The sequence below is a fragment of the Candidatus Zixiibacteriota bacterium genome (assembly GCA_036397555.1).
In the GTDB taxonomy this organism is placed as follows: domain Bacteria; phylum Zixibacteria; class MSB-5A5; order WJJR01; family WJJR01; genus DATKYL01.
In genome coordinates this window covers 1-57,671 of record DASWIS010000035.1, presented here as the reverse complement: position 1 = coordinate 57,671, position 57,671 = coordinate 1, and the positions used below count along the sequence as shown (strand labels likewise).

Sequence of the window (57,671 nt, the reverse complement as noted above, 5' to 3'; positions counted from 1 at the left end):
AGTGAAGCAGACGGCGAGATAACCGATAGATCGCCGAAGTCGCAGCATATTCAACGTTCTTTCGTTAGGATCCTTCAACCTACACTAATCGACGCGCAATGCTTTGTCAGTAACAAAACTCTGTTCCGCGCGCTTTTTGAGATTTGAAATGCAATCAAACATAAGGGCTATTCCACGCGTTTTTGGGCGTCGTCCGGCGAGTCCGCGCATGGTGGATCGTCACCGTGAACTCTCCCGGCGAGGATGTCAGACGGACACAACAATGAAAATCGACAGCGCGTCGCGACCCGCTCCTACGATGGAATATCGATAATCTACAGCAGCACGGCGTCGCGCCGCGTGTCGAAGCGCGATTTGACCGTGTCGATGGCGGCGGTGTCGATCGCAAATGAGTACCACGGGCGATCCTCCGGCCGGGGATCGGGACCGAGGTCGAAGACGATTTCTCCGGCGGGGCCAAATACGTAGCTGCCGCCGCCTTCATCGTCGCGCGAGTCCACACCGACGACAAAACATTGATTCTCAATCGCGCGTGCGCGCAAGAGCGTCTTCCACACATCATCGCGCACACGCGGCCAGCGCGCCGGAACCGCCAACAGCGTAAGTCCCTCCCGAAACCACGGCCGCACGATTTCGGGGAAGCGCAAGTCGTAGCAGATGATCACGCCGACGTAGATCGTTTCGTCTCCGCACTGAAGTCCGAGAATCTCACCCGGATGACCCGGCGCAAAATGGATATCGTCGCGTAATGGGCGAAACAGATGCGTCTTGGTGTAACGAGCGATCTCGATGCCGTTGGAAAAGACCACCGACGTGTTGCGGACTTTGCCATCGGGTCCCGGCAGCGCCAGCGATCCGCCGATCAGGTGGAGCCGGTGCTGACGTGAAATCCCCGACAACCGATCCAGAATGCGTGCCGTGCGTTCGGCGGATGAGCCGCCGCTTTCGAGACGCGCGTATCCGCCGTCGAAGAGTTCCGGCAGGATCAGAATGTCCACTGCCGCGGCGTTCGAGCCCGCAGCAAAAGTCTCCAATCCATCGGCATCGAAGGCGCAGGCAATGGTCGCGGTCATGGCGGTCGCCGCCCCGGCAGGATTGCATGCCATCTGTCCCCGGGGAGCCCAGCGATACAGTGCGGTTGTTTGAACCCGCGAAAGCCGTTGAGGAGCATACCACAGGCGGCGACTCCGATTCAAGGGTATTGCGCCAATAACGGAAAACCGTTCGACGCGGCCTGCCGTCGGGCTTACATTCAGGATCAAGTTGGCCGATCCGGCCCGTTGCGGTCTCGACATTCCAACTCCACCGGAAGGAGAAAAGCCATGCGCAGATATCTCGCGACGGCAGTTATCCACTTCATCATCGTGCCGCTGGCAGTGTGTTGCGCCGTTGAGGATGCCCTCGGACAGGATCAATGGACCACAGTCGCGGAAAAGTCCGACTATCGTACTACCGCCACCTACGACGAGGCCATCGAGTATTGCCGTCGTCTGGATGACGCATCCGACTGGGTGCAGATGACATCCTTCGGCGTCACGCCACAAGGGCGAGACATGAAGCTGCTGGTTGTCTCCCAGGAGGGGGCGTTTACCCCGGAAGCGGCCCGGCGCACCGGCAAGACGATCCTGATGATCCAAAACGGCATCCATTCCGGGGAAATCGACGGCAAAGATGCGACACTGGCGCTGTTGCGCGACATCGTCATCACCAAAGAGCGCGCCTCGCTGCTGGACAGCGTGATCATTGTGATCATTCCGATCCTGAATATCGACGGGCACGAGAACCGGGTACGGTACACCCGCCCCAACCAGGATGGCCCCGACAATGCCGGATTCCGTGCGACGTCGCAGCGTCTCAATCTGAACCGGGATTATCTGAAGGCCGACTCGCCGGAGATGAAGTACTGGGTGCTGTTGTGGCGGCAGTGGATGCCGCACTTTTTCATCGATGACCACGTCACCGACGGGCACGACTGGCAGTATGTCGTCACCTACAGCGCCCCCTGGCAGCCCAACTCCGACACCGCCGTCCGCACCTGGGTCAAACACTTTTTCGATTCGTCGTTTACGCGCGCGGTGCGCGGCGCCGGGTATCCGGTGTTCCCATATGCGTCGTATGTCGACGAGCGCCAGATCGAGAAAGGCGTCAATATCTGGGTCGACAGCCCGCGCTTTTCGACCGGATATGTGGCGCTGTGGAATCGTCCGGGCCTGCTGGTCGAGATGCACTCGCTGAAGGACTACAAGACACGCGTTCTGGCCAATTACACGGCGCTGGTCGCGGTCCTGGACATCCTCAATGCCCGAGGGCGCGCATTGCAACAGGCGACCGCTCTGGCCGACCGCAAGACAGCCGGCGGCGAGATCGGACCGTATCCGTTGACCTTCGAACGGACCGGCGATTCGATGATGGTCGAGATCGCGACGTATGAATCGCGCTGGGATTCCAGCGCCATCACCGGGGGATGGTATCCGGGCTGGGATCACAATCGCCCGATCACCGTGCGCATGCCGTACTTTAACGTACACAAGCCCAGGGTGACGGTCGTCCCGCCGCGCGCATACTTCATCCCACGCGAGTGGACCGAACAGATCGATCTGCTGCGGCTGCACGGCGTCGAGTTCGACACGCTGGTGCGCGAGCTGACCGCACCGGTCGAGCGCTATTATCTCGACAGCGCCCAATGGGAGACTGCGCCGTTCGAATCGCACCTGAGGGTCAAATACAAAACCATCAGGGTCGACACGACCATGTCGTTCCCGGTCGGCACCGCTGTCGTCGATATGCTCCAGCCGGCGGCCAAGGTGATCATGCAGGCGCTGGAGCCGCAGGCGGTCGATTGCCTGGTGTCGTGGGGAATATGGAACGCGATCTTCGAACGCAAGGAATACATCGACGACTACATGGTCGAGCCGCTGGCCGATTCCCTTTTGGAACACGATGCCGCGCTGCGAGCGGAGTACGAAGCGCGTCTGGCCAGCGACACGGCATTTGCCGGCAGCGTTACCAGGAAGCGCGAGTTCTTCTATAAGAACTCGTCGTACTACGAGCACGACCACAACTGGTATCCGGTGACGCGCTTTCACGCGCGCATCAACTTTATCCCGCCATGGAGGGATTGGAACTGATTATGAACGGAATGATCGTTTCAATCCATCGTGTCGCCGCCAACGGCGGCCCCGCTGAAGAGCTGGCCATCGTCCCGGTACGGACCAACTGGGGAATCGAAGGGGACTACCGTTCGCGCGCCGACAAGATGCGTCAACTGACTCTGATCGAAGAAGAGGTCCTCGATCAGGTTGGTTCGATACTGGGGCACGAGGTTGCCCTGGGAGCATCGCGCCGTCAGATCGTCGTGCGCGGGCTGGATCTCAGGGGAATGATCGGAAAGCACCTGGCACTGGGTACTGTCCACGTTGATGTCGTCGGACCATGCGATCCCTGCGAGCGCATGAACGAGACCATCGGGCCGGGTGGTCAGGCGGCCCTCGGCGACTGGGCGGGAGTGGTCTGTTGCGTCCTGACCGGTGGCCAGTTGCGCGTCGGCGACAGCGTTCAGGTGCTCGATTCGGTTTCACAAACTCCCTGAGCCGATGGCTGCTGCTGCCGATTTGGCAAACCTGACTTTTGCCCGGAGCGCCCGGACCTCGGCAGTCCTATATTGCCATTGGCCCGGTTACAGCCGGCCCATCGGGGCAGCACTGAGTTTTGATATGAGTGCCGGAGGAGTACCGTGAGCAGCATTGCCACTGCCGATAAACCTGTTGTGACCAAGACCATGAACCAACGGGTCGGAATTGAAGCCGCCGGGCTGACCAATACTGGCCCGATCCACATGAACCTGTCGGTGCCGTTGCTCTACGAAGCCGCCGTGCGCCGCAACGAGGGTGTGATCGCTCCCGATGGCGCGCTGGTGGTCCGCACCGGACAGCACACCGGACGTTCGGCGCAGGATAAGTATATCGTCGATGACGACTCGACGCACGCCCATGTCTGGTGGGGCAAATCGAACGTCGGCATCGACCCTGCCAGGTTCGATGCGCTACACCGCTGCGTGCTGGCCTATTTGCAGCATCGTGAACTGTTCGTGCAGGACTCGTACGCCGGCGCCGATCCCAACCATCGCCTCCGCGTGCGCGTGATCTCCGAATTCGCCTGGGCCAGTCTCTTCGCCAGAACGCTTTTCATTCGCCCGAATCCACGACAATTGCCGTCATTCGCGCCCGACTTTACCATTTTGCACGCGCCCAACTTCCACGCGACGCCCGAGCTCGACGGCACCCGCACCGGGACCTTCATCATTCTGAACATGAAGAAGCGGCTGATTTTAATCGGCGGCACCAGCTATGCCGGTGAGATCAAAAAATCGATCTTCACGGTGATGAATTACATCCTCCCGCTCGAGGGCGTCTTCTCGATGCACTGCTCGGCGAATGTCGGCGAGCGCGACGATGTCGCGCTCTTCTTCGGGCTGTCGGGCACCGGCAAGACGACGCTGTCGGCCGATCCCAACCGTTTCCTCATCGGCGATGACGAGCACGGCTGGTCCGACGGGGGAGTCTTCAATTTCGAAGGCGGCTGCTACGCCAAGGTGATCCGGCTTTCGCAGGTCGCCGAGCCGGACATCTATGCCGCGATTCACCGCTTCGGCGCGGTGCTGGAAAATGTCGTCTGCGACCCGGTGACGCGCGCGCTCGATTTGGACGATGCCTCGCTGACGGAAAACACACGCGCCGCGTATCCGCTGGAATTCATCCGCAACCATGTCCCCACCGGACATGCCGGGCATCCTGCGAACATCATCATGCTCACCGCCGATGCCTTCGGCGTGATGCCGCCGATCGCCAAGCTCTCCCCGGCGCAGGCGATGTACTATTTCATCTCCGGATATACCGCCAAGCTCGCGGGGACCGAAAAGGGTCTGGGCAGCGAACCGCAGGCGACTTTCTCGACCTGCTTCGGAGCGCCGTTTATGGCGCTGCATCCCAAAGTCTATGCCGGGCTGCTGGCCGAACGCATGCGCAAACACAACGCCACCGCGTGGCTGGTCAACACCGGCTGGAGCGGCGGGCCGTTCGGAGTCGGCGAACGCATGTCGATCGCGCACACGCGCGCGATGGTCAAAGCGGCGCTCTCCGGCGCGCTCGACAAAGTCGCCACCCGTCCCGATCCGGTCTTCGGGATCGGCGTGCCGGTCTCCTGTCCCGATGTCCCATCCATTGTGCTCGACCCGCGCAGCACCTGGCCCGACCCGGCGAAGTACGATGCCGCCGCGCGCGATTTGGCCAAACGCTTCCGCGACAACTTCAAGCAGTTCGAGCGCGATGTCCCCGCGGAAGTGACAAACGCGGGTCCAAGCGGGGGGTGAGGTTTTTTTGTTCAGTCGTAGGGTTTGCTCCGCCCACTTGCTGTCACACAGACATTTGGTGGGCTCAGCCCCGCACGCGGGACCTACGGGCCACCCTACGAATACCACTCCGCCTACAACGATGAAGTGTGGCCCGGACCTTGGTCCGGGTTTCGAACATTTGGCATTTGAACAGAGATTAAGGATGTGTCTCCTTCACATTGCTGAGGCGCAGCCTCAAGGCGCTCGCAGAATCGCCAAAAGCGCGATCACACGAATCAGCCAGGGTCATAGAGAGTGCCGAGTCGTCGGATCACCGGAGGCAAACCCGGACCGAGGGCCGGGCCACGCGTCGACAGGCTTACCCATCTTCGGGACCCGGGCGTGACGTCAACCATCGTTCGTAGGTCTCCAACCATACAAGATCCTCGGACGTAACTTGGCGGTTTTTAGCGGGATGCATTACAATCTTGCGGATGTCGTTCACCTTCACGATCCATTCCGTGCGCTTTTCTTTATTGCCCTTGTCACCATACGCGAACGTATCCTTGAACACTTCCCAGTTCTTAAGCACAATCTTGCGGAAGTCGATGAGCTCCAGGTAATCCTCCTTGTTTCCTTTGCCTAATTCATCCTCCAGTCGGGTAGACGCCTTCTTGCGGACTTCATCAGGAATACCGCTGTACCACCAAGCGTCGCCATCCGGCAATTCCTGATATTCCACGCGCAATCCTTCGACAATCAGCAATTTCAGAGTCTTTTCGATCCGCTCAACAATGGGGTACGCTCTTTCGTTAGTGCGTGCACTCTGATCCTTGACGAAGTCCTCGAGCCCAGGGGGATTAAACTCGGGAATGGAGTCCCTTATCGCCCTTTCGCATGTTCGCCTCCCGAGTGTCTGTCCTTGGGTACCTCTGTGACCTTTTCGAAAGGCATCTTTTTCCATTCCGTTGAGGGAACCGAGGTATTTTCCCAACTCGTGCCCATAGCGATCAAGCTTACCAATCACTTCTTCCTCACTCATCTCAACCAGTGGGAGGCCGTTCCGCGCCAAATGGTCGAACACGGATCGGAGAACAGCAATACAGATGACCACCCCGTCGTTCATTGCGAGTCCACCGCCTTCAGCCTTGCCAAGCGCCCACCATTCGGCAGCATGTTCGCAGATCCTAAGAAACCATGCATTTACAATGGCAGATGCTCTTCTGACAGTTAGCTCATTGTCGACCGCCCAAAGCGGCCCGTACAGGATGTCTTTCTTGACAACGAAGAAGCTGGGAATGTTCAACGCAGAGAACATTGCCTCTAATGTGATGCATCGCTTCTCAGTCGCGGGCTCATCCGAAAGAAGGATGCGCTCATTGAACGGTGAATGCGGGTCACGTCCAAGCACTTGTATCACTTTTGACACGATGGCACGTGTACGAAGCTCCACATCGTCGGCGTTCCAGTGGAGCTCCGCATAGAGTTCGTGTAGGAGGCTCCGTTTGACGCTCTTCTGCTCATGGTTGATGTCGATGAAGAGCCGGGCCTGTTCGTTCGCGGGCAGACCCTCAAACGCCAGCACGCTGACATAGCTCTTGTCGCAGAGTGGATGTCCGGAATAGGCAAACAATCGATGCTGTCCATCGATAATCCAGGCACCGCGATACCTCGGAGTCAAGTGAAGAACTCCATATCTCCCACCCTCATCTCCCGTTTCCGCGTGCTTCGGCTCGAATCGGAGCATCCGCTTGTCCTCAAAACTCAGCACGATGTTGGTTGGAAACATACCATCGTTCGAGATATACTCGCGTATTGCCTTGAGGCGTGTCTTGCGGATCATTCTCTGGTATGTGTTGACGTCGGATGCCTTGCCCTTTGCTCGATGCGACACATAAGCGATCTTCAGAAGATAGCTGGGCTTCACAGAGAACGTGTAGCATGTGAATCCGCCCATCTTGGCGCGTAGGGCGGGGATTCTGGACTCCAACCCGCCTACTTTGCGTTCGGGTAGTAAGTCGGCGAGAAACTGATATTTCGCACCCGGGCCAAGGTGTATGACCAGTTGCTCGTAATACTCTAGATTCTCTTTGTCAAGCACGGCGATTGTCTCTTTCTCGGTGCGTTTGCGGTCGCTTTCGCCGAGTTCAATGTCCCAAAGCCAGAATGCGAACACCAACGTGCGTTTTTGACCGTCAGGCAGCATCTTTCTGACTGCCGAACTGAAGTCCTTCTTAAGCGTGCTCAGCTTTGCCAAGTCATTTTGGAAGGCGTTCGCCCTGCGTGGTGATTTGGCGGACTTGCATTCTACAACAACTGCAACGTCGGCATCAATCGCCACGACGTCGAGCTGATTTGTGATGGAGCTGTCGTCGCTTGCGGACGTGATCAGTCTGCCGCCGCCATCTCCAGACATGAAATCAAATCCCATAGTATAAAGGACCGACCAAACACGATCCTCAAGGAGTGTGCTCTTCGACTTGTCCTTTTTGACGCGGGCCGTTCTCTTTCCGGCCTTCTGGATGCACCAACCCTCGCCACGGGCTTCGTCAGTCTTTGATGTTGCCACTGATTTGAAGACCTCGGTCCTTCTCTTACGAGCAGCCAGAGCTCGGAGGCTCTCAACGGGGTGAACATTCTCAAGCACTTATCCACCTCCATTCATCGCGAGAGCGCCATGCGGTAGTTTGCTATAAGTAGCTCATTGACCCGGTGTTTGACCCGCTTACATGAAATATAGCGAACTGCTGGGAGTTGAAGGACGCAAAACCCGCGGTACAATTCCCTTACAAGTGGGACATCGGCATTCGAGATCAAGACTCGGCAGCCGTTGCGGTCGAGACGTTGTGCCTCTTCCGCAACCCTCCTGTGATCCGCGATTGAGAATCGATTCTCCGTGTAGTGTGTGAAATATGCTGTACCATTCAGCGGTGGGTACGGAGGATCGAGATAAACGAAATCTCCGGGTCGGGCTGCACTCGTGGCGTCTTCGAACCTTTGCACTTTGAGGCTTGCATGCTTGAGCGCTGAGGAAGTGGATCGAAGGAGTTCCAAGCTCGGCAAGGACGGCGGCTCCTTCCATCCGTATGGGACGTTGAACTTGCCTGCGCGGTTTACTCGGAATATCCCATTAAAACACGTCTTGTTCAGATAAATGAACCTCGCCGCCTGAGCAGGCGAGGCTGAACCACGATTGTATGCCTCCCTCACCTCATAATAGTATCGTTCGGAGGTGGATTTGGCGTACCTTCGGATGGAACGGTAGATCAGCTCAGGGCAATCTCTCACGAATCTATGGCAGTCGATTACATGATGATTCGCATCCGAGAGTGAAGCATGCCTTGGCCGTAATGCGAAGAAAAGTGAGCCCGCACCCAAAAACGGCTCGTGATACCTCAGTCGCTTTGCGTCCTCAGGAATGTGCTGTAGTATCTCATTAATCAAATTGATCTTGCCGCCCGCCCAGCGCAGGTATGGCTGTAGAATGCCCGCGGCGCAGTAGGGAATCGGCTCTGTATGCTCCGTCATATCTCTCACGATGTTTCAAGCCATCCGTGTAGGACGAATCTACTCTTATACTGAAAGCCCGTCCACGAACTTGCTAATTCGCAGCGTAGGTCGTTTGGAACCGCCGTCCGTTGGTCGAAGTGTAAGGCGTTTTCATACGCTACTCCATCCTCAGCGAATCCACCACCTTCGCGCGGGCGGCGCGGACTGCGGGCAGGAAGCCGCCGGCGATGCCCATGACGACGGCGAAAATCAGGGAACTGATGATGATCGTGGGGGATAAAGCGAAGCCGAAGGCGAGCTCGGAGAAGGTGTCCCAGTTGGTGGTGGAGATGGTGACAAACGACATAAACGAAGCGGCGACCAGTCCGACTCCGCCGCCAATGAGCGAAAGCCACATCGCCTCGGTGAGAAAGACGCTCAGCACCCGCGCGCGCGAGAATCCGAGCGCCCGCAATGTCCCGATCTCGACCGTGCGATTGGCCACGGCGGCATACATCGTGATCATCGCGCCGATCATCGCGCCGATGGAAAAGACGATGGAGATGACCAGCCCCATGATCTTGATGAAGGACGATGTGGCGACCGACTGGCGGCGATAAAAATCGACTTCGCGCTGCACGGTCACGCTCATGCGCGGATCGGCTTCCAGGCGCGTCTTCATCTGTTCGAATTGCGCCGGATCGGCAAGTTTGACGGTCATTGACGAGTAGATATTGCGACGGAACGCCTGCTGCACCTGTTCGACATCGCCCCACAGTTCCGAATCCCAGCCGGTGCCGCCCGCATCGAAGACGCCGACCACGGTCCATTCGCGCCCGGCAAATCGTGCGGACTCACCGAGGCCGCACCCCTTGAAGTTTTCCGAGACCGATAATCCGGCGATCACTTCCGAAGTGCCGGGACTAAACATGCGCCCTTCAGTGATCCGGATGCCGGGCCGCAGCGCGAAGGCCGTCGGGGTCGTGCCACGAATCGTGACATTGGAGGGATCGTCGTTGGCGCGCTTGTTGATGTTGATCAGCACGACAATCTCGGCCACCGCAACGGGGGTCCCGTCTTCGGCGATGGCGACTTCCTGCTGTGTCTCGACCACGCCCGCCTGATCGCGCAACACCAATGACAATGTCTCCGATGTCGCCCCGCTGCGCACGACGATGGCGTTGTCAGGCGAGCCGGTGTCGACCAACGTCTGCTCCAAACCGTGCGACAGCATCAACACCGCCGCAAACACGAACACGACCAGCCCGACGCCCAACACGGTCAGCGTTGTGGTGAGCTTGCGTACGGTCAGATTGCGCAGACTATAGTTGAGCAGCAGTCCCATGATCTATCCGATCCGCCGCAGCCCGTCGGCGATGCGCACACTCAACGCGCGCCACGCCGGGAAGATCGACGCTAAAATGCCGACCCCGATTGCGGCTGCGGCCGCCATCGGGTATGTGTTCGGGTCAATCGGAAAAGCCGGGAACCAGGCGCGCAGCGCCGCGCCGACGACATTGAGGACGGGAAACATCAGCGCGATCCCGAAAGCCCCGCCGAGGGCGGAAATGAGGAGCGACTCTCCCACAATCAGTCCGCCGACATGAAACGCGCCGAACCCAAGCGTCTTGAGCACAGCGTATTCGGAGATGCGTTCGCGCGCGGTCATCGCCATCGTATTGGCGGCAACCAAAAGGATGATCCCGATGACGAGAAACGAAATGACCTTGAGCGAGAAGATGATGGTCCCGGCCATGGCGACAAAGCTCTGCTGAAACGCCGCCTCGGTTTCGGTCAGCGTCTCATCGGCGGAGTTGTCGAACTCTGCATCGACCGCGGCGGAAATCTGCGCCGCTTTCGCGGGGTCGTCGATCTTGATGATCCACCAGCCGACCTGCCCCGTGCGCGAGGGCCACTCCTGCGCCATCCGCTGATCGATATAATCCCAATGGAAGAGAAACTGCGAGACATCGGTGGCTTCGTCACGTCCGGTGTATGCTCCGCGAATCACGAAATCCCACTGTCCGGGATAGATCATTCCCGTGAGCGTGACCACATCGCCGACGCTCCAACCGAACCGCTCCATCGTGACCTGCCCCACGATGACGGCGTTGCGCTCACGCGTGAAGTCACTCAGCGCCGCCGAATCGACCAGGAATTCCGGATAAAGCTTGAACGACTCGGCGCTCTCGAAGGCGATCTGGGCGAAGAAATCCTTGGGGTCTTTATAGTAGCCGCCGAACCACGTGCCGTGAGTCACCGCCTCGACCCCGGATATGCGTTCGATCTTGGATTTCTGCGCCAACGGCAGGGTGAACGTGATCGATATTTTGCTGCGCGTGATCAGGCGATCCGGCGCGGCTTGTGTGACTCCGGCGTACCAAGCCGATATGAATGTGCGCAAAAGCCCGAACGCGAGAATCGCCACGCCGATGCCGGCGATCGTCAGCAGTGTGCGCAGCTTGTGGCGCATCATGTTGCGGTATATCAGGCCGAAGACACGCATGAGTTATCGTCGATTCAGTTGCTTCGGAATGAAGCGCGATACGTTTACGAGTCCGCTACCGGTCCTTCTGTCCCGTATTGCGCACGGGACTCGGGGCGACATCCCCCACCGGGTGAGGATTATGTTTCTCTCTCTCCTTCTGGGAGAGGGTCGGGTGAGAGAAAACGATGAGATGTAATGATCCATCCAAGTCTCTTACTGCAACTCGCCCTTGTCCAGATTGCGCACGACATCCGCGCGTTCCGCCGCGCGGGGGTCGTGCGTCACCATCACGATCGTCTTGTTGAATTCCTTGTCGAGCCGTACCAGCAAATCGAGCACCTCGCTGGCCGACTGCTTGTCCAGATCGCCGGTCGGTTCATCGGCGACGATCACGGTCGGATCGGTGACCAGCGCGCGCGCGATGGCGACCCGCTGTTCCTGTCCGCCGGAGAGTTGACGGGGATAATGGTGCATCCGATCTTTCAGTCCCACCAGCTCCAGCACCGTCTCGACGTGTTGTTTGCGCTCTTTGCCGGAGAGCTTGGTCAGCAGCAATGGCAGCTCGACGTTTTGAAAGGCGTTCAGAACCGGCAGCAGATTGTAGAACTGGAAGATAAACCCGATGTGCCGCGCGCGCCATTTGGCCAGGTCGGATTCGTTGAGCGAAGACAGATCGGTCCCGGCGACACGCACGGTCCCGGAGTCGGGACGGTCGATGCCGGCGATTAGATTCAGCAGCGTCGTCTTGCCCGACCCCGACGGCCCCATCAGCGCGACAAACTCGCCCTCCGGAACCGACAGGGTGAGATTGGCGAGCACGTTGATCTGGAGTTTGTCACGGTGATAGCTCTTGCTGACATTGGCGACTTCGACGACACTCGGCATGATGTCCGATCCTTGGTTACTCTTTGAGTTCGATATCATCCCCGTCGTGCAGGTTGTGAGGAGGATTGACGACGACAATATCACCCGCGTCCAGTCCCGACACAATCTCCGTTACCCCGCCGTGGATTCTTCCCGTCTGTACCGTGACTTCAGAAACGCGGTTATGGCTGACCCGGAAAACGAGAGTCTGTCCGTTTTTGGTCGTCAGCGTGGTTGTCGGGACGGTCAGGACCGTGCCGGTTCCCAGTTCCGCGGCCGATTGGCCGCTGGCCAGAAAACCGACTTTGGCCGACATTTCCGGCAACACGCGGCTGTCGAGTTGGTCGAAGGCGATCTTTGTTAAGACGGTTGCCTTTGAGCGGTCCGCTGTCGGGACAATCTTCTTCACATAACCGGCGTACGGTTCGGCGGGCTGGGCATCAAGGGTGATGATGCACGGTTGGCCGACCGACACGCGCTGGATGTTCGACTCGGAGACATCGGCCTCGACTTCCAATGACGACATATCCGCCAGTGTCACCAATGCGCCGCGCGACGATGACGACGCCGCAAACGGCGCAACCACCTCGCCGACGTCGGCGTCCTTGGTCAGGACTGTTCCGTCGAATGGGGCGCGAATGAGCGTGTTCTCGACGGCGACGGCGGCATAGTCCTGGTCGGCATGGGCGCGGTCGAGCGCCGCCTTCGCCGAATTGACTCCGGCCTGCGCCGTGCGAAACTGTGCCTCGGCGTTGTCGAATTCCGACTGCGAAGCCAGGGATGATGTCAGCAACCCCTTGATGCGGTCGTAGTTCAGTTCCGCCTCATGCAACAAGGCCCTGGCACGTTCCCATTCGGCATCGGCCTGTGCCACGGAAGCCCTCGCCGAGGCCAGCGCTGCCTCGACATCGTTGGATTCCAGCCGACCGATCACATCGCCCGATTTGACCTGATCGCCCTCCTCGACATTGAGCACCTCCAGTCGTCCGGTACCCTTCGAGGCGACGGCCGCCTGACGCTGTGCCACGACATACCCGGTCGCAGTCAGCAGCGACTGCGCTGCCGCCGGTGCGAGCCGTTGCACGCTTGCCACCTCCACGACCGCAACTCCCCCGCGCAACTGCAGAAACAGGACGGTGACGATGACGGCCAGAACGACCGTCGCGATGACGGCAAACTTCCACGGGTTCCGATTCACGACCGCATGCACCGGTGTGCCCTCATCGCGATGGATGCGCAGACGGGAGAGGTCGGGTCCGGAGGATTCGGCGTTCATGGTTTGAGCAAGGCCAAATAGTATAGAATGTTCAATATAACGGATCAAATCATCTTCGGCACTGGCCGGGTCATGCATCTTTACAGGCAGGAACGCCGTACTGCCCAGGTGCCCTCAACCGGCAAATCGGCTACCTTTGTGCTCGCCATGCGCCTCGCAGGGGACAACCGAGGGGGGTCGATACACCCGGGCATCCCTCTGTCAAGAAAGAATGTGATTGCCCCGGCATGAAGCGATTGACTTGATAGATGCCGGGCATTTCGCTTAGTGTCAGGAGGATCTGCAACGATGGTTTGGCTGTATCTGATCGCCGGCCTGCTTGTGGGAGCTTTGGGGGCGTGGCTCGCGGCTCGTTCGGGCCGACGCCCGGCACCAGAGGGACCCAGCGCCGATACGCTGCAAATTGTCCGTCAGCAGATCGACCAGAAGGACGGTGAGATTCTGAAGCTGCGCGAACTGTACGACACCGAGCGCACAGCCCATGGCGAAACACGCAAGGAACTGGCGGTCACGCAGCACAAGCTGACCGAATCCTCGCAAAACCTGGCAGAGCAGCGGCAGTTTATCGAAGAGAGCAAAAAAAATCTCGCCGATGCATTCAAGGCGCTGTCCGGTGACGTCCTCAAAGAGCGCCTCGAAGAGTTCCGGCAGCAGGCCGGCGAGCGTCAACAGTCCATCGATGCCCTGATCAAGCCGTTGACCGATTCATTGAGCCGCTACGAAAAGCAGATTCAGGAGCTGGAACGCACCCGCCAGCATGCGTACGGGACTATCGAAGAGCAGTTGAAGACCGTGACGGCGGCCACAGATCTGTTAAAACGCGAGACCGCCAATCTCGGGCAGGCATTGCGCAAGCCGCAGGTTCGCGGTCGCTGGGGCGAGTTGACTTTGCGTCGCGTAGCCGAATTGGCGGGCATGAGCGAGCGTTGCGATTTTTATGAGCAACAGTCGGTCGACACCGATGAGGGACGACAGCGTCCTGACATGATCGTGCATCTTCCTGGTGAGCGGACGATCGTCGTCGACGCCAAGGTCCCGTTGGTGGCTTTTCTGGACGCGGTCGAAGCCGCCGATGACGATGAACGCGCGGCTCACCTGCGTCGTCACACCGCGCACGTGCGCGACCACATGAAGAAACTCTCCGGCAAGGCCTACTGGAGTCAGTTCGATCAGACGCCCGACTTCGTTGTGATGTTCATCCCTGGCGAGTCGTTTTTCTCGGCGGCGGTTGATGTGGATCGGAACCTGTACGAGGAGGGGGTTCGCAGCAACGTGATCCTGTCGTCACCGACCACATTTATTGCTCTGCTGCGCACGGTTGCGCTGGGATGGCGGCAGGAGCAACTCACCGAAAACGCGGCGCAGATCAGCAAGCTCGGCGCGGAACTGCATGAACGAATCAGCAAGTTTGTCGAGCACTATATCCGCGTCGGCAAATCGCTGGAGTCGGCAACGGCGGCGTACAACGAATCGGTCGGTTCGCTGGAATCGCGCGTGCTCGTCTCCACCCGCAAGTTTCGGGAACTGGGCGCTACGGCGCAGCCCGATATACCCGAGAGCGCCCCAATCGAACGCGGCGTGCGTCGCCTGCAAGTTGAACTGTTGACTAATCCCGATGGTTCGGCGCCGCGCAGCTCTGGCGACGGCAACTGACGCGGCTGCTCCCGTCGAAGAGATCGATGCCCGCGACACGCTCCTCCATCAAGATTCATCCCGTCACGCCCGAACGCTGGGGCGACTTTGAAACGCTCTTCGGTCCGCGTGGCGCCTGCGCCGGATGCTGGTGCATGTGGGCGCGCAAGCCGCGCGCGCAGTACCTGCGCGACAAAGGCGACGGCAATAAGAGGACGATGAAGCGGCTGATCGCCTCGGGCGTCGAGCCGGGAGTGATTGCCTGCGTAGACGGTCAGCCGGCGGGTTGGTGCGCGGTGGGGCCGCGTGAGGAATATCCCGGACTGGGCGGCTCGCGTATCCTCGCGCCGGTCGACGACAAACCGGTCTGGTCGATCACGTGTCTGTTTGTCGCACGTCCGTATCGGCGGCAGGGGCTGAGCACCGAATTGATCCGGGCGGCAGTCAAGCTCGCCAAGAGTAAACGCGCGCGGCTCATCGAGGCATACCCCCACGAAACCAAAACCGACCACGCCCCCGATGCCTTCATCTGGACCGGGACACTCTCGGCCTTCCGCAAAGCGGGATTCAAAGAAGTCGAACGCCGCTCGCCCGGACGGCCGATTGTGCGGCTGGCAATTCCTCGATAGTGGTTGTGGGCACGGCACGCCGTGCCACTACGATTCTGGCCGGTTCGCCCGCCAGGCAGTTTCACGGCACGCACGGCGCCGGTCCGAATCGAAACAGGTAGTCGATCAGGCGAACGATGTCGGCGACGGCGATCGCACCGTCGCAGTTGAGATCTGAGGGTTCATAAGGGGGAAGTTGCGGGCCACCGCGCAGCATCGCGACGACCAGCTTCGTGACATAGATGATGTCGTAATGCGGGTCGGCGAGCACAGCGGTATTCCACGAATCGCCGCGAAACTTCGGCCACGGACGCACGGCGTAGTCCATCGGCGTCGGCAACTTCCAAAGCGCGAGCAGACGGTCGGTCGACTGCAATGTCACCATATCGGTGCGTCCGTCGCGATTCAGGTCGGCGATGATCGGCGTGGCCGGAGTGATGACCGACCCGAACCCGAACGTCAACGGATACCCGGAGACCAGAGAACCATCTGCTTCGAAGGCAAAGACCCGATCCGGACCGGTCAGGATCGAGCCGACACGCAACACGATTTCCGGCTCATCATCGTCGTCGATGTCGAGGATAGCGACCGAGGATGCCGCGCCCGGGAGCGTCGCCAACAGCCCGTTTGTCGAGTCGGACCCCACCGGAGCGCCATTGGCGTGGAAGGCATAGAGATACCCCTCATCGAGCGAATACGGGGCGCCAAAGATTTCAGGGGAGCCGTCGCCATCGATGTCTCCGGCGGACAGCGCATACAGCAAGTACCGGTCGAGCGTATGCGGGATGGATCGCGGCCAGCCGGGCAGGACGGTTCCCCGCGCGTCGATCATCGTGAAGAAGATATCGCTGGATGAGGCATCGGTCGCTGCGTAAGCAATCTCGCGCTCCGGGCCGCCGACAAAGTTTCCGATCACCATGCCGAGGACCGAGTGGTGCGACGCGATTGTCGCGGAGGGATTCTCCCGGTACGGTTTTGCGGTGCGTCCGTCGAAGATCAGGATGTTGTCTGCTGCCGCAATGAGTTCGGGACGTCCGTCGTTGTCGAGATCGCAGACACTCGCGGATGGCAGCCAGGTCTGAACGGAATTCGCATTGGCCACACTCCCGAACGAGCCGCCGTCCTGCGGACGGTACTCGGTACCGTCGGCATTCCACACCTGAATGACGCCGAAACGGTCGATGGCCAGAATCTCCAACGCGCCGCGCCCGTCGACATTGCCGACCGTGGGCAATGCGCCGCCGTAAATGTTGTAGACACGCTCGAAGGGCTGCGGCCATCCGGCGTACTGCTCGCCGATGAAGGCATAGATATACATTAGCGAGTCGCCGGGGACGATGATCTCGAATTTGCCGTCGAAGTCCAGATCGGCGATCGCTGCCGGCGACGTCACATCGGGCAGCGTGTCACGCGGCCATCCGGGGTATGCGGTGCCGTCATATCGCAAAACCATCATTCCGCGCTGGGTCGCACAGACAATCTCGTCGTCACCGGCCCCGTCGAGATTGACCGCCGTGACCGCGAAGTGTGACACCCCCTGCAACGGCACCGGCCAGCCGTCGGCGAATGGTGATGCGACCGTCACCGGCACCGAGAACACCGGCGATGCGGAATCGCTGCTGAGCCGCAGCGAGAGCAGGTAGTCTCCCTCAGGAAGCGGATCGGTACGCCAGATCGCCAGCGTGTCGTCCCACAGCGGGCGTGTCGACAGAGCGATCCGCCGGCTGGTCGTTGCCGGAAACGGTCCCGACGCGGTCAATTCGTACGACGCGAATCCGTGTCCTGCGGCCGTGCCGATGACAGCGGACAACAGCCGGATCGTATCGCCTGGCCGGGGAGATGTGATAGCGACATCCACGTCTCCGTGCAGAGTGATTCGAATCTCACGAACCGCGTCATGGCCGGCATCAACGCGCAACGTGTATGGCCCGCGCAGCGGGCCATTATCCCACTCGGCAATTGTGCCGTTTGACACCGGCTTGTTCGACTGCGCGACGATGCTCCAGTCGGTCTCGCTCGGGGTATGCCCGGACGCGACACTGACGAGGTAGCCCCCAAATGCCGGGCCGTACGCCGATCCGGTGATCACGACCGGTCCGCGCACCCACGTGTACGGCTGCGGCTCCGTGATAGCGACAAACGTGCCGGGGAGTGCGGCGATGGCGCGCTCCAGGTTGATACGACCCGCTCCGGTGAATCGGTCGTATCCGGGATAGTTTTCGCCGGTGCCGTATGGATCGACAATGTCGTCGGCAGTACTGCGCAGAATGTTGCGCACACGTTCGTTGTCCAATCCGGGTGCGAGTGACAAGAGCACCGCGGCTGCGCCGGATGCGTGCGGCGCCGACATCGAGGTGCCCGAGGCGATCAGGTAGTTGCCCTGCACGATGTACGATCCCGCTTCACCGGCATCGGCGTACAGATCGGTGCCCGCCGCGCGCAACGACAGAATCTCCTGACCCGGCGCGGTGAAATCGATGAAGTCGTTGTACGTCGCAAACGTCGCCTCGCGATCGTCGGCGGTCGACGCGCCGACTCCGATCGTGGTCGGATAACCGGAGGGATAAAAGACCTCATCCTGCCCGGAGTTGCCCATCGAGCAGACGAGTACGACGCCCCGTGCGTGCGCGTACTGCAGGGCATCCTCCAGCGCGCGCGAACGAAACGCGCCGCCCCAGCTCATGTTGATCACCTGCGCGCCGCGCGCGACACAATAGTAGATCGCCTGCGCCGAAACCGAGAAGAATGAGTTGGGAAAATTCTTTGCGCAGAAGATGCGCGCCGATGCACACACGCCGGCGATCCCCACGCCGTTATCCGGCACCGCGCCGATGATGCCGGCGACATGCGTCCCGTGCCCGACGTCGTCGCGCACGTTGTTGTCGGCGGTCAGATCAAGCGGGGTCGCGCTGATATCGCCGGAAAAATCCCAACCGTCGACGTCATCGACGAATCCATTGTGATCGTCATCGAGCCCGTTGCCGGGGATCTCGCCGGGGTTGCGCCAGACATGGTCGCGCAGATCGGGATGCTCCGGATCGATGCCGGTGTCGATCACGCCGACGATGACCGTCGCGCGCGGACCCGTATGATTGTGCGCTGTTAGCATCCGCACGTCCGCCCCCGGCGTGCCGGTGCGTTCGGTCAGTGTGTCGTTGTTGTCGCCGGGGACGCTCTGCACATGCCAGTACGGCTGCCCGGTGTTTTGCATGCTCCATTGCCGGGCAAACAGCGGATCGTCCGGTATCGCGCCGTGCAATTCGACACGTCGGTCGACCTCGGCATACTCGACCCACGGTAACGCCGACAGGCGCCTTGCGACTTCCTTGGGATCGGACTCATCGGCCAGTGCCATGACAAACGTATGCAGACCGGGGTGCACATCAGGCGATGTTGCCGCTACGGAGGACTCGGCCGCCGTCCACAATCGCTTCGTATCTGTAATCCCCAACGACCGGCAACGACGCAGGATTTCTTCCTCATCCTGTCGTAATGCTGCACCGATCGCCAATGATGTGCCGCGCAGTTGATCCGACGGCAGAAAGCCGGGCCGGACCTTGACGATCAATCCGCCGATTTCCGGAGACGGCGACGACGGTTGTCCGAAGGCGACGGGAATGGAGCTGCAGAATATCGCGATCAGTGCGGCGCATGACGCCAATCCGCACGTCGAGAATCTTGGGGGACGGGCTGCTCTTTCCCGGCAATCGGCCATGGAGTCCATTCCCAATTCAGGGACAGGTACAAACTACACGAATTGTCGCGGATGGGGTGGAGAAAGAGGGGTGTACTGCCGGGGGCGGATTGCGCCCCGTGTGAATATTATACGCACGAACGCGGAGTTTTCACAGGGCGGTTTCGGGGGATGGGGGCGTACGCGAGATTTTCGATTCCAGGTGACAGTCTCGGTAAGGTTGTGCAGTCATGCCCAAGGGCACCCGCTCACCTCGTTTAAGGCGAGCACGGATCGCAGAAGACTGCGGGGGCGCTGCGGAAGGCAACGTCGACAAATTTGACCACGTCGAAGACATTGGTCACGCTGTCGCAGTTGGCATCGGTGCGCCCGCTAGGATGGGGGAAGCACGATTCGTCGATAAGGGGAGGGCCGCTGCGGAAGGCGACATCCACTGATTTGACCACGTCGAACACGTTCGTAACCGAATCACAAACCGGGTCGCCCTGACACGGACAGAAGCACCCCTGCAGGGTCACGACCGTGACTGAATGCGTGTCGGCCAGGGAGCCGTCGGAGGCATAAACAGTGAAATCCTGCGTGCCCGCCTGCGAGTAATCGGGGGTGTAGACGATCTCCGCCGTTCCATCGCCATGATCGATCAACATAGCGTTCGTCGCCGGTTCCATCGTCAACGAGGGTTCCGTAAAATTCGAGTCGGATGCGGCAATGGCGACCACCAATGTCTCGGCTTCGACCACATACTGCGTATCGACGTCGGCGATGATCGGCGGGAAGTCGTACGCCAGCGCCTGCAGCGCAACGCGGGCATTGATGCGTCCCCAGCCGTGATAGATATCGAATCCCGGCGTGTCTTCCGAAGGGATGCCGACTTCATCCTCCGCCGACACCCGAATCAGCCGCTTGACCGAGTCGGCGGTGTAGTCGGGACGCATCCCGAAAATGAGTGATGCCAGCCCCGACACATGCGGCGTCGCCATTGAGGTGCCTGAGAGATTCCCATACCCGGTTTGCACTCCCGGACCGCATCCCGTGGCGATGATAAACGTCGGGATCGTGCTCCAGATGTTTTTGCCAGGCGCGCAGACATCGAGATAAGGTGCAAAATTCGATCCGGGCGCACCGCACAGGTCCAATGCACGCCGATCTTGGGAGTCGGTCGCGCCGACCGTCACGACGCCGTCGAACGCGGCCGGATAAAACGGCGTGCCGACACCATCATTCCCCGATGCGGCCACTACCACGACGCCTGCGGCGACGGCGTAGGCGACCGCTGTGCTCTCGGCGGACGACATCCCCGATGATCCCAGCGACATGCTGATGACATCGGCCCCCATATCGGTTGCGTACTCGATTCCGGATGCGACGCCTGCCGCCGATCCGGAGCCGTCATTGCCCAGGACCTTGATGATCATCAACTGGCAGTTCCAATTCAGACCCGCGACGCCGATGCCGTTGTTCCCGATCGCCGCTGCGATTCCCGCCACGTGTGTGCCATGTTGATGGCCATCTTCGACCGACGGGCCGTTGGATTCAAAATTCCAGCCGAAGCGATCATCGATCAATCCATTGCCGTCGTTGTCGAAATCATCGATTTCTTCACCCTCGTTGATCCACAGCCGTCCGATCAGGTCGGGATGGTCGGTGTCCATGCCGGTGTCGAGGATGGCCAGGATTGTCCCCGTGTCTCCCGTAGCGATGGCCCAAGCCGCCTCCATCTCGATATCAGCGCCGGCTGTCCCCGGATCATGGGGGGGTTGGGTGCCGCCGTTGGCCAGTGAGTATTGATGGGTCGCAAAGAACGGATCATCCGGCGTCACGCCCGCCGTGGCGATTCGCGCGACGACATCAAACTCCGCGCGCACTACATCCGGGCTCTTGGTCAGCGTGGACAACAGAGCGTCAGGATCAGTGCCGTCGGGGACATCGATGACGACATAGTCGTGCATGCCCAATTCGGCAGCTTTGATTTGGAGGTCTGCCCTTCGCGGGGACGGCGGAAAAATCTGCCGCAGGGAGGTGACGTGTGCATCGTCGAGGATGCGATCAAACGCGGGCCGCCCCGTGTTCCCCTTGGTCACAAAACCGGCAGCGCCCTGCCACGGCGCCAACCTGACGACAATCCGCGAACGATCATGGTCAGTCGAAGTCGCCTGACTCTGCACCGGCCCCGGCGTCGCCCAAACGGCCATCGCGAGCGCGATTGCTGCGGGTAGCGGGAATCGGGTCGTCATTCCGGTGGACGCAATTGGCAGCATAAGTATTGCAGAATCGAATTGATCGGTCGCCCTGCTGTCACCTTAAGGATCGGCAGAATTCAAGTGTTACTGCTGTACCTCGTGCCGCCTGGATGAAACGCGGATTCACAAAATGGTCGGTAGTGTCAGGCAATCACAATGTGGTAAGGGACACGGCTACGCCGGGTCCGACAGCCCGACCCCGGCAATATAATACGATTTCCCGATTCGGCAACTGGGCAGAAGCTCGGAGAAAGTATCGCCCATTGGCATTCGCCGGGCGCCTATGGGCATCCGCCCGGATACGGAGTGCACTGGCACGGGTCACAGTATTGTGTCGTGCTGCCGTTGCGGAAGGCCACGTCGACTAAGATCACGACGTCAAACACATTGACCACGCCGTCGCAATTGACCTCCTGACGATCAGCGGGGCAATCGCCGTCGGATGTCGCCATCCCGTTGCGAAACGCGACGTCCACCGCCGAGACCACATCAAAGACATTTGTGACTCCGTCGCATACCGGATCGGCATGACAGGCGCATCCGCACGCGCCCGAGAAGTCGGCGCGCACTCCATACCAATAACCGATCCCCGCCTCGTAACCGCTGCTTGAGACCAGCCCGATCGCCGACTGCCCAACCGACGCGTTGATCGAAAAGCCGCTGCTGGCTATTGGTCGTCCGCCGCCGTTGATCGAGCGCCACGGAATCGAATACGACCCCGCCGACTCGACGGTCGCCGGCACTGGCCCCGCCAGCTCCGGCTCACTTTGAACGGGCGCAGATAAGGTCGTGTCGGCAATCTCGGCTGTCGTACCCGGCTGTCCGGGGGTCGAAACCGCTTCCGGACTCACGTCCGCGTTCGGGATTGGCGTAGCCGCCGGATTGGGACGGTCACGGCGAAGTTCGGTGTGGTTGTCGCGCGCGGTTGGTGCTGTCTCGCCGGGCAAGATCGCAATCAAGCCGGCCATGATCACCAGTGCGTATGGTCTGAATCGTTTCATGATCGCCTCACGGTCTCACGTGCGTGTTCCGATCCGATCCCAGGTATTCCGGATCGGATACCGTCCTACGGGCTCGGGCAGCCGCTGACCTGACCATTGCAGTCGTCAATCCAGCCGTGAAAGTATGCGCCGCGCTCGACATGAAACCCGGGACTGAGTGTGATCTTGTTGCCGGCGATGAAGGCCACGCTGGCATCGTCGAGCACTTCATAACCGTTAGCCGAAATCGAATTCGACGCCTGCACCACCCGCACCAGATTCCCCGCAACCGCACTGACGGGCATGAGGATATCCGCCGAACACGAAAAGCTCCCGCATGATCCCGCAATCAAAGTGTCGGATTTCACATAGAATCCCGTCGCCGACCCGCAGACCAGCGGAATGCGCAATTGTGGGTCGGGACCGAGACGATCGTAGAGCACCTCAAAGTGCAAATGGATTCCGCACTGATTGCCGTTGACCACAACGGTCGTATCCGAGGGATCATAGCATGGATCGGCGGGACGATCCCAGGAGGCCCCGCCGCTGGTGTGGCCGACATCGCCCTCGATTCCCAGCAGCGTTCCCGCGCTGACACAGTCGCCGGAGTCGACGAATACGCTGTCCTGCATAAAGTGCGTGTACTTGGTCCACTCTCCGTTGGGGTGTTCGATCCAGACAAAATTATTGCAGCCCGCGCAGGCGGAAACACCGCTCGTAAACGTGTCCGAACAGCATTCCGAATTGACGTCGATCGCCACGCGGACGATCCCCGGCGCGGCGGCACGAATCCGGTGATATCCGCCTTCCGGCACACCGATCATGTCGATCTTGTTGGGCGGCGTATGCGTGTAATGGTCCTGCGTGACCCGTACCGTGTCGCCGGCGTTGTAGGCGGCGCGATACCACTGGTGCGAAATCGGCACTCCTTCGGCGCCGGCCGGACGATCCAACACCGCGCACAACATGGCCGCCGTGAGTCCGCCCAGCACGGCAACGCGAACGCAGGTGCCGTTGCGGCACTGCCGTTGTAGCGTCTCCATTAGTCAATCTCCGTGTTGGCCGATTCCAGTGTCGCAACCCGTTCGCGGAGTTGCGCGTTGTCGCCGGCTGCCGATTCGAGTTGCTTGTTGAGAGCAATAACGTGGAGCGTGAGCTCTTCGATCTTTTCCAGAAGCTTCGTCTGCATCTCTCCCAAGGGCAGTGTGCCCTCTTCAATTTCGCTGGCGGATGGCAGTCCCGGCAGGTGCTTGCGATCTTTGATATGCCGCTCGACCTGATCCAGCGGCATCAGTTCGTAGTCCTCATCGAACACATAGTCCGGCCACGAACCGGAGAGTTGGACTTCCACCTCCTCAAAAAGCGCACGGCCGTCGACGCCAAGAATGTAGTTCGACGAAAAGCTGATGCCCGACGCCCCGATGCCGACCTGCCCGCCATCGGCCTGCAGGTGCAGCATCGCTGACACGCCGTTGTCGCGCGCTATGATTTCATTGTTATCCAGCACAATGTTCGCCGCGTTCGATTGACCCAGGACGAGATAGCCGCTGGCAAACCCGCCGATGGAGGCATCGCTGCCGCCGATGATCTCTACTCGGCTGCCGGTGAAGTATCCCGACAGGTTATTGTCGGAGTGCCCGTAGAGCCCGACACCGTCGTCGCTTGCGCCGTAGACGCCACGGCTGAATGCCCCGCCATTCGCCTCGCCATAGACGCCCCAGCCGCTGCCGGCGTGAGAACCGTACACGCCGATTCCCGTCAGCCCGGTGCCCTTGTTCTCACCGCGCACGGCCGCCGAAAAACTTCCCGCCGATGTATTGTCGAGCACTCCGCGAATGGCCTGGGCATTGGAGCCACTGCTGGTATTGCGACCGTAAATACCGGCGGCGCCCGACAAACCGGTCGTGCCGAATACCGCATGCGTCGAGTTGCTGTTGCCCCAGACACCGTAGCTGGTTTCCGAGAAGCCGTACACGCCCGCGCCGGTGGACGATTCACCGAACACACCGATTCCGGCGCTCGACAACCCATAAACTCCGCGACCCAGAATATTCTGTGACGTACCGTACACTCCCCAACCCCCGCCTTCATGCGAGCCCCAGACACCGACGCCATTGAGGCCGGTCCCGGCATTTTCGCCGCGCACTGCTGCTGCGTACGATCCGGGAGAGGTTGTAGTCAGATGACCATGGACGGCTTTGGCATTGCTCGATGTGCTGCCCGACGACCCGTACACACCCGTTCCCGTCGAACTGCTGCCATACAGGCCGTATCCGGATGTCCCCGCCGCCCCGCGTATGGCGGTCCCGAATGAGCTGCTGGCGTCCACGCCGTACCCGGCGCCGGTCGAGGCCGAAATGAGACCGTCCCCGCCGCCGTCGTTGAAAAACTGCCCCGCCACCGCGCCCATGCTCACACCGAGAACGGCTGGTTCGGTGCTCCCGGCGCTCACTTCGAATCGGCCGCCCCGTCCGCCGCCGGTGTTGACGACTTCGAACGTATTTCCGATCGAACTGCTGGTAATCGTCACGTCGCCGGTAATGTCGCCGCCGGAAGCGCCGTCGACCGTCGAGATCCGATGTGAAAATGGCGTCGATACCAACTGCGTCCGCGGTGTGAGGAGTTGACTCACAAACAGGACTTGCAGCCAACGGTTGGTGCCGGAGAACACCGTGTCGTGCAGCGGCTCAATCGAACCCAGCAGGACATTGAATGTTCCGCCGGTCACCTGCACCGCGGGATTCAGCTCCGCCCACAACACACTCCCGGCGATCTCATCGTCGTAGATGAAAAACCGCATCGAATAGACGCCGTCGGGCACCGGTACCCCCGTGGAGTCGAGCACGATCCCCTGATAGTTGACCAACTGCGGCACGGCGGCCCCGGCCGATCCGGCGGCGATGGCCAGGCATACCATTGCCCCCAACGCCAAAACGATACGATGACGCATACTTCCTCCTCGTGAGGTTACCCGGTTACGACTCTGTGTACTGTCGATGCGTGTGCGAGCGACCGGCCGCTTCAGGGCGGCCGACTAATGCGAAAGATACGGTTTCGGGGCAGGAATGCAACAGGATCACTGCCCGCGCTGGGGAGCGGGGATGACCGGGGGAAACGGAATGGGCGATGTGGCCTGACCGTCCACCAAGGCGGACAAGCTTTTGGTCAGGGCCAGCGCGCACCTGAGGCGCATATGTCAGTTCGGAACGAGCGTGCGCGCCTAATGGGCACAGGGATTACAGAAGGCGTCCCCGATGTCTCCATTGCGGAAGGCGACATCGACGAAGCGGACGACGTCGAACACGTTCGTTGCGCCGGAACAGTCGACATCGGTGGTGAGAAGCGGGCACTGCGGATTCGGATCGGGAATCGGGGCTTCGCTGCGGAAGGCAACGCCGGTTGCGAGAACCACATCGAACACATTGACCGTGCCGTCACACTGCGGGTCGCCGAAGCAGTCGCAGGCGCAAGCATCGCCGCCCGAGGAAATCGTCAACTCTTCGGAGTGTGCCGACCAGTTTCCGGCATCATCTTCGGCGATGAGGAGATAGGTGTAGTCAGTGACGCCATCAGTGGCGGCGTCGATGAAGAATGAATCGGCGACACCGGGATTGCCAAGATTGCCGGTCGGGTCATCCAGACGGCGATAGACGCTGTTGTTGGAGGCGTCGCGCCGGTAGACATGGTAGCTCAGCCCGGGGGTCATGCCCCATGACAAGCGGACTGTCGCCGTAGCGATGACAGCGCCTGTCAATCCGGTCGGCTGCGCGGGAACCGACGTTACAGCCAGTTGCACATCTTCCTGCTGAAAAGAGTTGTCCGGAATCGGTCCTTCATGTCGTAATGCCTGGCCATTGGCGGTGTTCACAAAGTGGAAGTCATACGGATTGCCGGCCGCTTCGGTCGTATAGTTCTGGAAATCGTCGAACCAGTTTCCACTCTCATACCCCGAGCCGACGTTTGTCTCGATGCGAATCTCTTCATCGGTGTTGTCCAGGAATCCCACCCAACGCACATCGTTCGTCCCCGGTGTACTGAGGTCGGCGTTACGGACCACGCCGAAGATCGTGCCCTGGGCCTGAAGCGTTGGGGACCACCAGGCGGTGCCCAATAGTGACATTCCGACGATGATCAGGGGTTTGTTCACGATCCGAACCTGTGCCGCCGCGAACAACGCGCGTCCGCTCATCAATATAATCATTGATGGGGGTGTCGTCGCAACGGTCACGGGGCTGAACACGAAAAATCGGGTCTCAGTTCCTTCGACGGCAGGAAATCCGCCCCGGCCAATCCCGGGAATCCGTATAATGCGGTCCTTCGCGAGTCGGGTCGCAGGGCGGAAATCCCACTCTATGTCCATGAAACCCAGCATGATTCGTCCTCCGTTGAGCACGACGGTTGCGGCGCTGCCGCCGAGCGTGCCGTTCGTTGCACCCGAGGCGATCGAGCGACGCACCGGATCCCCACTTGCCCTGCGCCTGGGCGCCAACGAGAGCGCCTTCGGCATCTCCCCAGGAGCGCAGCAGGCGATGCGCGCCGCGATCGCGCAGACGTCGTGGTATGCCGACCCCGAGAATTACGATCTGCGCGCCGGGCTGGCGGCGCATCACCGGATCGACATCGATCACATCGTCGTCGGCAGCGGTATCGATGGACTGCTCGGCTTGATCGTCCGCGCCTTCGTCGAGCCGGGCACGCACGTCGTGACATCTCTGGGTACCTACCCGACATTCAATTATCACGCAATCGGATACGGCGGCACGCTGCACCGTGTGCCGTATGCCGCCGACGATCGCCAGGATTTGGAGCGTCTGTCGCAGAATGCGCACGCACTCGGTGCGCGCTTGGTCTATCTCGGCAATCCCGACAATCCCTCCGGCACCTGTCACCACGCCGTCGACATTGACGCCTTGTTGAATTCGCTTCCGCCCGATTGCATGCTCGCGCTGGATGAGGCCTATGGCGAATTCGCCTCTGCGGAAGAGGTGCCGGCGATCCGCACGGATGATCCGCGATTAGTTCGGTTTCGGACGTTTTCAAAGGCCCATGGCATGGCGGGCGCACGGATCGCATACGTGATCGCGCACACGGATGTCACGGATGCCGTCAACAAGATTCGCAACCAATTTGAGGTCAATCGGGTTGCTCAAGCGGGAGCGTTGGCTTCTCTGGGGGATCAAGCGTTCATCACATCCGTCATCGACGCAGTCGCCGCAGGGCGACTCGAGTATATGGCACTGGCCGATCGTCTCGGGCTGCCGACGATCGCGTCGTCGACCAACTTCGTCTGCATCGACATCGGCGGCGCCGATCGTGCCCGGGATATTCTGGCGCGCCTTCAACGGCATGGCGTTTTTGTTCGTATGCCGGGTGAAGCGCCGTTGTCGCGCTGCATCCGGGTCACGGTCGGCACCGCGTCGCAGCGCGCGCAGTTTGCGGAAGTTTTCGAAGGAATCGTTAAGGGATCAAGCTGAGCATCGTTATATTGCCCACTCATAATCCAGGGAGGAGCAGCACATGCCGCACACGCTACCCAATCTTCCGTACCCGCACGATGCACTGGAGCCGCACATCGACAAGACGACGATGGAAATCCATCATGGCAAGCATCATCAGGCGTACGTCAACAATCTCAACGCCGCGCTCGACGGCACCGGACTCGGCGACTTGCCGGTGCATCAGTTGATCGCCGATTTATCCAAAGTCCCCGATGCCAAGCGCACAGCGGTGCGCAACAACGGCGGCGGCCACTTCAATCACTCCATGTTTTGGAAACTGATGAAGCCGGGCGGCGGTGGACAACCCAAGGGCGATCTGGAGAATGCGATCAAGAGCGCCTTCGGCGGCTTCGATGGGTTCAAAGAGAAATTCGCGGCTGCGGCCACGACACGATTCGGATCCGGCTGGGCCTGGCTGGGTGTCAAGGACAACTCGCTCTGCGTCTGTTCGACGCCCAATCAGGACAATCCGCTGATGAAGGGGGTCGTCGATTGCGCCTGCACGCCGATCCTCGGGCTTGATGTCTGGGAACACGCGTACTATCTGAAGTATCAGAATCGCCGTCCGGACTACATCGCCGCCTTTTGGAAGGTGATCAACTGGGACGAGGTTGCGAAACGTTTCACACAGGCCATGAGCGGCGCGACAGTCGCCGTGTAGTCTGCGTGCAGTACGAAATCCAAACAGGAAGCGTCCTGCTGACGCTTCCTGTTTCTGTTACCGAACGGCGGTGCCGATCTCCCGTCGGCCGCATTCGGTCACTGACACGAACGGGCTTTAGCACTCCTGCCGCTTTTTCACGGCGTTGACCTTGTGAAACGCGGCTTCTCAGTCGGCGAAACACTCGTAATCGCTCTCCAGAACGCGTGTGTCATACGGTCCTGAGAGATCTGTTGGACATGGTGGCCCTCTTGAGTGTGGCGGTGTTGAGGAACTTCAACCCCCAATTACCAACCATCGACTCTACCTTGACCTTGCCGAACTTCGGTTGGAATGCCTGGAATACAATACGGATGACCATCATCGTTTCCCCTTCTGCTGACTTGACCAAGTTCCGTCTGTTGACAAATCTTTGTGGCCGAATGGCTTGGCCGGACTCTACTCGGCTTCTGGCCTGACTCAAGTGGGATCACGGACCGGTTTCTACTTGACTTGTCAGAAAGCCACGATTCCTCTTCACAAATAGATTACTGTTTCGTATACTATATAGACGGCCAAGAGTGGCCAGACGAGATAAACGCATGAAGATCAGCGCCTTAGAAGAGTACGGGTTGCGGTGCCTGCTTCAATTAGGGCGGGCGCAGGACAAACATTCGCTGACGATTAATGAGATCGCCGAGGCCGAAGGGATTACCGTCGCCCATGCGCGCAAATTGCTTATGGTACTCCGCGAAGCCGACCTCGTCGAAAGTGTGCGCGGGCGCTCCGGAGGGTATGTCCTGAAGGGGAATCCGACCGAAATCAGTGTCGGGCGCGTTCTTGAGTTGCTGGGCGGGCGGATGTACGACGCTGACTTCTGCGGTCGGCACGCCGGGCAGGTTTCGATTTGCGTAAACTCCGGCGCTTGCTCGGTGCGGTCGCTGTGGGGTATCCTTGACGGCCTTTTCGGTGGGGTTTTGCACCGGATCCGCTTGGCGGATCTGATCGATGGCGAGGCGCAGGCGACGGTGGCGCTGCACCGCCACTTGAAAGACACGGTCGAAGAACTGTTGGCTCGAAACACACGGCCGCCAGAACGGTTTGAACTGAGATCCGACATCGAGTCGGTGAACTAAGGGGTAACGATGGGAGTGAACGATACGATGACCCACAATGAAGCAGTCTTTCGCTGTGAGAATGTCCACGTGGAGATCGAGGGCAAGGAGGTCGTCAAAGGCGTTTCGCTTGCGATCCGACCTGGCGAAATTCACGCGCTGATGGGCCCCAACGGGTCGGGAAAGAGCACGCTGGCCAACGCGCTGGCGGGGCACCCGTCCTATGAGTTGACCAAGGGCAAAGTCTTCATCGACGGCGAGGATGTCACCGAGCTTGATCCGCACGAAAAGGCGCGCAAGGGCATGTTCCTCGCTTTTCAATACCCGGTCGCGGTACCGGGCGTGACAGTCGCCAACTTCATGCGTTCGGCCTTGAAAGCGATCACCAACAACGACGAGGAACGGCTCAAGGGATTTCGTCGGACGCTGCTCGCTGAATTCGAAAAGCTCAGCATCGATCCGGGTTTTGCGACGCGCTATGTCAATGATGGCTTCTCCGGCGGCGAAAAGAAGCGTCTGGAAGTTCTCCAGATGGCGGTGTTGCAGCCGAAAATCGCGCTGTTGGACGAAACCGATTCGGGATTGGACATCGACGCGCTGAAGATTGTCGCGCACGGCATCAACGAAGTCGTCGCGCGCAACGTGGGCGTGCTCCTGGTCACGCACTACCAACGCATACTGAATTTCGTCAAACCCCAGTACGTGCATGTCTTCTACGACGGGCGCATCGTTCGTTCGGGCGGACCCGAACTGGCCGCGACACTGGAGGAGAAGGGGTACGACTGGATCATCAACGAGGTCAACGCAGTCGCCGCCGCGGTGGCATAAGGAAGGGAGCGCGGCATTATGACTGAACTTTCGAAAACACGGCACGTCCAAAAGCAAAACGACATCAGCGTTCGCGAGGACTACGCGACCCGTTATGGGTTCGCCGATCCGGAGGAGTACTTCCATCGGGCGCCGGTTGGTCTCAATCACGAAGTCGTGGAGATGATTTCGCAACTGAAGCATGAACCCGATTGGATGCGGCAGTTCCGGCACGCATCACTCGATACGTTTCTCGCCAAGCCGATGCCCACCTGGGGCGACACCGCCCTGTTGAATTCGATTGAATTCGACAAAATCCGCTACTTTGTCCGTTCCAGCGAAAAGCAGGAAACCAATTGGGATGATGTCCCCGCGTACATCAAGAAGACGTTTGATCGTCTCGGTATCCCCGAAGCGGAACAGAAGTTCCTGGGCGGCGTCTCGGCGCAGTATGAATCCGAAGTGGTCTACCACTCGATGCGCGACGATCTCACCAAACAGGGAATCATCTTCAAGGATATGGATACCGCTCTGCGCGAGAACGAAGACATCGTCCGCGAGCACTTCGCTTCGGTCATTCCGATGGCCGACAACAAATTCGCGGCACTCAACTCGGCGGTCTGGTCCGGCGGATCCTTCATCTATGTCCCGCCCGATACGGAAGTGAAGGTGCCCCTGCAGGCGTACTTCCGCATCAACGCCAAGAACATGGGGCAGTTCGAACGGACGCTGATCATCGCCGATCGGGGCGCGCGTGTGCATTACATCGAGGGCTGCACCGCACCGGTCTACTCGACCGACTCGCTGCACTCGGCGGTCGTCGAATTGATAGCGCTCGACGGCGCGTACATCCGTTATACGACCATCCAGAACTGGTCCAACAACGTTTACAATCTGGTCACCAAGCGCGCTGTCGCACACAAGGACTCCACCGTCGAATGGGTCGACGCCAACCTCGGCTCGAAGCTGACCATGAAGTTTCCCTGCGTGTACCTGATGGGCGAACGCGCCAAGGCCGAGATTCTCTCGGTGGCGTTTGCCGGTGATGGCCAGCATCAGGACGCCGGCGCCAAGGTGATTCACGCCGCGCCGAACACCACCTCGCGGATCACGTCGAAATCGATTTCGAAGGGGACCGGCCGTGCCTCCTATCGCGGGCTGGTGAAGGCATACCCGAACGCCACCAACTGCAAGGTGTCGGTCGAGTGCGACGCACTGCTGCTGGATGAAAGCGCGCGGTCGGACACGTACCCGACCATGGAAATCGCCTCTGAGGATGTCCGCATCGAGCACGAGGCGCGCGTCAGCAAGATCGCCGAAGAACAGATCTTCTATCTGCAGAGCCGCGGCCTCTCCGAGGATGAGGCGCGCATGCTGATCGTCAATGGATTCTTCGAGCCGTTCGTCAAGCAGCTCCCGATGGAGTACGCGGTCGAGATGAACCGGCTCATCGAACTGGAAATGGAAGGATCAGTCGGCTAATGGCGACATTGACACAACAGCGTCCCACACCAAAAGCCGTGCCGACAAACGGCGACGCGACTCTCGATCGGATCGCCGCGCTCTACCGAGAGCCGGAGTGGCTGACGCGCGCCCGACGGGATGCCTTGGCGGCATACGCAGGTTCAGCGCTGCCCGATCGCGTCACGCATCTTTGGCGTTATACGGCGCCCGAGCAGTTCATCCCGCAAGATGGTGCCGCGGCGCTCGCCGCACCATCGGCTTCCGGGAAACGTGAATTTCCGTCCGTGCTCGCCGACGAACTCGGGCCGGAATCGGTCGCGGCGGCCGCGTACATCCGTGAAGGTCTGGTCTGGAAGACGGCGGTCGACGAGGAACTCTCGCGCGCGGGTCTGCTGATCATGGACCTGCACGAAGGTGCGCGGCAGAAGCCGGAGTTGGTGCAGCAGCATCTCGGGTCGCTGATCGGCGCCGACTTCGGGAAGTTCGAAGCGTTCACCAATGCCGCCTGGTCGGGCGGGTTGTTGGTTTATGTCCCGCGCGGTCTGGAATTGTCGCGTCCGGTGCACCTGGTCACGGCGCAGCCGGTGCATCTCACCGACGTCGCTGGTCGGCTGCTCGTAATAGTCGACGAAGGCGCGTCGCTGACGTTGATCGATGAATACGGAGACGGTGCAGCGGCGTCCATCCCGCAGCGCACACATCATATTGTCGAGGCATTCGTCGGACGCGGCGCGCGTTTCACTTATGCACCGATCCAAAACTGGAATCGCAATACGACGTCGTACATGACCCAGCGCGCGCGCCTGGATTCGGATGCGCGCATCGACGTTGTGATGACGTCGATGGGCGGCGCCTCGGCAAAAGTCGATTGCGGCACGATCCTCTCTGCGCCCGGCGGTGAAAGCAACATCTACGGGCTGGCGATCGGCGACCAAAGCCAGCGCTTCGACCATCACACCGTGCACCGGCACGCCTCCGGTCGGACGCGCAGTGATCTGAAGTTCAAGGTTGCGCTTCGCGACAATGCCGATTCGGTCTATACCGGCCTGATTCGGATCGATGAGAAGTCGGCGTTTTGCGAAGCATATCAGGAAAACCGCAACCTGATTCTCTCGCCGAAGGCGAAGGCCGAATCGATTCCCGAATTGGAGATTCTCAATAACGAGGTCCGCTGCTCGCACGGGGCCACGGTCGGGCGCATCGACGAGCAGGAAATTTTCTACTGCGAATCGCGCGGGATCGACCGCGCCGAGGCCATCCGCTTGATCGTGGCAGGATTCATCGAGCCGATCGTGCAGCATGTCCCCGACATTGCACAATCGCGCCTGCGATCGACGATTATCCGCCGTTTGGAGGAACGCTGAGTATGCCGTCGACAGAGGTCAGTCTCGGCAAAGTCGCCGATGTCCCCGTGGGACAGGCGCGCGTAGTCGAGGTCGCCGGCACACGGCTGGCGGTCTGCAACGTCGGCGGGACGATCCATGTCGTCGACGACCGCTGCACACACGACGACGGTCCCCTGGGTGCCGGGACATTGTACGGCCACGCAATCGAATGCCCGCGTCACGGCGCGCGCTTCGACGTGCGCACCGGCGCGGTGTTGCGCATGCCGGCGGCCTATCCGGTCCGTGCTTATGACGTGCGTGTCGACAACGGCGAGATATTCGTTGATTTGGGAGATGATGCCGCGTGACGACCCTGACGGCAAAAATGCCACGTCCGGCAGAACCGCAGGCGGCCTACGACGTCGCCAAAGTCCGCGCCGATTTTCCGATTCTGTCGCGTTCGATCCACGGCAGTCCGCTGGTCTATCTCGACAGCGCGGCGACATCGCAAAAGCCCCATGCGGTCATCGATACGATTTCCGAGTTCTATCGCACGACCAACGCCAATGTCCACCGCGGGGTTTACGCGCTCTCCGCGCAGGCGACCGACAAATACGAGGGTGTGCGCAAAAAAGTCGTCCGTCTGATCGGAGCCAAACAGACCGAAGAGATCGTCTTTACGCGCAACACGACAGAGGGGATCAATCTGGTCGCGCAATCGTGGGGCGCGGCCAATCTTGTGCCCGGCGACGAAATCCTGCTGTCCGAAATGGAGCACCACAGCAATCTGGTGCCTTGGTATCTGATCGCCAAGCGCACTGGCGCGGTCGTTCGGTTCCTGCCGATCACCGATGACGGATGTCTGGATCTGAGGCAATGGGATACGCGGTTCACATCGCGCACCAAGGTCGTGTCGTTGACCGCTGTCTCCAATGTCCTGGGAACGATCAATCCGATTGCCGAGATCGCGCGCCGCGCCCACGACGACGGCGCATTGGTGATCGTCGATGCCGCGCAGGCAGTGCCGCATACCCGCGTCGACGTTGCCGATTGGGATGCCGACTTTATCGCCTTCTCATCGCACAAGATGCTGGGACCGACCGGAGTCGGTGTTCTCTATGGCAAACGCGCGTTGTTGGAACGTCTTGAGCCGGTCTTGGGCGGCGGCGACATGATCCGCACCGTGACTTTCGAAGGCGCGACTTGGAATGATTTGCCGTGGAGGTTCGAAGCGGGCACACCCAACTTTGCCGACGTCGTCGGATTTGGCGCCGCCATCGACTATCTGGAATCGTTGGGAATGGATGCAGTCCGCCGTCACGAGCGTGAGCTGACACGTTATGCCCTGGATCGACTCGGCGAGCTGCCGGAGCTTCGCATTTTCGGCCCGTCCGACCCCGAGCGGCAGGCAGGAGTCGTTTCATTCGTGCACAACACGCTGCACGCGCACGATCTCGCCACTATTCTGGACCGGCGCGGGGTGGCGGTGCGCGCCGGGCATCACTGCGCGCAGCCATTGATGGAACGGCTCGGCCAGAGCGCCACCTTGCGCGCGAGTTTTTATGTCTACAACAACCGCGAGGATGTCGACCGCCTCGTCGATGCGCTCCAGTTCGCGGGGGAGTATCTGAGCCGTGGCTGACGTGTTCAACAAAGAGGACGTCGAGCTCGACGCACTGTATCGCGATACGGTGCTCGATCATTACCGTTCGCCGCGCGGACGGCATCCACTGGACCGTATCGATGCGACACGCGCCGGATACAATCCGCTCTGCGGCGACCGGCTGACCGTCAGCTTAAAGCTCGATGGTGAAACGATCGCCGGTGTCGCCGTCGACGGCAAGGGCTGCGCGATCTCGATGGCCTCCGGCTCGATGCTTTCGGAGCTGTTGCCCGGCAAAACGATCTCCGAGGCGCACGCGCTGGGGGAGGCCTTCCGCGGCATCATGCATGGCCGGCCCGCTCCGGCCGATCTGGATATGGGCGACCTGGATGCTCTGGAAGGTGTCCGCAATTTCCCGGTGCGCGTCAAATGCGCCCTGCTGGCCTGGGTGACCATGGACGATGCTCTGAGACGTGTCGAACTGGGGGATGATCCGTCGACCGGCGTCACCGTGACCGAAGAGGGGAATTCGTGATCGTCAACGAAGACATCGTCCGCGAGGCGCTCAAGGGCGTGATCGACCCCGAAATCCGGCTGAGCGTCGCCGATCTGGGGCTGATATACGGTGTTGACTTGGACAACGACGGACGCAATGTGTCGGTGCGCATGACGCTGACCACGCCCGCGTGCCCCTATGGGCCGCAACTGGTCAACGACGTGCGCCAGACAGTCGCCAATCTGCCCGGCGTCGATACGGCCGAAGTCCGGGTCGTCTGGGACCCGCCGTGGGATCCGCGCACGATGGCGACCGATGAGATCAAGGACAAGCTGGGGATCTGGTAGGACATGCCATTGCGTATGTTGAACCACTTTCACGGGGGGGTGTCGTGAGTTCATCCGTCAGTGCGGTCTTGATGCAGATTCACGATCTGCTGCATGAGGCGCTGGCCAATGTCGAGATGCCGATCGGCGAAGGCCGAGAGCTGATCGATCGCGTAGTGCAGGCCGAGAATGATTACCAGAGCGGTTCGTTGTCGCAGTCGGACATGGAAGAATTGATCGAGGAGATCGGTGAAGGGATCGAAGAGGCGATCGCGAAGGAAGAAGCCAACAACAATCCTCACGCGGCCGTCATGCAAGTCCGCGAACTGCTCAACCAGCTCTCGGAGATGGCCGAATCCGATTGAGTAGTGTTCATGGGACTACGCGGGTGAACAGTACTGGGCTTTGCCCCGTCACGCTGGGCTGCGATCCGGCTTGATGCAGCGTGTGGCGGCGACCTTGGTCCGGGCCTCATAATGACTTGGTGTGCCGGTCAGCCCTTGGGCTGACCAGCACGGAACGCGATCTGTAGAGGGTTGTTGTTAATGAAAGGGTGATGATTGCATGAGCGACATGCCGATTTACACGTCGGATGAAATCACGCGCATCCTCGACGCCATGCGCACGGAACTCACGCACGTCAATGTGCGGGAGTTGTCGACGCCTCAGGCCGTCGCGGAGGCGTTTGAGCAGAAGGGCGGGACGACGCTGTTGGTGGTCAATTCGGTCTGCGGCTGTGCTGCGGGCAACGCGCGCCCCGGTGTCGCTCTGGCGCTGCAGAACTCGGTTATCCCCGACCACAGTTATACTGTCTTTGCCGGACAAGACCGCGAGGCGACGCAGCGTGCCCGCGAGTTCTTGCCCGAGCAGCCGCCCTCGTCTCCCTCGATTTTCCTGTTCAAAGACGGCAACCTCGTTTACGCGATGCACCGCCACATGATCGAAGGACGCACCGCCCGCATGGTCGCCTACGATCTGGTGCGCGTCTTCAACGAACACTGCAAAGCCAAAGGCCCCTCGGTCCCGCCCGACGTCTTCGCCAAGTCTCCGTCCGTCCGCGTCTGCGGCTCGACCATCCCCACGCGGGAGGAGATGGAGCAGATGATGGCGGGGGGCGGGTATTAGATCACACTAATGTGTGTCTTCTGAGAATAAACGTTTGACTACCTGCGTGGCCTGGACCTTGGGGCGTGTTGAAAAGGCCCAATTTGATGTCACCCCGAGCGGAGCGAGGGGTCTCGATGCGCGCGTGGCCGCCGACAGCGCGTTGGAGATTCCTCGCTTCGCTCGGAATGACCCGAATGATTATTCCCATGAAACTCGATAATGTGGGTTCCAATGGGTTTTACAACACTCCCCAAGGTCCGGGCCACCCCCTCATGATACTGCACATAGAAAAGGGCGCGGATTTGTGGCCCTGACGCCCTCGTCAGGGCATGCATTGTGCTCGTTCGAACGTGGGTTACGCGAGCCCTGATCCCTCGACTTTGCTCGGGACGGTCCGGGGGTCTGGGCCACAACGAAGGCAACGTTTGCTACGGAGGACATGATGTCATGGCGCGCAAGATCGACTCGGACATTGCTTTGGATCTCTGTACTTGCTTGGGGCGTATTGGTCGGCGGCAAACTGTTTGACCTGCGCGTGCTGGTCGGCGCGTGGAGCGCCTCACCTCCCGAATCGCTCAACCTGTTGCCCTACGGGCCCCATTTCCCGGTCGACACGGGCGAGTATTTCTTTCCGAGTTCGGTCGCGCTGCTACTATGCTCATTCGCCGCCCTGATCACCGGATGGCAAACGCCGTGGAGGTATCGCATCTGGCTCATTCTGCCGGCAATCATGATGCTGGCAATACTGATCTTCACGGTTTCCGCATTCTGGCCGCGCAATGCGGCCCTGTGGGCTGTTGCGCAGGGGTTCCCCGGGGCGATCCAAGACCCTGCGGAAGTTGCCGAAATGGTTCGTCAGTGGGTCAGTTGGGACTGGATTCGTGTGGCGATGGGATTCGTGGGTTACGCATCTTCGGTTCGGGCGATCAGTGTTTCGTTTCCCGGGACGACTGCGGATGTGCCCAAGAACTGAAGTGGGGACGATGCGTGACCCGGACGGGATCGTCAGGGCCCGAGTCATAGAGTGTGTAGGGGCACGGCGAGCCGTGCCCTCGCCAATAGAACACAAAAGCACTGGGCACGGCACGCCGTGCCCCTACGAATACGACAAGAAACGCAAAAGGGCGGGTTTGAAACCGCGCCTGCTGATAGCAATCTGTAGGGGCGGGGTCTCCCCGCCCCATTCGTTGGACACCACGGAAAAGGGCGCGGTGACCGCGCCCCTGCAAATGCATTCTGTGATTGGAATGTGTGATCTAATACGCGATCAATTCCCGCGCCGCTTCTTCGATCCAGCCATCCTGCGGGAGGATGTAGGTCTCCGCTTCGGGACCGTAGGAGACCGGCGTGAAGGCCGCGCCGACCCGTCGCACCGGAGCATCGAGATGCTCGAAGCAGTTCTCGGTGATCCAGGCGGAGACTTCCGCGCCGAAGCCCATGAACTTGACGTCTTCGTGGACCACGAGGACTTTGCCGATGCGTTTGACCGACTCGCCGACCATGTCATGATCCCACGGCAGCACAGTGCGCAGGTCGATGATCTCGACACTGATGTCTTCTTTGGCGAGTGCGCGCGCAACCGTTACTGCTTTGGGGACCGTTGCGCCCCAACTGACGATTAACAGATCGTCGCCCTCGGTGAGTTTGTTGCCGCGTCCGAATGGAATCGTAAAGTCGGGACCGGGATATTTTGATTTCAGTGCGGGTTGACGGTAGAGCCGTTTGTGTTCGAGGAACAGCACCGGGTCTTCGCAGCGCATCGCGGTGCGCAGCAGCCCGCAGGCGTCCAGCGCGTTGGATGGGATCGCAACGAGGAATCCGGGGAAATGTGCAAAGGTGCCCTCGATCGACTGCGAGTGATAGACTGCGCCGGAGCCGCCTAAGTATCCGCCGGTCGCGATACGAATGACCGCGGCCGCGCCGAAACCATTAAATGAGCGCCAGCGCATCTTGGATGTCTCGTTGACCAACTGCATCATCGCCGGCCAGAGATAATCGGCGAATTGCACTTCGCAGACCGGCTTGATCCCGCGAGTCGCCATCCCGGTCGCGGTGCCGACGATGGTTGCCTCGGCCAACTGCGAATTGTAGACGCGGTTGGGACCATGCGTCCGTTGCAGCCCGGCCGTCGCCTTAAACACGCCGCCCTTGCCGGGGACCTGGTCGATCAACTCGGTGAAACCGACATCGGCGACATCCTCACCGAAAACGAGAATGGCGGGATTGCGTTTCATCTCATCTTTCAACGTGCGATTGATGCCCTGGATGATCGAGACGTCCTCGTCGTCAAACTTCGGTGCGACTGCAAACGCATCCGAGGAAGCATCGACCGTCGGCGAAGTCACATAGAGCGGAATCGAGTCTTTGTCGGGGCGCGCGGCGCGGACCGCCTTCTCGGCGCCTTCGGAGATCTCGGCGTCGACTTCGTTGCGGATCGTCTCGAGCTGCTGTTCGGTGGCGACACGGTGTTCCTTCAGATACAACGGGAAGTTCTTGAACGGATCGCGCTGCTGCTCCTTCTGGCGCATCTGTTCGGTCTTGTAGGCCCGTTCGTCATCGGACTCGGAATGCGAATACGGACGGATCACATGCGCATGCACCAGGACCGGGCGCCGCTCTCTGCGCAAAATGGGTTCGACTTCGCGAAACGTCTCGTAGCACTCGATCGGGTCGCAGCCGTCGACTTCGCGGATTTCCAACAATCCCTGATCGGACAGGCCGCTTAAGAACTTCGAGATCGAACCGCCGGCGGTCTGCTGGTGTTTGGGGACCGAGATCGCATAGCCGTTGTCTTCGATCACAAACAGCACCGGAAGCTGCCCCAACGGCGTCTTCAGGCAGGCGACATTGATCGCCTCGAAGAATTCGCCCTCCGAGGTGGTGCCGTCACCGCCCGTAACGACCGTAATCTCTTCGGCGTCGTGCGGGATGTCGCGCGCCGAGATCGCCTCGGTGCTGTTGAGGTAGCGTCCGGCCTGCGCGCAGCCGACCGATTGCAAAAACTGGGTGCCGGTGCACGACGACTTGCTGACCACGTTGACGCGCGGGATCGACCAGTGCGAGGGCATCTGGCGTCCGCCCGATGACGACTCGGCCGCGCCGACTGCGTCCATCAGCATTTCCCCGGCTGTGTAGCCCAAGGGCAGCACCAGCGCGCGGTCGCGGTAGTAGCAGTAGAACCAGTCGACTTTCGGTCGCACGACCAATCCGAGCGCGGCGAGCACCGCCTCGTGCCCCGCGCCGGAAATCTGGAAGAACACACGCGACTGCGCCTTGAGTTTGCGTTCCATGTCGTCGACACGGCGCGAGGTGTAGATCCAGCGATAGAGCAGGAGCAACTGCTCGTCGGTGAGTTTGTGCGAAGTCCCCGAACCGGACTGCTGCGATTGGCGCCGGGGTGTAGCAATGTCCGTGGTGGTCGAGTTCATGGTCCTCCTGACTTCGGTGAATCCAAACGGTCGGAACTGATGCCGGCCCCCGCTCAACACCCGCTCAAGGATAGCGTTCAAGGGGCGGACAGGCAACGTCATTTTGAGCGGCGCGGCAATGTACGGCAACTCCATCCTGTCCTGTGGCAACAGGTTAAGCCGCGGCAACACGGCGCACGTCACGCCGCTTCGGCAAAGTCGTCGCCTTCATCGCCGGGAGCGATGCGGTGACGCCTCTGGCGGCCGCGCTCGACATAGCGCTGGCCGCATTCGTAGACCTTCGGCCAGAACACGATCAGCAGCGCCAGAGCGCCCGCCGTCATGACAACGCCGATCAGCCACCAATGCCAACGTTTCATTGCACCTACCCTCACAGTCTCCTACAAGCCGAATCTATGTGATTGTTCCCGTGAACGGTGTGATTCTGTTCGGGTCAGCCCAAGGGCTGACCCGCACTGTCATCTCTTACGAGCCGAGCATCCCCGGTTGTTCCCGTCAACGGTGTGGTTCTGTTCGGGTCAGCCCTTGGGCTGACCCGTACTGTATCGGTCGCAGAAAAAGCAGATGCTTCGCCCGTTCGCTTCTCCCGCTGACGCGGGAGAACCTCAGGGCACAGCATGACAGTTTCGGTTATCATCGCCTCAATCGGAATCGGTGCTGCTCAGGCCGCTTGTGCCGGTTCTGTGCGTGTCAGCCCTTGGGCTGACCCGCACGGCCACTGTCTCAACAATTCTGCAATCAATTGAATCCCTACACATGAAACTCGATGACGTCCCCTTCCTGTAAGGTATGATCGGCGGGGACGCGTACGCCCTGCATGGCCTTGTTTTCAGCGCTCCAGAGCCGCGCGTGCAGGAGCTTCTCGGCGATCTCCTTGTGAATCGCGCGCGCCGCATGGGCGACTGTGCCGCCGTGCGGCAGCAACACCGGATCGCGCAAGTCGGGCTTCTGGCCGGGCGCCTTCGTGTATACGCGCAAAAGTCCGAGTGCTTTGAATGCGGTTTCCAGGAAGTGATCCAACCCGCGCCGTTGGGGAATCGAGAGCGTGACGAGCGGCGCTTGTGATCCGATGATCTCCTCTAACAATTCCAATCGGGTGGCGGCACCGGGGTTGTCGCATCCGGTCGCGGCCACGATCGTGCGTTTTTCGACGGCGGTGGGCAACTCGTCATCCGGTTTTGCCAACCCGCCGAGTCGGACCTTGCCCTCGTGAACGCGTTTGACCACGTACTCGTAATGTGCGATCACATCATCATCGGCAAGCGACACGACCAACCCGACGACATCGCCGGTGCGGGCGATGTTGAATACGTAATTCTCGCAGTACCCCTCGGCGATCGACGGCGTGTCGACCAACTGCAGCTTTACATTTTCCCAGGCCGCCATACCGGGGACCGGCTTGCGCGTCGCAAAGGGCCACTCGGCGATTTCGACCGGCGCGTGGCTCAGCGCGCCGACGATGCTCGACTTGCCGCTGTTGGCCGGGCCGATCAGCACGATCTGTCCGGCGCCTTCGCGCGGGATGTGATCGAGCGGGTGCAGACGCGATGCGCCGGCCTTTTTCGGTGATTCGATCTCCGCCTTCAGTTTCGAGATCTTCGACTTCAGCTCGCCTTGCAGATGGTCGGTCCCCTTGTGCTTGGGGATCTCGCGCAGCATCATCTGCAGCAATTCGAGCCGACGCCTCGGTTCGCGCTCGCGGCGGTACTCCTCCTCGATTTTGACATACTGCGGCGGAAGATTGGCGGGCATCGCCTCTCAAAGTAACAACGTCGCTGTGCCGGTTCAAGTCAGGCGAGCGGTTGTCCGTCCGGCAAAAGGCATCTTTCGCGCGCCGGTACCTGTGGACGAAAACAATTGGTAAAGGATCGGGGGCGGTCCGCCGGACCGCCCCCGATGGGTGATGCGTGCAACATCTGGTCCCCGAGCTCGGTCCGCCGAAATCCGCAACTTACTGCCCGGCGCACGGGTCGGAGCACGGATCGCAGAATGGGTCGGTATTGTTCCGGAACGCGTGGTCCACGAACGAGACGACATCGAACACGTTGACCACACAATCGCAGTTGGCGTCGTTGCGGCTGAGATGCGGACACGCAACGTCGGTCACGCTGGGGCCGTTGCGAAACGCTTCGTCAACGACATCCACGACGTCAAAGACATTGGTAATTCCGTCGCACTGCGGATCGCCGTGGCAATCGCAGACGCAGCCGGGTTCGATGCTGCCGGTGAATGTGACGACATACAGCCCGGTGAGCATATCCGATACGATGACGCGTCCCGAGGGCAGATACGGATAGACCGACCAGGCGCCTGCCATCCCGACGTTGCTGGTGGGATTGGTGTCATAGAAGCCGATCTCGAACGGTGCTTCGGGATTCAGCACGTTCCAGATGCGCAGGCCAAGACCGTAGTGGCCGATGTAGAGCGCCCCGTCTTTCACATAGCAGTTGTGCACGATCGACCCGGGAACGCCGAGGTTGATGTCGAACACCTTCGATGCAGCCAATGGATCGGAGACATCGAAGACGCGCGTCCAGGGTCCGGTGCCGATTTCATCCCCGACGAACAAATAGCGCCCGTCGGCGGACAGTTCGCAATTGTGAGCGCCCGAGCCGGGGTAATCGAAATTCGCGATGAGCTGCGGGGCCGCCTTGTTGGCAACGTTGACAATGTCGATCCCATCCCCATAAATCGCAGCCGCGTACAACGTGTCATTGCGGATGTCCATGTCGTGGTAGTAGTAGGAGAACCATTGCCCAGCCAGGGCAGGCGTCGCGGGCAACACGGACAGATTGAATATCTCCATTCCCCCGGAAGTCTGGCCACAAACATACAGGTAGTTTCCCTCGACAAGGCAGTTATGCGCACGGTTGTCATACGTGAAGATATAGCTGACGAATTGTGGCGAGGCCGGATTGGCGATGTTGTGGACCTGCAGCGGGCCGTATTCCATCAGCAGAATGGCGTAGTTCTTGTAGACCTTGATGTCCTTGGCATCGCCGCCGCCGCCCAGGATGGGCAGAAAACCGACTTCTTCCATCAGGTCCAGGTCGACGATCGATGCCCCCTCTCCCCGCGCACAGATCAGTGCGTATTCTTTCCCGGACACGGAATCGACATATCCCCAGATGTCCCCGTAATCGGCGCGCCCGTTCCAGTTGCCGACGAACTCGCAATTGCTCGAAATAGTTTGCGGCGTGCCGGCGAAAACACCGCTGAAACCCAGCACCACATCGCCGGGACCGAGTATATCAATGCGATAGTAGTACGTCACGCCGTTGGTCAGTCCGTTGTCTACGAACACGAAAGTACTCCCGTCTACAGAGCCAATCTGCGTCGTAGGGGGATTTGACGTGTTTCTGTAAATGCGGTACTCAGTTGGCGAGCCATCGCCGCAGTAAACCCATGTCAATTCAATGAGTCCGGAGTCGGGCCGGGCATTTGGAAACTGGATGAAGTCATCGAAGATGTTGATGGTGAGCGTCGCCGGGATCGACTCCAGCAGCGTATGTCCCGGCTCGACGCGCGGGTACCAGCCGTAGTAGACGTCGAGATCTTCATTGAGAATGTTGCGTCCAGCATAGGTCAGGCCGGTGCCGTCGTAGTTCGACGCCATCACATAGAGGAACTCCCACTTTCCGAACCCGGGCGCGCCCATGGTGGTGTCGGGGTCCCAACGGAGATTGGGTGGCGGATTGGGGCCGCCGCCGTCATTCCATTCGGCGAAACAGACATTCAAACGGCGGGGATTCATGTCATCGGAAACGTCCCACACGGTTCCGGGGAAAACGCCGACGCCGACGGAATTGAAGTTCTGCTCGACGCGGAAGACCTGGCAGTAGGTCGAGTCGCCGTCGAAGTGAATCTCAACGGGAACGAAGTCATCGGGCGCCACACTGGAGCCGATGGTCCACAATGTGGCTTTCCCCAGACTGCCGAAAAAGGTCTCTCCTCCGGAAATCGGGTTGCCGCGCATCCAGCGCGGATCGCCCTCCCAGATCGCCTCGACTCCCGGCTCCTGCGGCACACAGGGCGGCATCGCGGCCGGCGCCACATGCGGCGGGGAATTGGCCGGATCAAACCCGATGGGGCCCGGCTCCACGATCGCATTGAGCGACGGTGAGCCGGCCGGCGTGCAGGCTTCGATCAGCGCCTCGACCGTTGCCCGGGCGACCGCGTCGGTTGGGTACTCAATGCCGGGGGATTCGATTGGGCGTACGTCTCCGGGCAGCGCAAAAACGGCCGTAACAGACAGGATCAGCACATGGAACTTTACACGTAGACGCCGTGTGAGCACACCAGACCTCCGCAGTTCAGTGTCTTAAAAATTGTGGGTTCGGTCACCGGGGAGGGTGAGACTCCGGGCGACACAGCCAGTACAACGGACACAGACAGGACAAGTTTCAATCTAACTGGAGCGGACGATCAAGTTTGCCTGAATGCGTCCCTCGTCCCTCAATTTAGCAGATTCCCGGGTTACGGCAATGACTTCTATTTTTGGACTAATCCAGAAACAGGTACTGTTTCCAGCGATGGTCGCCCAGCCCGACAAAACGCTGGATGTAGGTAATGTGATTGGGACGTCGCGGGAGCCGTCGCAACGGCATGCCGGCTTCATCGGGGGTGCGGTCCCCTTTGCGGTTGTTGCAACGGATGCAGGCGCAGACGAGGTTTTCCCAGGATTCGTCGCCCTTCCGGTTGCGGGGAATGACATGGTCGACCGTCATGGCCGTGCGCGACTGGCCGCAGTATTGGCAACGATGCCCATCGCGCTTGATGATGTTGCGGCGTGTCAGGACGACCCGCTTTTGCGGACGCTTAACATACATCGCCAGCCGGACAATCGACGGCACCGGCAACGCGGATGTGATACTCTTGAGCATCCGTCCGTCCAGACGCTCGATGATCTCCGCCTTCCCCAGGTACACCAGGACCACGGCGCGACGCGTCGTGCAGACCGACAGCGGCTCGTAGTTCTGGTTGAGGACCAGTACGGGACGGGTCAGCGGGTTGCCGTTAAATCCATTCCCCATGTCGACTCAAGCACCCCTGAGGGTCCTAAAATAGGGCCCGCCGGGCGAACGTCAAGAATCCATACGCGCCGACCGACAGACTCATCCGGTGACCCCCATCGACCGCAGAGCCGTCACGAGCGCCTGCCAGGTGATGGGCGCCTCAATCGCCGGACCGGAATCGAAGCGCAGAACCGGAATGCGGTCTTTGTATGTTGCGTAGACCGACGGGTCGGTCCGGATGTTATATCGGCGGACCACGAGATTCCACTGACCCATCGCCTCCTCCAACAGCCGCTCGGCGTCCTCGCACAGCGGGCAATCGGGCTTGGTGTAGAATGTCAATCCGATGGGTTTGGTCATACTGCGTGGAACACAAAGCCCGCCATGGGGGTAGCACCTCTTTGGACGATCGGCGATGATTCCGCACCGAATTTGCTTTGTTCGGCAATGCTGATCCAGTAATTTGATCGATAGTTTGGCCGCAGGATCAGGATCCGTCGGAAGTATGCGGCGGGGCGTGTAACTCGCGACAACTAAAACAGGGAGCTTCTCCGACGTCATCGCGGAGGCAGGGTAATGGCAACGACAACCGAACGACCGAAACGCACGATCCGCAAGCGCACCGATGAGACTCAGCGTCAGGCCGCGCCCCCGGCGGCGGCGACTGCCACGACGCGCATCGAATTGCTGCGATCCGAAGACCTGCTGGCCGCCGCGCAGTTGATGCATCGCACCGTCGATGACATCCGGCGCACCGCCGGTCTGGAGCCGCTCGACTTCGAAGTGAAGTCCACCCCTCCCCTGCTGCAGCACATTTACGAACAGGACCCCGAATTGTCGTGGGGCGCATACGACGGCGAGACGCTGGTGGGATTCGCCACGTCGCACATCCGTGATCACCAGTGGCACGTTGCCTATCAGTTCGTCGAGACCGCCCATCAGAATCGCGGCATCGGCGGCGAGTTGCTGCGCACCGGGCTGGGTGTCGCCCGCGAACGCGGCGCGATGATCACATCGCAGTGCACCTTCACGTACAATCCCAAGGCGATCGCGCTCTACACGCGTCTCGGACTGTTCCCGCGCAAGAATCTGATCCTGCTGGAGGGTCCCCGTTGTTCGGAAATGAAGTGCCCCGATCCGCCGCGCAGCATCGAACCGTCGGTCATCGATTCGACGTCGCTGTTAAATGAACTCAATCACATGGACCGGGAAGTGCGCGGCATCAACCGGTCGGTCGACCACTGCTACTGGCTGGCGGACGAGGACTACACGGGCTACGTCTTTCGGGCCAACAATTCCCTCGTCGGCTATGCCTACATCTCCCGAAAAGGGTTTATCGCGCCCGCACTGGCGATCCGCGACATCTACCTCGTGGAGATCGTCAATCATTGCCTGCATCTGCTCAAAGCGCAGTATGACGTGACGCCGCGCATTTGGCTGAACGGAAAAAATTTCGCCTCCCTGACGATGCTCCTCAATCACGGCTTTCGCATCAAAGAAATCGCGCTCTTGATGACCAACCGCATGTTCTGCGACATGCGCCGATACATTCCCGCATCGCTGGCCGTGTTTTAGCCGAACCGACAACTCTTCAGCGTGTGCCGGTCAGCCCTTGGGCTGACGGCTCGCGGGGTGTCCGTGTCGGCCCCAGGGCTGACCCGCACGGACAGATAAGAGATCGCGTTGCTGATGACCAACCGCATGTTCTGCGACATGCGCCGGTACATTCCCGCATCGCTGGCCGTGTTTTAGCCGAACCGACAACTCTTCAGCGTGTGCCGGTCAGATAAGAAATCGCGCTCTTGATGACCAACCGCATGTTCTGCGACATGCGCCGATACATTCCCGCATCGCTGGCCGTGTTTTAGCCGAGCCGACAACTCTTCAGCGTGTGCCGGTCAGCCCTTGGGCTGACGGCTCGCGGGGTGTCCGTGTCGGCCCCAGGGCTGACCCGCCCCGGTACTATTGTGCCCGCCAGGCGTCCTCGCCCAGCGCTCGTGGGCCAATCGCGGATGGCCGTCACGCACTGTAGAGATCGTCTGCGGGAGTGCTACGGGAACAATGCCGTGGCCACGGCGATGAGAACCAACGCCGGCAGGTAGTTGGCCACCGGGATGTCCTTGATCTCCAGCATGCGAATGCCCAGACCGAGAATCATCAGGCCGCCGACGGCTGAGAACTGATCGAGCGCTCCGGGTGCCGTCAGCGCGGCGAGCATTCCCCCCATCAGCGTCAGTCCGCCCTGCAGCACCAACACGGTGACGGCGGCAAAGATCACGCCGATCCCTGTGGTCGCCGACAGCGCAATCGCCGCGAAGCCATCCATCACCGATTTTGTGAGCAGCAGCGTGGCATCGCCGGAGATGCCGTCTTCAATCGAGCCGACCACGGTCATCGGTCCGACGCAAAAGAGCACGGACGCAGTGACGAACCCCCGCACGAATCCGGACGCCGTGCCGACCTTCAGCCGTCGCTGCAGCCAGCCGGCGAAGCGCTCCAGCGCTCGCTCGATACCGATCAATTCGCCGATGATGCCCCCGACGACGAGCGCGCCGATGATCAAAAACGGGCGTGTTCCCTTGACGACCGACTGAATTCCGATCCACAACGTTACCAGCCCCAGCGCCGTCATCACCGAGCGCTTGATCGTCGCCGGGAGTCGGTCGCCGATGAACAGGCCCACCAGCGAACCGGCGATCACGGTTGCGGTGTTGACCAGAGTACCCAGCATGGGATCGAGTTCTATCGCAGCGTGTCGCGTTCGCTGCGTCGCGTTTGCAATGTATCGGCGAGCCGTCCGAAGCGATCGGTCAGGCGACCGGCGCGCGCCATGTCGCCGATCAGTTGGCACCAGCCGATGGACAGCGTGTACCCTTCGCTGACGTACAACAGCAGAAAGTCGTGCATCGCCCCTCCCAATTCGATCCGCCGCAACCGCTCATCGGCTATGAGCAGCAACGAATCGGCCAGATCCACCGCCGCGCTCCATTCGGCGTGGTCGGCCAGCCGTTTGGCGGAATCCAGTCCCCGCGACATGCCGTGCACCCAGTCGCGTTCTCCCGAGGGAACCTCCAATTCAACGCTGTAAAACTCGCTGTCCTGGGAGGGAGTACGCTTGTATTTGTCGGCCGACTCACAGGCAAGCATCGCCGGACACAACAGGAGTAACACACAGCCGAGGCGGAATCGTGTGGCCCCCGTCATGGCTCAGAGCCGTGCCGGGGAACGTTGTTGGATCGTCTGTTCGCGCAGCCGCGCGGTGAAGTGGCGCAGGTAGGGCGACTGGTACTCGATGGCGAATCCGCGCGCTGTATCGCGGCGGCGATGGACATTGGCGAAGGTATCGACGACGTGGCCGAGGTGCGACTCGGTGTACACGCGCCGCGGGAGCGCGAAGCGCACCAATTCCGGCCTGGGTTTGTCACGACCCGAGACGGCATCGGCGGCTCCAAACATGAGCGATCCGATTTCCACCGTACGCACACCGCCGTCGCGGTACATCGCCACCGCCAGCGCCTGACCGGGGAATCCCTCGGACGGGATGTGCGGGTACAAGGATCCGGCATCGACAAAGACCGCGTGCCCGCCGATCGGTACAACAACGCGCGCACCGGCGTCGATCAATCGCTGTCCGAACCATTCGGTCTGCCGAGTGCGGTATGACAGGTACGATTCGTCGCAGACTTCGTCCAGCCCGATCGCGATCGCTTCGAGATCGCGTCCCGCCAGACCGCCGTACGTGGGGAAACCCTCGAGCACGACCATGAGGTCTTTGATGCGCGCGGCCAGATCGCCGTCACGCAGCGCCAAAAACCCGCCGATGTTCGACAGACCGTCCTTCTTGGCCGACATCAGGCAGCCGTCGCCGCAGTCGAAGACTGCGCGGGCGATGGCGCGGACGCTGCGGTCGTTTTGCGATTCCTCGCGCTGCTTGACGAACCAGGCGTTCTCGGCGAAGCGTGCCGCGTCAAAATACAATGGAATACGGTTTTCTCTGAGGATGGCGCGAGCGGCGCAGACGTTCTCATACGACACCGGCTGCCCGCCGACGGTGTTGCTGGTGATCGTCAACACGCACAGTTTGATGCGGTCGCCGTGATGGGCGATCGCGCGTCGCAAACCGTCGAGATCGATGTTCCCCTTGAACGGGAAGGGATCGTCGAGGTCGCCGCAGGACGGATGGGGCAGATCGATCGGTGTGGCGCCGCAGTACAGGACGTTGGCGCCGGTGGTGTCGAAGTGCGTGTTGGAGACGACGATGTCGCCCTTTTCGAGCATCGTCGTGAACATCAGGTGTTCCGCGGCCCGTCCCTGGTGCACCGGGATCACGTGCTCGTATCCTGTCAGGTCGCGCACGGCGCGCTCGAGACGATAGAAGTTGCGCGCGCCCGAATACGATTCATCGCCACGCATCAGCCCGCTCCACTGCCGGTCCGACATGGCCCCGGTGCCCGAATCGGTCAGCAGATCGATCGTGACATCCTCGGCGCGGATGGCAAAGAGGTTGTATCCCGCTTCGCGCAACGCCGCTTCCCGTTGTTCCGCCGACAGAAACGGAATCGCCTCGACCGATTTGATCCGGAACGGCTCCAACGGATGGCGGAAGGAACTGCTCATGTCGGCTGTAGGATAGGTACGGCGCAGTGGGCGGTCCACGGCGATTTCAGAAAACTGTCAGCGCAACGACCGCGCGAATCGAACCGACCACAATGCCGCGATGGTTGGTGATTCGCGGTTCGGCGATCGTCTGCAGTTCCTGGTCGGCTGCTGTGTCGAGCATGCCGAGCTGTCTGAGCACGGCAACGGCCGTCGGACCCATCGCTCGTTCGCCGCCGTCGGTGATCTTGATCGCGATTCCCAGAGCACGCTCGGGTACGGCGATTCCCATGACCGCCTCTCCCCCGACCTTGGTGATGGCCCGTCCGCGTGTCGCCTGCGCCAGACGCAGGTCCAGACGTCCGGTGCCCGACACCAATTCGGGATGGGACCGCATGGCGTCGATGAGAGTGGCGGCCGCGGCGTCGTGGGGACCCGACGATCCCCCGGCGGCGGCAGCGTGCGCCAGGCGCGCATACCCGAAGGCGAGTGCCCGCAGCGGCAAGGCGTAGTTTGGCGCCGAACACCCGTCCGTTCCGCGTGCGAGCTGATCGGGTGATACCTTACAGAAGTCCGCTATCGTCTGACGTATCGCTCGCTGGACCGGCGAATTCGGATCGAGATAATCCTTATGCGGTGCGCCAAGCAGCGACGCCAACGCCAGCATACCGGCGTGTTTTCCGGAGCAATTGTTGTGCAATGCGGTGAAACTCGATACCGGCGGAACCGCCTCGCCGGTCCCGCGAAGCCAGTACGGAACGTGGGCGCCGCATTGCAGGTCCGACACCTGATGGCCGGTCGCCGCCAGGATGTCACCGACCGCCTGAAGATGACACTCCTCGCCGGAGTGCGAGCCACACATCACCGCGACGTGGCGGGACGAAAGCCCGAAGCGTCCGCAGACGTCATGTCGAACGGTCGGGAGCGCCTGAAAGGGCTTCAGCGACGACCGCGTATATGTGACCCAATCGGGATCGCCCAACGCGGCGACCAATCGCCCACGGTGATCGACGACCGCGACGGCGGCGTGATGGCGGCTCTCGACCGTATCGCCGCGCACGACCTCGACCGCGACGGGCGCGGGCGCATTGGCTGATGTCTCACGCATCGTCGCGGTCGCAATCGCATCGACAGTCTTGGCGCAAACCGTCCCTATCCGATCTTGAACTTCTTTTCGGCCTTGCCGATGACTTCGTCGAGAATTTCGAGCGCCACCTGGCAGTGCTGACGCTCGATGATGAGCGGCGGCACGAGGCGGATCCCGTTGGGCCCGCATGTCAGCAGCATCAGCCCCTTCTCGAAGGCGCGCATCATGACCTCATCGGCCATTTCCGGCGCGGGCTTTTTGCTGGCGCGGTCTTTGACGAACTCGATGCCGATCATCAGTCCCAGTCCGCGCACATCGCCCATCGACGGGTGGCGCTTCTGCAGCTTCTTGAGTTCCGCCATGACAAACTTACCCTGCTTCGCCGCATTGGCAATCAGACCGCCCTCCAACAGATCGATGGTCGCCAGCGCGGAGGCACACCCCAGCGGGTTGCCGCCGAATGTGGTCGAATGGGCGCCCGGCGGCCAGTCCATTACATCGCGGTCGGCAATGCAGGCGCCGAGCGGTACACCGGATGCCAGCGCTTTGGCAGTCGTGAGAATTTGCGGCGAAACGCCGAAATGCTCGATGGCAAACATCTTGCCGGTTTTGCCCATTCCCGACTGCACTTCGTCGACGATCAAATAGATGTCGTGTTTCTTCGCCAGCGCCGCTAGGGCCGGAAAATAGTCGTCAGGGGGCACGATGTACCCGCCTTCGCCCTGAATCGGCTCGATGATGATCGCGGCGACTTCTTCGGCCGGGGCGACGCGCGTGAGGATCTCATCCTCCAGAAACTTCAGGCAGGCCAGACCGCAGGTGGAGTGCTCCAAATTTAGCGGGCAGCGGTAGCAGTACGGGTACGGCGCGTGCGTCACCTCCGGCAGCAGCGGCGCAAACCCTTTCCGCTGCGTGCTCTTCGAGCAGGTCAGGGACAGCGCGCCCATTGTCCGTCCGTGAAAAGCGCCCATGAACGCGATCATGCGCGGACGGCGTCTCTTGTAGCGGGCCAGCTTCAGCGCCGCCTCGACCGACTCGGTGCCTGAATTGGTGAAGAACGTGCGGCGCGGCTGCGGTCCCGGTGCGACATCGCTTAAGCGCTTGGCCAATTGCCCGACCAGCTCATGATAAAAGTCCGCCGATGAGATGTGCACGGCTCTGCGTGTCTGGCGGATGATGGCTTCGACGACCTTCGGGTGAGTGTTGCCGGTCGAGCAGACGCCGATTCCGGAATGGAAGTCGAGAAACTTGTTGCCGTCGATGTCCCAGATCCACGGGCCGTCGGCATGGTCCAACACAGTCGGATGGGCGCGGGTGTACGACGGCGACACATAGGTCTCATCGAACTTGATTTTCTTTTTGCTCTTGGGACCGGGCAACGCGGTTTTAATCATCGGACGATCACTCATAGTATCCTCCAGCGGCGCCTTCGGACTGCGCGCCGTCGGTCGTATCGGGTTGGGGAAATGATGAATCCGAAGTGCGGAGACACGACTACGTTCCGCCGAAGAGCAAAATCCGATGCAGCAGGCCGCGCCGCTTGCGGGGCGACAGCAAGTGGCTGATTAATGAGGATGGTTTGGCGCCCCGTGGCATTGGCTTGACTCCGATGGACCAAAGATAATTACGTCAAATCCCCCCTTCAAAGCGCTACTCATCGACCGATGACTGAATAGTAGTGACAAAACTTTGGCGTCCTCATAGCTTCTTGGCATGGAGGCGGCCCAATTAGCCCGGCGGTATCGTCTTGTACAATAACGTAATACACGGTATCGGGAAACAATGACTTCAATGGACGCGCCCTCATCTCGATGAAGACCGCCTTCATACCGCCGCAGATCCTCAGGCATCCGTGGAATGTATCGGTGTCACGGGCGGCCGCCATTCAAAGCGCGCTCGCGAAGTACCTGAGTCTGACACCGCACGCCGCGCCGCCGCGCATTGTCGCTGGCGTCGATGCGGCCGAAGACGGCGACAACGTGTACGTGGCCATCGTCGTCATGGACATCATCAAGGGCAAAATCATCGAGATTCAATGCGCCCACACGCGCGAACCGGTCGCCTTCCCCAAACTCGGCGGATATTCGGCGTTTCGACTCGGCCCGACCGCACTGGCGGCCTGGAAGCGTATTTACCACACTCCGGATCTCGCGCTCTTTGCCAGTCACGGCGTCTGCCATCCGCGACGCTGCGGTTTGGCCACGCACCTGGGAATGCGCATGGATGTGCCGTCGATCGGCTGCGCGCGGGAACGACTCGTAGGGCGCTATGATCCGCCGGGTCCGAAGCGCGGCGACTATGCGGTCGTCCGCTACTCGCCGCAAGCTCCGGCCGTGGTGCTGCGGACGAGGTCGGGGGTCAATTCGCTATTCGTATCGCCCGGTCATCGCATCGATCTGTTGGGGAGCATCGACACGGTGCTGCGCTGCTGCACGACGCACCGGCTGCCGGAGCCGCTGCGCCGCGCTCATATCGAGGCGGGGCGGTATATGCGGATGCGGAAATCCGGCGTGACCGCCCCCGCAGATACTGCGGAATGAATTCGACCGTGCTATCCGACCGTGACTTCGCGCGACTCCGAGGCGGTCCCCACGGTCGGCACGCCGCTGCGGTCGAGTGATTCAAGACAATCCTGCAGTTGATCCAAACGGAAGGGACGGCGGAGGATCCTAACCGCCTCACCGTCGATCCCTGCCCCCGTATCCTCGTTGTCGGACACAACGATGAGCGGCGTGTCCCGCCAGACCGATTGGAGCCCCAAAATGGACTCGTCATCACGGGGATCATCCGGTCCGGGATTGACGATGACGATGTCGGGCTGATGCGCGGAGTTCTCCGGGCGAAGCGTTGCGGAGAGCGCCGCACCGGACGCGCGATGTCCCAAGGTCTCGACCATCCCGACGAGCAACTCGCGCATCGGTTCGTCGTCATCGAGGACGAGTACATCCAGAGTGCCGGCCGCCGTGGCGGACGGCGACTGATCCTTCGCTGCGGGAAATGCGATTTCGATGCCGACCGCGCGGTCATCGACTGCCAGCCAATGAGTGCGGCTGTCGCTGTCGCCGGTTGACGGCAATTCCACGTGTTGGTCGGATGTTGCCAGCGGCTGCTCGTGTCCGCCGCGCAAGCGCACGTTGAAGAGACGCAGCATCGTCTGCCCGCGGCGGGATTCTGTCTGAACGAGAAACTCCTCTTCGGCATCGCCGCCATTGGTGCGGCAGCGACGCTGCACGGCCGTGAGGGTGCGGTTCAGCCAGTCCCGATCGACCTGCGGGACATCGCGCGCCGACAATTCGAGACACAGCGCGTCATCGGTCTGGTCGGCGGCCCAGGCGATGAGCGCGTCATGCAGGTCCAGCATTGCGTCAGCGGCTGCGGATTGGTCGGCACGAGCCATTTCCGCCTGAGTCTGCACTTCGGCTCCGACCGGACGCTCATCCATTCTCACCGGCGCTTCGAACCGGACCGCCAGCGCACCGATCAGCCCGATGGCATCGTGCAGTGCCTCGATCACGCGACGGTCGGGCGCGGCTCCGGCGAAACCGAACGCCGTCACACAACCGTTGTGTCCGGCGCCCGCCGTCCCGCCCCAGGGCCAGCAGACCGCCCATGAAGGACTTTTGCGTTCGCCCCAAATCGGCGCCCATGACTCCAGCGAGGTTTTCGGCGCGTGACGGAGGATGGCATCCCAAGCCGAGTCTTCGGTTATCGTGGTCACTCCTTCGGCGGGGATTGTCTGCAGTTCAAACGCCCACGGCTGCAAATCATCGGGAATCGAAACGGAGAGACCCGCCGTGTCGACGACCGCCAGGAATTCGTATCGCGCGTCGGGGAGTCGCCGCCACAACCCGAGCGCCGGCGCCCCCGGGATGAGCCCGTGCAGTTTGCTCAGCGCACCAGCCAACGGTTTATCATCACGCACTGCATCCGCAATGTCCTGAAGCATACGTCGCCCAGAGGCGATCTGCGACCGGGCGCCGGAGCGTTCGGTCTCCAGCGTTTCCGCCAGGCGGATCCGCTCCTGAGTGCTTTCGGCCAGTCGCTGCTGTGATGACTCCTGCAGCGCCCCCAGACCGCGGCGCAGCTCTTCGACGTTGGCGGTCAGAGTATGCTGTGTCGCTTCCCATGACCGACGCTCATCGTCGAGTGTGGCGCGTAGCCGGGTTTCGCGTTCGGTGGCCCGGCGCAATTCGTCGTCGCGCTGGCGCTGCATTTGTTCCTCACGTCCGGCCATGTGCTTCTGAAGTTCATCGAGCTGGCGCGCGAATCGGCTGCGTTCCGCATCGATGGCGGTCGTCAACGCGCCGATTTCATTCTCATGACTGCGCTGCAACTCCGTGATGTGTTCACGAAGCTTGAGCGTTTCACCATGGAGAGAATCCCGTTCGCCCTGCATGGCCCGTCGCTTCGACTCGGCGTCATCGGCCAGGGTCCGTCGCTGCTGCTCCCATGTCCGTTCGCGATCGGCCAGTTGCTCCTGCAACGTCGCAATCCGTTCCTCGGACTGTTTGAGAAGGGCACGCGCCTCCTCGACAACGCCGCGTTCGGCGGTGAGCGCCTGTTCCCACTCGGTCTGTTGTCGGCGGCGACTGTCCTCGGCGCCGGTTCGTTGTGCTTCCAGTTCTTCGCCATGCCGTTTGGTGAGATCGGCCCGTTCGCTCTCCCACTGCTGTAGTTGCCGGGCGGTCACCGCCTGCGACTCCGCAAGACCCGACTGGGATTCGTTCAGACGGGCTTCCAGCGCTGCGATGGATTCTTCCGCGCGCCGTTTCTGACCGTCCAGTTCGCGGTGCAGGCGCGCCTCGGCGATCACGGCGGCGACATAGTCGGCGGCCGCATGCAAACGGCGCCCGCGTTCCTCATCGAATCTCTCGGGCAGATGATCGGCCAGCACGATGACACCCAGCAGCCGACGTTCGCTCTGACCGGGCGTCACGGTCACCAGCGGCAGACCGATCACCGAGCGGTACCCTTCGGCCTCCCACTCAGGAAAGAACAAGCGTATTTCTTCGGCGCGCTTAAACGTGTGCGCCTCGCGCAGATGCGCCAGCCGCTGGAATCCGGTCCCGCTGCCACGGATCGACTCGACCTGCTGCCGAAAGGACTGCGACATCCCGGCCACCCCGGTCAGCACCCATTCCTTTTCAGCCGGGTTGTGCAGCCACAGACCGCCGCTTTCGACATTGGCGCCGCGGACAATTTCCTTGAGCGAGTACTCGAGGATTTCCAGGAACGAGTATGGCCCGCCGATCACTTCACGCAGCGTATCGAAGAGATCGAATCCGGCGCGGACGTCCTCGAGACGTTGCCGTTCGGCGGCCAGATCGTGGAGACGTTCAATCGAACCGGCCAGTACCAGCCCGATACCGGCGACCGACAGGAACAGTCCCAGCCCGGCGATGAGCCCCGCCGGCAGGTCGGTAACGGTCGCCGACAGACTCAACCAGACGTTTAACAGGGCGCCGATAAGATACAGCGACAAACCGGCATAGACTTTCCGCCAACCGACAAACCCCAACGACCAGAAACGCTCGTGCGAGCGAAAGGCGACCACGATCAGCACGACGGCGATGGCCGCATGCAGCAGGGCGACGTACATCGAATTCATCTAAACTCTCCGATCAAGACAGCGAGTAATTGTTGGAATTGCCCCCATTGACACGAAGAATGGGGTACGACAGGCGCAAAGATGTGTCAAGAAAAATGCGGAAAGCTGCCGTCAGATTTACATTGCGCGCTGTAGGGGGCCGGTCGGAACCGGGAAGTCGTTTCTGACCGGGCACGCGGGCCAAAGATTTTCGCATCTTGGTGGTGTCGAGTACGTCAGGTATATTGGCGGCCCAGCACGTGTCGCCGGGAACGGAGTGAACGATGAGCAAGGATAAGCACAGCGGACGCGGAACCCTGACTGGTGGGATTATCATGGTTGGGACCGGCTTGGTCTTCCTGCTGAGTAACTGGGGGCTCCTGCCCGGGATGCGTCACTCCTGGCCGTTGATCTTAATCATCGTGGGCGTGGCGCTCCTGGCGGGCGCGTACCGTGACAACCTGCGCCGCCCGACCTCGCTTGATTCCCCGACACAGACCAACACCACCCCGACCGACCAGCCCACTTGATTCTGGGGGCGTGTTGAAAAACCCATTGGAACCCACATAATCGAGTTTCACGGAAATAATCATTCAGGTCATTCCGAGCCCTTCGGGCGAGGAATCTCCAACGCGTTGTCGGCGGCCACTCGCGCATCGAGACCCCTCGCCCGAAGGGCTCGGGGTGACATCAAATTGGGCTTTTTCAACACGCCCTCTGGATCAGGGCAATAAAAAAGCGGCTCCCCGTTGCCGGAGAGCCGCTACCCCCTCATCGCCTTGGGTCGCCGTCCATCCCTGAACCGCGGCCCGGTGTCATCGTGGTGGGTGCATCCTGCAAGCCTGGCAGCTTGTTTGATCCTCCCTGCAAGGACGTGGGGGCTTTCGTTAACCCGGCTTCTCGCCTTTCACTCTCAATACACTTTACGTGCCGCTTTATTCCCGGTTTCGTCCGATTACGTCTCGGCTTGATCGGCG

The 57,671-nt window shown here is 60.7% G+C and carries 45 protein-coding genes; 21 read left to right on the top strand and 24 right to left on the bottom strand.

Annotation, left to right across the window (positions count from 1 at the left end; genetic code table 11):
• Positions 1 to 314: 314 nt before the first annotated feature.
• Positions 315 to 1,106 carry a nitrilase-related carbon-nitrogen hydrolase gene (locus VGB22_10810; GenBank protein HEX9751757.1) on the bottom strand — a complete coding sequence of 264 codons (792 nt, stop codon included), beginning with the start codon at positions 1,104 to 1,106 and terminating at the stop codon, positions 315 to 317.
• Between the two features lie 216 nt (positions 1,107 to 1,322).
• On the opposite strand from VGB22_10810, the gene VGB22_10805 reads away from it, so the two are divergent.
• From VGB22_10805 to pckA, 3 genes are all read left to right on the top strand, one after another.
• The gene (locus VGB22_10805; GenBank protein HEX9751756.1) at positions 1,323 to 3,128 is read left to right on the top strand and encodes a M14 family zinc carboxypeptidase; all 1,806 of its coding nucleotides are present in this window, start codon (positions 1,323 to 1,325) and stop codon (positions 3,126 to 3,128) included.
• A gap of 11 nt (positions 3,129 to 3,139) precedes the next feature.
• Positions 3,140 to 3,589: an MOSC domain-containing protein gene (locus VGB22_10800; GenBank protein ID HEX9751755.1), complete on the top strand. Its 450-nt coding sequence runs from the start codon at positions 3,140 to 3,142 to the stop codon at positions 3,587 to 3,589.
• A 189-nt stretch (positions 3,590 to 3,778) separates the two neighbouring features.
• Complete coding sequence (gene pckA, locus VGB22_10795) at positions 3,779 to 5,368, top strand: phosphoenolpyruvate carboxykinase (ATP) (GenBank protein ID HEX9751754.1); 1,590 nt, start codon at positions 3,779 to 3,781, stop codon at positions 5,366 to 5,368.
• A gap of 340 nt (positions 5,369 to 5,708) precedes the next feature.
• Here the strand turns inward: pckA and VGB22_10790 are convergent, their stop codons facing one another.
• From VGB22_10790 to VGB22_10770, 5 genes are all read right to left on the bottom strand, one after another.
• A complete protein-coding gene (locus VGB22_10790; protein ID HEX9751753.1) occupies positions 5,709 to 7,898 on the bottom strand; it encodes a DGQHR domain-containing protein in 2,190 nt (729 codons plus the stop codon).
• Positions 7,899 to 8,996: 1,098 nt separating this feature from the next.
• Positions 8,997 to 10,163 carry an ABC transporter permease gene (locus VGB22_10785; protein HEX9751752.1) on the bottom strand — a complete coding sequence of 389 codons (1,167 nt, stop codon included), beginning with the start codon at positions 10,161 to 10,163 and terminating at the stop codon, positions 8,997 to 8,999.
• Positions 10,164 to 10,166: 3 nt separating this feature from the next.
• Positions 10,167 to 11,324 carry an FtsX-like permease family protein gene (locus tag VGB22_10780; GenBank protein ID HEX9751751.1) on the bottom strand — a complete coding sequence of 386 codons (1,158 nt, stop codon included), beginning with the start codon at positions 11,322 to 11,324 and terminating at the stop codon, positions 10,167 to 10,169.
• Between the two features lie 195 nt (positions 11,325 to 11,519).
• Positions 11,520 to 12,191, bottom strand: a complete 672-nt coding sequence (locus VGB22_10775) for an ABC transporter ATP-binding protein (GenBank protein ID HEX9751750.1) — start codon at positions 12,189 to 12,191, stop codon at positions 11,520 to 11,522.
• A gap of 16 nt (positions 12,192 to 12,207) precedes the next feature.
• Positions 12,208 to 13,446, bottom strand: a complete 1,239-nt coding sequence (locus VGB22_10770; GenBank protein ID HEX9751749.1) for an efflux RND transporter periplasmic adaptor subunit — start codon at positions 13,444 to 13,446, stop codon at positions 12,208 to 12,210.
• 288 nt (positions 13,447 to 13,734) lie between these two features.
• On the opposite strand from VGB22_10770, the gene rmuC reads away from it, so the two are divergent.
• Both rmuC and VGB22_10760 read left to right on the top strand, forming a co-directional pair.
• Positions 13,735 to 15,099, top strand: a complete 1,365-nt coding sequence (gene rmuC / locus VGB22_10765) for a DNA recombination protein RmuC (protein ID HEX9751748.1) — start codon at positions 13,735 to 13,737, stop codon at positions 15,097 to 15,099.
• A gap of 26 nt (positions 15,100 to 15,125) precedes the next feature.
• Positions 15,126 to 15,707, top strand: a complete 582-nt coding sequence (locus VGB22_10760) for a GNAT family N-acetyltransferase (protein ID HEX9751747.1) — start codon at positions 15,126 to 15,128, stop codon at positions 15,705 to 15,707.
• A 61-nt stretch (positions 15,708 to 15,768) separates the two neighbouring features.
• On the opposite strand, the gene VGB22_10755 is transcribed toward VGB22_10760, so the two are convergent.
• The 6 genes from VGB22_10755 to VGB22_10730 all read right to left on the bottom strand — a co-directional run bounded on the left by VGB22_10755 (position 15,769) and on the right by VGB22_10730 (position 26,789).
• Positions 15,769 to 19,347 (bottom strand): S8 family serine peptidase, encoded by a 3,579-nt coding sequence (locus VGB22_10755; GenBank protein HEX9751746.1) that lies wholly within the window; start codon positions 19,345 to 19,347, stop codon positions 15,769 to 15,771.
• Positions 19,348 to 19,637: 290 nt separating this feature from the next.
• Positions 19,638 to 21,614 (bottom strand): S8 family serine peptidase, encoded by a 1,977-nt coding sequence (locus VGB22_10750; GenBank protein HEX9751745.1) that lies wholly within the window; start codon positions 21,612 to 21,614, stop codon positions 19,638 to 19,640.
• A gap of 287 nt (positions 21,615 to 21,901) precedes the next feature.
• Entirely contained in the window at positions 21,902 to 22,621 is a 720-nt protein-coding gene (locus VGB22_10745; GenBank protein HEX9751744.1) for a hypothetical protein, read from the bottom strand.
• 65 nt (positions 22,622 to 22,686) lie between these two features.
• Positions 22,687 to 23,643, bottom strand: coding sequence for a M23 family metallopeptidase (locus VGB22_10740; protein ID HEX9751743.1), 957 nt, complete (start codon positions 23,641 to 23,643; stop codon positions 22,687 to 22,689).
• A complete protein-coding gene (locus tag VGB22_10735) occupies positions 23,643 to 25,550 on the bottom strand; it encodes a hypothetical protein (protein ID HEX9751742.1) in 1,908 nt (635 codons plus the stop codon). Before VGB22_10735 ends, VGB22_10740 begins: the two co-directional genes overlap by 1 nt.
• 270 nt (positions 25,551 to 25,820) lie before the next feature.
• Positions 25,821 to 26,789, bottom strand: a complete 969-nt coding sequence (locus tag VGB22_10730) for a hypothetical protein (protein ID HEX9751741.1) — start codon at positions 26,787 to 26,789, stop codon at positions 25,821 to 25,823.
• A gap of 169 nt (positions 26,790 to 26,958) precedes the next feature.
• Between VGB22_10730 and VGB22_10725 the strand changes: the two genes are divergently transcribed.
• The 13 genes from VGB22_10725 (at position 26,959) to VGB22_10665 (ending at position 37,954) form a co-directional block, all read left to right on the top strand.
• Positions 26,959 to 28,074 carry an aminotransferase class I/II-fold pyridoxal phosphate-dependent enzyme gene (locus tag VGB22_10725; protein HEX9751740.1) on the top strand — a complete coding sequence of 372 codons (1,116 nt, stop codon included), beginning with the start codon at positions 26,959 to 26,961 and terminating at the stop codon, positions 28,072 to 28,074.
• Between the two features lie 43 nt (positions 28,075 to 28,117).
• On the top strand, positions 28,118 to 28,759 hold the full coding sequence (locus VGB22_10720) for a superoxide dismutase (GenBank protein HEX9751739.1): 642 nt from the start codon (positions 28,118 to 28,120) through the stop codon (positions 28,757 to 28,759).
• 581 nt (positions 28,760 to 29,340) lie between these two features.
• Positions 29,341 to 29,874 (top strand): Rrf2 family transcriptional regulator, encoded by a 534-nt coding sequence (locus tag VGB22_10715; GenBank protein HEX9751738.1) that lies wholly within the window; start codon positions 29,341 to 29,343, stop codon positions 29,872 to 29,874.
• A 27-nt stretch (positions 29,875 to 29,901) separates the two neighbouring features.
• Positions 29,902 to 30,681, top strand: a complete 780-nt coding sequence (gene sufC, locus VGB22_10710; GenBank protein ID HEX9751737.1) for a Fe-S cluster assembly ATPase SufC — start codon at positions 29,902 to 29,904, stop codon at positions 30,679 to 30,681.
• Positions 30,682 to 30,699: 18 nt separating this feature from the next.
• Positions 30,700 to 32,142 (top strand): Fe-S cluster assembly protein SufB, encoded by a 1,443-nt coding sequence (gene sufB, locus VGB22_10705; protein ID HEX9751736.1) that lies wholly within the window; start codon positions 30,700 to 30,702, stop codon positions 32,140 to 32,142.
• Positions 32,142 to 33,488, top strand: coding sequence for a Fe-S cluster assembly protein SufD (sufD, locus tag VGB22_10700; GenBank protein HEX9751735.1), 1,347 nt, complete (start codon positions 32,142 to 32,144; stop codon positions 33,486 to 33,488). Before sufB ends, sufD begins: the two co-directional genes overlap by 1 nt.
• A gap of 2 nt (positions 33,489 to 33,490) precedes the next feature.
• A complete protein-coding gene (locus tag VGB22_10695; protein ID HEX9751734.1) occupies positions 33,491 to 33,817 on the top strand; it encodes a non-heme iron oxygenase ferredoxin subunit in 327 nt (108 codons plus the stop codon).
• A 17-nt stretch (positions 33,818 to 33,834) separates the two neighbouring features.
• On the top strand, positions 33,835 to 35,091 hold the full coding sequence (locus VGB22_10690) for a cysteine desulfurase (GenBank protein ID HEX9751733.1): 1,257 nt from the start codon (positions 33,835 to 33,837) through the stop codon (positions 35,089 to 35,091).
• Positions 35,084 to 35,587 carry an SUF system NifU family Fe-S cluster assembly protein gene (locus tag VGB22_10685; GenBank protein HEX9751732.1) on the top strand — a complete coding sequence of 168 codons (504 nt, stop codon included), beginning with the start codon at positions 35,084 to 35,086 and terminating at the stop codon, positions 35,585 to 35,587. Before VGB22_10690 ends, VGB22_10685 begins: the two co-directional genes overlap by 8 nt.
• Complete coding sequence (locus VGB22_10680; GenBank protein ID HEX9751731.1) at positions 35,584 to 35,895, top strand: metal-sulfur cluster assembly factor; 312 nt, start codon at positions 35,584 to 35,586, stop codon at positions 35,893 to 35,895. Before VGB22_10685 ends, VGB22_10680 begins: the two co-directional genes overlap by 4 nt.
• Before the next feature lie 44 nt (positions 35,896 to 35,939).
• A complete protein-coding gene (locus VGB22_10675) occupies positions 35,940 to 36,239 on the top strand; it encodes a hypothetical protein (protein HEX9751730.1) in 300 nt (99 codons plus the stop codon).
• A 208-nt stretch (positions 36,240 to 36,447) separates the two neighbouring features.
• On the top strand, positions 36,448 to 36,999 hold the full coding sequence (locus VGB22_10670; protein ID HEX9751729.1) for a BrxA/BrxB family bacilliredoxin: 552 nt from the start codon (positions 36,448 to 36,450) through the stop codon (positions 36,997 to 36,999).
• Positions 37,000 to 37,453: 454 nt separating this feature from the next.
• Complete coding sequence (locus VGB22_10665; GenBank protein HEX9751728.1) at positions 37,454 to 37,954, top strand: DUF1772 domain-containing protein; 501 nt, start codon at positions 37,454 to 37,456, stop codon at positions 37,952 to 37,954.
• Between the two features lie 283 nt (positions 37,955 to 38,237).
• Here the strand turns inward: VGB22_10665 and VGB22_10660 are convergent, their stop codons facing one another.
• The 6 genes from VGB22_10660 to VGB22_10635 form a co-directional block, all read right to left on the bottom strand.
• A complete protein-coding gene (locus tag VGB22_10660; protein HEX9751727.1) occupies positions 38,238 to 40,409 on the bottom strand; it encodes a thiamine pyrophosphate-dependent enzyme in 2,172 nt (723 codons plus the stop codon).
• 179 nt (positions 40,410 to 40,588) lie between these two features.
• A complete protein-coding gene (locus VGB22_10655) occupies positions 40,589 to 40,768 on the bottom strand; it encodes a hypothetical protein (protein HEX9751726.1) in 180 nt (59 codons plus the stop codon).
• Between the two features lie 391 nt (positions 40,769 to 41,159).
• Positions 41,160 to 42,161 carry a TGS domain-containing protein gene (locus VGB22_10650; GenBank protein ID HEX9751725.1) on the bottom strand — a complete coding sequence of 334 codons (1,002 nt, stop codon included), beginning with the start codon at positions 42,159 to 42,161 and terminating at the stop codon, positions 41,160 to 41,162.
• A 199-nt stretch (positions 42,162 to 42,360) separates the two neighbouring features.
• Positions 42,361 to 44,706, bottom strand: a complete 2,346-nt coding sequence (locus tag VGB22_10645; GenBank protein HEX9751724.1) for a choice-of-anchor B family protein — start codon at positions 44,704 to 44,706, stop codon at positions 42,361 to 42,363.
• Between the two features lie 205 nt (positions 44,707 to 44,911).
• Positions 44,912 to 45,442: an HNH endonuclease gene (locus tag VGB22_10640; protein HEX9751723.1), complete on the bottom strand. Its 531-nt coding sequence runs from the start codon at positions 45,440 to 45,442 to the stop codon at positions 44,912 to 44,914.
• Between the two features lie 81 nt (positions 45,443 to 45,523).
• The gene (locus VGB22_10635) at positions 45,524 to 45,784 is read right to left on the bottom strand and encodes a glutaredoxin family protein (protein HEX9751722.1); all 261 of its coding nucleotides are present in this window, start codon (positions 45,782 to 45,784) and stop codon (positions 45,524 to 45,526) included.
• A 216-nt stretch (positions 45,785 to 46,000) separates the two neighbouring features.
• Here VGB22_10635 and VGB22_10630 point away from each other — a divergent pair, with 216 nt between their 5' ends.
• On the top strand, positions 46,001 to 46,999 hold the full coding sequence (locus tag VGB22_10630; GenBank protein HEX9751721.1) for a GNAT family N-acetyltransferase: 999 nt from the start codon (positions 46,001 to 46,003) through the stop codon (positions 46,997 to 46,999).
• 475 nt (positions 47,000 to 47,474) lie between these two features.
• Here VGB22_10630 and VGB22_10625 read toward each other — a convergent pair whose 3' ends face one another.
• The 5 genes from VGB22_10625 to VGB22_10605 are packed head-to-tail and all read right to left on the bottom strand — an operon-like array spanning position 47,475 to position 52,516.
• Complete coding sequence (locus tag VGB22_10625; protein ID HEX9751720.1) at positions 47,475 to 48,155, bottom strand: DUF554 domain-containing protein; 681 nt, start codon at positions 48,153 to 48,155, stop codon at positions 47,475 to 47,477.
• Positions 48,156 to 48,166: 11 nt separating this feature from the next.
• Positions 48,167 to 48,628 (bottom strand): hypothetical protein, encoded by a 462-nt coding sequence (locus tag VGB22_10620; GenBank protein HEX9751719.1) that lies wholly within the window; start codon positions 48,626 to 48,628, stop codon positions 48,167 to 48,169.
• 3 nt (positions 48,629 to 48,631) lie between these two features.
• Positions 48,632 to 50,041, bottom strand: a complete 1,410-nt coding sequence (locus tag VGB22_10615; protein ID HEX9751718.1) for a tryptophanase — start codon at positions 50,039 to 50,041, stop codon at positions 48,632 to 48,634.
• 46 nt (positions 50,042 to 50,087) lie between these two features.
• Positions 50,088 to 51,128 (bottom strand): asparaginase, encoded by a 1,041-nt coding sequence (locus VGB22_10610; protein HEX9751717.1) that lies wholly within the window; start codon positions 51,126 to 51,128, stop codon positions 50,088 to 50,090.
• Positions 51,129 to 51,172: 44 nt separating this feature from the next.
• Complete coding sequence (locus VGB22_10605; GenBank protein ID HEX9751716.1) at positions 51,173 to 52,516, bottom strand: acetyl ornithine aminotransferase family protein; 1,344 nt, start codon at positions 52,514 to 52,516, stop codon at positions 51,173 to 51,175.
• A 402-nt stretch (positions 52,517 to 52,918) separates the two neighbouring features.
• On the opposite strand from VGB22_10605, the gene VGB22_10600 reads away from it, so the two are divergent.
• On the top strand, positions 52,919 to 53,647 hold the full coding sequence (locus VGB22_10600; GenBank protein ID HEX9751715.1) for an endonuclease V: 729 nt from the start codon (positions 52,919 to 52,921) through the stop codon (positions 53,645 to 53,647).
• A gap of 11 nt (positions 53,648 to 53,658) precedes the next feature.
• On the opposite strand, the gene VGB22_10595 is transcribed toward VGB22_10600, so the two are convergent.
• Positions 53,659 to 56,715: a hypothetical protein gene (locus VGB22_10595; GenBank protein ID HEX9751714.1), complete on the bottom strand. Its 3,057-nt coding sequence runs from the start codon at positions 56,713 to 56,715 to the stop codon at positions 53,659 to 53,661.
• A 263-nt stretch (positions 56,716 to 56,978) separates the two neighbouring features.
• Between VGB22_10595 and VGB22_10590 the strand changes: the two genes are divergently transcribed.
• Positions 56,979 to 57,224, top strand: coding sequence for a DUF5668 domain-containing protein (locus VGB22_10590; protein HEX9751713.1), 246 nt, complete (start codon positions 56,979 to 56,981; stop codon positions 57,222 to 57,224).
• Positions 57,225 to 57,671 lie beyond the last annotated feature (447 nt).

What these genes read in the sequence shown, in the direction of transcription:
- rmuC (HEX9751748.1), top strand. Translation starts at nt 13,735, where the DNA reads ATGGTTTGGCTGTATCTGATCGCCGGCCTGCTTGTGGGAGCTTTGGGG.
- VGB22_10725 (HEX9751740.1), top strand. Translation starts at nt 26,959, where the DNA reads ATGAAACCCAGCATGATTCGTCCTCCGTTGAGCACGACGGTTGCGGCG.
- VGB22_10735 (HEX9751742.1), bottom strand. Translation starts at nt 25,550, where the DNA reads ATGCGTCATCGTATCGTTTTGGCGTTGGGGGCAATGGTATGCCTGGCC.
- VGB22_10810 (HEX9751757.1), bottom strand. Translation starts at nt 1,106, where the DNA reads ATGGCATGCAATCCTGCCGGGGCGGCGACCGCCATGACCGCGACCATT.
- VGB22_10760 (HEX9751747.1), top strand. Translation starts at nt 15,126, where the DNA reads ATGCCCGCGACACGCTCCTCCATCAAGATTCATCCCGTCACGCCCGAA.
- VGB22_10785 (HEX9751752.1), bottom strand. Translation starts at nt 10,163, where the DNA reads ATGGGACTGCTGCTCAACTATAGTCTGCGCAATCTGACCGTACGCAAG.
- VGB22_10745 (HEX9751744.1), bottom strand. Translation starts at nt 22,621, where the DNA reads ATGAAACGATTCAGACCATACGCACTGGTGATCATGGCCGGCTTGATT.
- VGB22_10750 (HEX9751745.1), bottom strand. Translation starts at nt 21,614, where the DNA reads ATGACGACCCGATTCCCGCTACCCGCAGCAATCGCGCTCGCGATGGCC.
- VGB22_10770 (HEX9751749.1), bottom strand. Translation starts at nt 13,446, where the DNA reads ATGAACGCCGAATCCTCCGGACCCGACCTCTCCCGTCTGCGCATCCAT.
- VGB22_10730 (HEX9751741.1), bottom strand. Translation starts at nt 26,789, where the DNA reads ATGAGCGGACGCGCGTTGTTCGCGGCGGCACAGGTTCGGATCGTGAAC.
- VGB22_10780 (HEX9751751.1), bottom strand. Translation starts at nt 11,324, where the DNA reads ATGCGTGTCTTCGGCCTGATATACCGCAACATGATGCGCCACAAGCTG.
- sufD (HEX9751735.1), top strand. Translation starts at nt 32,142, where the DNA reads ATGGCGACATTGACACAACAGCGTCCCACACCAAAAGCCGTGCCGACA.
- VGB22_10715 (HEX9751738.1), top strand. Translation starts at nt 29,341, where the DNA reads ATGAAGATCAGCGCCTTAGAAGAGTACGGGTTGCGGTGCCTGCTTCAA.
- VGB22_10620 (HEX9751719.1), bottom strand. Translation starts at nt 48,628, where the DNA reads ATGACGGGGGCCACACGATTCCGCCTCGGCTGTGTGTTACTCCTGTTG.
- sufB (HEX9751736.1), top strand. Translation starts at nt 30,700, where the DNA reads ATGACTGAACTTTCGAAAACACGGCACGTCCAAAAGCAAAACGACATC.
- pckA (HEX9751754.1), top strand. Translation starts at nt 3,779, where the DNA reads ATGAACCAACGGGTCGGAATTGAAGCCGCCGGGCTGACCAATACTGGC.
- VGB22_10615 (HEX9751718.1), bottom strand. Translation starts at nt 50,041, where the DNA reads ATGAGCAGTTCCTTCCGCCATCCGTTGGAGCCGTTCCGGATCAAATCG.
- VGB22_10655 (HEX9751726.1), bottom strand. Translation starts at nt 40,768, where the DNA reads ATGAAACGTTGGCATTGGTGGCTGATCGGCGTTGTCATGACGGCGGGC.
- sufC (HEX9751737.1), top strand. Translation starts at nt 29,902, where the DNA reads ATGACCCACAATGAAGCAGTCTTTCGCTGTGAGAATGTCCACGTGGAG.
- VGB22_10595 (HEX9751714.1), bottom strand. Translation starts at nt 56,715, where the DNA reads ATGAATTCGATGTACGTCGCCCTGCTGCATGCGGCCATCGCCGTCGTG.
- VGB22_10635 (HEX9751722.1), bottom strand. Translation starts at nt 45,784, where the DNA reads ATGACCAAACCCATCGGATTGACATTCTACACCAAGCCCGATTGCCCG.
- VGB22_10650 (HEX9751725.1), bottom strand. Translation starts at nt 42,161, where the DNA reads ATGCCCGCCAATCTTCCGCCGCAGTATGTCAAAATCGAGGAGGAGTAC.
- VGB22_10775 (HEX9751750.1), bottom strand. Translation starts at nt 12,191, where the DNA reads ATGCCGAGTGTCGTCGAAGTCGCCAATGTCAGCAAGAGCTATCACCGT.
- VGB22_10600 (HEX9751715.1), top strand. Translation starts at nt 52,919, where the DNA reads ATGAAGACCGCCTTCATACCGCCGCAGATCCTCAGGCATCCGTGGAAT.
- VGB22_10610 (HEX9751717.1), bottom strand. Translation starts at nt 51,128, where the DNA reads ATGCGTGAGACATCAGCCAATGCGCCCGCGCCCGTCGCGGTCGAGGTC.
- VGB22_10660 (HEX9751727.1), bottom strand. Translation starts at nt 40,409, where the DNA reads ATGAACTCGACCACCACGGACATTGCTACACCCCGGCGCCAATCGCAG.
- VGB22_10670 (HEX9751729.1), top strand. Translation starts at nt 36,448, where the DNA reads ATGCCGATTTACACGTCGGATGAAATCACGCGCATCCTCGACGCCATG.
- VGB22_10630 (HEX9751721.1), top strand. Translation starts at nt 46,001, where the DNA reads ATGGCAACGACAACCGAACGACCGAAACGCACGATCCGCAAGCGCACC.
- VGB22_10690 (HEX9751733.1), top strand. Translation starts at nt 33,835, where the DNA reads ATGCCACGTCCGGCAGAACCGCAGGCGGCCTACGACGTCGCCAAAGTC.
- VGB22_10695 (HEX9751734.1), top strand. Translation starts at nt 33,491, where the DNA reads ATGCCGTCGACAGAGGTCAGTCTCGGCAAAGTCGCCGATGTCCCCGTG.
- VGB22_10720 (HEX9751739.1), top strand. Translation starts at nt 28,118, where the DNA reads ATGCCGCACACGCTACCCAATCTTCCGTACCCGCACGATGCACTGGAG.
- VGB22_10590 (HEX9751713.1), top strand. Translation starts at nt 56,979, where the DNA reads ATGAGCAAGGATAAGCACAGCGGACGCGGAACCCTGACTGGTGGGATT.
- VGB22_10740 (HEX9751743.1), bottom strand. Translation starts at nt 23,643, where the DNA reads ATGGAGACGCTACAACGGCAGTGCCGCAACGGCACCTGCGTTCGCGTT.
- VGB22_10625 (HEX9751720.1), bottom strand. Translation starts at nt 48,155, where the DNA reads ATGCTGGGTACTCTGGTCAACACCGCAACCGTGATCGCCGGTTCGCTG.
- VGB22_10640 (HEX9751723.1), bottom strand. Translation starts at nt 45,442, where the DNA reads ATGGGGAATGGATTTAACGGCAACCCGCTGACCCGTCCCGTACTGGTC.
- VGB22_10805 (HEX9751756.1), top strand. Translation starts at nt 1,323, where the DNA reads ATGCGCAGATATCTCGCGACGGCAGTTATCCACTTCATCATCGTGCCG.
- VGB22_10800 (HEX9751755.1), top strand. Translation starts at nt 3,140, where the DNA reads ATGATCGTTTCAATCCATCGTGTCGCCGCCAACGGCGGCCCCGCTGAA.
- VGB22_10605 (HEX9751716.1), bottom strand. Translation starts at nt 52,516, where the DNA reads ATGAGTGATCGTCCGATGATTAAAACCGCGTTGCCCGGTCCCAAGAGC.